Here is a 54223-nt window from a genome sequence, read left to right as displayed (position 1 = left end):
TAGCGCGGTTTGGTTGGCGGCGAGAATCGTTCCTTTGGCATCGTGCACCAGAATGGCGTCGAGTGAGTTGTCGAAGACGACACGATAGCGCGCCTCGCTGTCCTTGAGTCTCTTGAGCAGGAGATAGCCCGACAGGGCCTCGCCGACGCGCTCCGCGATCTTCTCGAACAGCCATTGCTCGCGTTCGGTCCAGCTCCGTCGACGATCGCACTGATGGAGCCCGAGGATCCAGGGTTGATCGGAGCCCGTGAGCAGCGCGATCGCCATCTGACTGTGAATGCTGTAGTCGCGAAAGGACTTGGTGGATGCGTCGAACTCGGTGAGTACGGCCCCTGTCTGGGTCAATATCTGGCGCATGACGCGCTTGAAGTCCGCGTCTGGCTCGATCTCGCGTCTTGCGGCCATGGTTCCTGGGACTAGGGTTCGAGCGACCTCCATGATGACGGGCGCAATGGACCCGTTCGGGTCGCAGGGATGCAGAAAGAAGGCGCGGTCGGCCTGGAAGATGTCCATGATCTCGTAGGCCAGCCCGGCGAGGAGGGATGTGTCGCGCTCGGAACGGGTGAGGACGCGTGAGATGCGGTCCAGGCTTTCCAGAAACCGGGTATGCTCCCGCAATGCATCCTTGTCGGCCTTCCATCCGCTGATGTCGCGGGCGAAGGCCAGACGATATCGCTGCTCGCCAATGTCGAGGAAGGTCGCCGTGATCTCGACCGGGTAGGAGGTGCCGTCCTTGCGGCGGTGGCGAGTCTCGAAGACTATGACCCCGTTTGGCTGCGGCTGCTTGGCGATTTCGACTGCTCGTTGGGCATCGAAGCTCGCATCGAACTTCTCCACCGTCTCGCCGATGAGTTCGCCCAGTTCGTAGCCGAGCCAGCGACATCCGATGTCGTTCACATAGATGATCCGTCCCAGTGTGTCGAACCAGAAGACACCGATAGAGATACGGTCGATGATCGTTTGGGTGAGCCTGAGCCTCTCCTCGATCTTCTTGGATTCAGTGATGTCCAGATGCGTGCCCAGCATGCGCAGTGGGCGTTTGGCGCTGTCCCACTGGAAGACGCGCGAGGCCGAGCGCAGCCAGATCCAGCGTCCGGAACCGGACAGGATGCGGAAGTCAGCGCTGATATCCTCCCGTTTGCCGGCGACGCAATCGGCGTAGAGCCCCATGATCCGATCCCGGTCGTCGGGATGGATCCACTCCCGCCAGCTCGCGAGTGGCACCTCCAGACAGGTTGGATCTCGCTCCAGCAGTCGCGCGGACTCCTGGCTCATGGCTACCTGGCCGGTCAGCAGATCCAACTCGAACAGTGCCTGTCCCGAGACGTCGAGCGCGAGCGCCAGGCGCGCGGCGTTCTCCTGGTGTGCGATCCGGTTTCGGCGACTCTGCGCCAGGGGATAGACCAGGGCGCACGCGTATGCCTGTCCTGCGAGCTGGGCGCAATGGACGCAGACATCGACCTCGAAGCGCGTGCCGTCGCGATGGCGGTGTGTGGCGCGGAAGCGCAGAAGGCGCGTCCGGCGCAGGGTGTCCCAATGCTCCAGCCAGCCTTCGGGGGTCAGTTCCGTAACGACGTCCCAGATAGATAGATCGCACAGCGCTTCTCGGCTGTAGCCGAGCGACTCGCAGGCCGCCTCGCTGGCATCGACGAATCGGCCGTTCGGATGATTCCAGAACACCCGTGCTTCATCGACCTGAAGGGGCGGACTAGCGTTCATGAGTCGCATCTCTCGCTGGGTCTGGGCGGGCGGCGCCGGAGGCCGTTTACCCCGCGTGGCGGGTGTCGGTTGCGCCTTTGCTGGGTCGAAATCCCCAAATACACAGAGTATTCGCGATTCTCGCCAATATCCTGGGCCTCGGTAAACACAAAAAATGCGGTGCCGCGATGGATCATGGATGGCGATAGGCCATTCCCTTGGCCTCGTGCGTGTCAGTCGGTGCAGGCGCAACTGCCGCCGCTGTGTGCCCGGCAATCCTGTCGGGACGAGGGTTGCGACGATCCCGCCTCGGTCTCAATGACGCGGATACGCAGCAGCCGCAGGGCGTTGGCCGTCACCAGTACGGTCGCCCCGGTGTCGGCGAGCACCGCTGGCCAGAGCCCGGTGAGCCCGATCAGGGTGGTGACCATCAGTCCCAGCTTGAGCCCGACGGCGATGGTGACGTTCTGGTGAATGACCTGCAGTGTGCGGCGCGCGAGCCGGACCATGGCGGCGACGTCGCCGACCCGCCCATGCAGGCTGGCCGCGTCGGCCGTTTCCAGCGCCACCTCGGTGCCGCCGCCCATGGCGATGCCGATCTCGGCGGCGGCCAGCGCGGGGGCATCGTTGATGCCGTCGCCGACCTTGGCCACTCGCTCGCCAGCGTCTTGCAGTTCGCGCACCAGTCGCTGCTTGTCCTCGGGCAGCAGCCCGGCGTGGGCCTCGATCCCCAGCGGGCCGGCCAGGGCCTCGACCGCCGGGCGCTGATCGCCGCTGAGCACCAGGCTTCCGATCCCGAGCCGTTCGAGTGCTACGATCCCGGCGCGGGCGTCCTCGCGCGGGGCGTCGTGCATGGCGATCAGGCCGAGCGCGCGTCCGTCCTCGACCAGCACCGAGAGGCTGCGCCCCAGCGCCAGTTGGGGCTCGGCTGCCTCGATGAGCGCGCTGTCGTCGTCGAGCCGTTCGCGTGCCGCCGCGAGCGAGCCGAGAAAGCAGTCGCTGTCCGCGATCCGGGCGCTGACGCCCCGTCCTGGCAGTGCCTGGATCGCGTCGGGCGCGGCGGGTGCGATTCCGGCCGAGCCGGCGTGGGCGAGGATCGCCCGTGCGAGCGGATGGGCCGAGCCCGCGCTCAGCGCAGCGGCGCGGGCGAGCAACTGCTCGCGGGTCCCGGCGAGCACGATCGTCTCGGTGACCTGGGGCTGGCCGAGGGTCAGGGTGCCGGTCTTGTCGAAGGCGACGCGGCTGATGCGCGCCAACCCTTCGAGCACGGCGCCGCCCTTCATCAGCAGTCCGTGGCGGGCACCGGCGGCGAGCCCGGCGGCGATCGCCGCCGGGGTGGAGATCACCAGTGCGCAGGGGCAGCCGATCAGGAGGATGGCCGCGCCCCGGTAGATCCACTCGGACCAGACCGCGCCAAGGAACAGCGGCGGGACTACCGCGACCAGGGTGGCGAAGACCACCACCAGCGGGGTGTAGACGCGAGCGAAGCGTTCGATGAAGCGCGCGCTCGGCGCCTTGCGCGCCTGGGCCTCGCGCACCAGGCTGGCGATCCGGGCGATGGTGTTGTCGGCGGCATCGGCCGTGACGCGGATGCGCAGTCGGCTTTCGAGATTGACGCTGCCGGCGAAGACCGAGTCGCCCGGACGCTTGATCTGGGGCAGGCTCTCGCCGCTCAGCGGCGACTCGTCGACCCCGCCGATTCCCTCCAGCACCTCGCCGTCGGCCGGGATGCGCTCGCCCGCGTGGACCTGGATGCGGTCGTCGACCAGCAGGCGCTCGGCGGCGACCGTCTCCAGCGTGCCGTCCGCCGTCTCGCGTTGGGCGTTACGCGGCAGCAGCTCGATCAGGGCGCCGATCCCGTCGCGCGAGCGCCGCGCCGCCACGCCTTCGAGCGACTCGCCGACCTGGAACAGAAAGAGCACCGCCGCCGCCTCGGCCTCGGCGCCGACCGATACCGCCGCGATCGCGGCCAGGCTCATCAGGGTCTCGATCGAAAGCGGACTGCCGAGCCGCGCCGAGGCCCAGGCGCGCCGGGCCACCGGGATCAGCCCGAGCAGCACTGCGGCGAGAAAGATGGGGCGCTCGAAGGCGGGGAACAGGCTCGCCGCGCCATAGGCGCAGAGCATGAGCGCACCGGTGCCCAGAGTGAGCAGTCCCTGACGGCTGCGCCACCAGGGCGTCTCGGATGCCGGTCGGCCGTTTTCGGGCGCGGCGCAGGACGTCGCGCCGCAACCGCAGGCCGGTGCCGTGTCGGGCACCGGGTCGCGCGGGCTGAAGCCCAGACGCGAGAGGGTCTCGCGAATGGCCGCGAGGTCGGTGTTCGGGTCGTGCCCGATCCGCACCTCGGCGCTCGCCAGCGACACTGTGACCAGACGCACTCCGGGCAGCCGCCCGAGCGCCGTCTCCACCTTGTTCGCACAGGCTCCGCAGTCCATCCCATCGACCTGCAGCCGGGTCTCCATGGGTGCCGATACCGCTGTTTCGATCGCTTGAATTGGCATGACTCGATTCACCTCGCTCGATATTGCTTGAGTCCTTATCGAGGAGGCTACAATCTCTAGTCACTAGAGCATCAAGTGAGAATCAGTCCCATGTTTGGAATCGGCGACCTCTCGCGCGCGACCGAGGTCAAGGTCCCCACCATCCGCTACTACGAGGAGATCGGGCTGCTGCCCGCCCCGGTGCGCACCGCGAGCAACCGTCGGCGCTATCCGCCGGAAGCGGTGCGGCGACTGCGCTTCATCCGCCACGCGCGCGAGCTCGGCTTCGACATCCCCGCCATCCGCGACCTGCTGAGTCTGACGCCCGACGACGGACCCAGCTGCCACCAGGCCGACGCCATCGCCCGCGCCCATCTCGAGCAAATCGACCAGCGTATCGAACGGCTCAGTGCGCTGCGCGACGAGATCAGTCACATGCTCGACGACTGCGCCAGCCGTGCCTGTGACCATCACTGCCGGGTGCTGGAGGTGCTCAGCGATCACGGTCACTGCCGTCATCGAGAGCATTGAGTCCATGGCGTTCCGGTTTCCATTCGGCGGAATACGCTAGCGCTATTCCGCCCTACGGTGCTCTTCGCCAGCGTTAGCTGGCCAGCCGCGTAGGGCGCAATAGCGCAGCGTATTGCGCTGCATGCCTACCCGTTATGCCAGCGCGGTTTGGGGCGCCGAGCGGCGCGCGATATCACTCCACATCCAGATATTCCCGCTCGATCGCGGTCTCGAATGCCTGTGTTGCCGAGACCAGTTCCTGATAGACCTTTCGTAAACCGGCGAGCCGTTCGATGTCTTCCGAGCTGGGGACTGCGTTGTTTGTGGATGCGTGGCCGATTTCATAAATAGCCTGCAGATAGTCGGCACGCGCCCGTGCCGTCATCTCCAGCATTGGGGTGAGGTCCGAAAGCCGAAGCTCCGGCAAGACCGGGTTGATGATCGCCCGGTTGACCTCCTTGATCTTCGCGTCGAGCGCCATGAGCAGGCGTCTGTTCTGCGTCTGATTGGTCATATCCGATTGCTCCATTCCAGAGGGCCGATGGTTGGTTCAGAGGCTGGACGCGCCCCGAGGTGCTCTGATCCGCTCCTGTTCCGTGAGGGATTGAATGCGGGCGAGCGCCTTTTGGTCAATCGAATCTTTGGATCTGGACGTGTCGGATTGAATTGGGTTTCAACGTCCTATGTCGTTGCGCATCACGCGCCGCAACCGAGTTCCAAGGGCGAGCATGTGGATGCGGCTCAGGTCAGCCATAGGTTCAGGTCGCGGATGATGAAGTTGCCGCTGTAGTGCGGATGGGGTTTGCCGATCAGGTCGAGCCTGAGCCGATCCTTGTGCGACTGCGGCAGTCCTTCGTAGTCGCCGATGACCTGATAGAGCCAGGACTCGGTGTCCCAGGGCAGGGACTCGCGTTGGTGGTATTCGAGCGCCGAGACTGGCTGGCCGCTGTCGATGATCGCGCAGAGATAGCTCGTGACCGCCTCGCGGATCGGGCTGGGACGGATCTCGATCGCCTCCGGTGTGCTCAGCGTCAGTGCTTCGGCGTCGGCGAGCGTCTGGGTAGGGCGTTCCGAGGGCTGGGCGGTTCGTACCCGCGCCAGGATTTCCAGCAGCTCGGGTTCCTGGGTGGCGTCGTGGACGTTCAGTGCGGCTGGCGCGAGCAGCGGATCGGCGTGGTTGAAGAGCCTCGGGAGATCCGCTGCGCGGGTCTGGGGCTCGGCGCGGTAGTCCGGGTACTGTTCCATGTGCAGCAGCCAGCCCTTGAGCAGGCGGGTGCGCCCCCGGATCTCGCGGAAGCGTCCGAGCAGCTCCAGCAGCCGGGCTTGGGCGATGCTCAATTCCTGGGTGCAGTCGCTGAGGGTGCGTTGCAGGTTGGTCACCAGGAGCTGGCGCAGCTCGCGCGACTCGCCGGCGAGTTCGGCCAGTTCCTCGAAGCGTACCAGTTCCAGCCCGTCGAGCAGGGCGCTCACCTGCGACTGGGCCAGCTCGTTCTCGCGGATCTTGGCGTTGAGTGTGCCGACGTAGCCGAATTCGTTGTTGATCCGGCCCCAGAGCACGCGGATGGCGTGGTGCAGGGTCTCGCCGAAGGCATAGAGATGCTCGCGCAGATCGGCGAGATAGACGTCGGCATCGGCATGACGGCCCTGGTGGCGGGCCTCCTTGACGTGCTCGGCTAGCATACGGAAGGTGGCCAGGGCGGAGGCGGTGTTGGCGTCGATCTGGCGGTTGCGCGTGTCGCGCAGTGCCTCCTCCAGGAGTGCACGCACGGCGCGGCGCAGATGCAAATCGGCGCCGGGCTCGGGGCGGTAGAGCACCCGGTCCTTGAGCAGGCGCTCGCGCACCGAGGCGTCCAGGAGATGATCCGGTACCGACCCTTGCAGATAGGCGTCCATGATGGGCTCGGCGTGGCGGCCGAGCCGTTTCAGGAAACGGATCCCGCCTTGGCGCAGCTCGTCGCTCACAGCAGCGCTCCCTGGACGGCGCCCTCGGCGCGTTTTTCGAGCTCCAGTCCCTCGGCTGCATCGATGAAGCGGATGACCTCGTAGAGATAATCGATCTTGCCGGTGGCCAGATAGATCTGTTTGTCGGGGTTGGGCCGCACCAGATAGCCCAGCTCGGTCAGGCGTTTGAAGACCAGCTTGATCTGGGCATCGACCGTTTCGCTCGCGGAGTTGAACAGCCGATAGCGGCTGATGCGTCCGAGCTGTTCGCGAAAGGCCGGGGTGTCCTCGATGAGGGTCTGCAATTCGCCGAGGCGCATGGGTGTGCCCTCGGTCGGCGGCGCATCCTGCCCGAGCGCCTCCTGCACCAGGATCAGCCAGTCGGCGAGCGGGGTCAGCGACTGGCAGATGTCGCGGAATTGCTGGCCGACCACACGGCGTTCGTCCTCGCCCAGTTGGCGGTAGCCGCAGAAGAAGACCGCCTCCTCGCGCTCGCTGCCGAGTCCGACGACCAGTCGGTTGAGCTGCCCGAGATAGGCATCGACCTGCTCGCGGTTGCCTGCGACCTGGAGAAAACGCCAGCCGTCCTCGTCGGTGGTGCGGCAGATGAAGGCACCACGCAGCAGGCGCTCGATGACCTGGCCTTTAGTCGACAACATTGGCGCAAGCCTCCTGACCTTGATCCTGGCGCTGCCGTAGCCGCGCGGCGATGGCGTCGATGCGGGGTTTGACGACCTGGAGCTGGCGCGTCTGTCGATCGACGATATAGCGGTTGGTGAAGAGCCCGAGCACCTCGGACTCGGGGTTGGGGAAGGCGCCGAGGATGCGGATGGCGTTGGCGTCGCAGGCGTCGAAGATCTTCTTCACGTTCTGGTGGTGCAGGGTGCCCAGCTCGTCGATCGGCCAGTGGACGACCACCGACGCGTCGGCGCGCAGCAGCCGGGTGAAGGCGAGCAGGAATTTGCAGAGGATGAGATAGGCCATGCCGTGACTGGACGACTCGTTGAGCTGGCGGTCGGTGCGGATCACCAGGTCGCTGCGTCCTTCGCGCAGTCGCAGTTCGATTTCGAGCAATCCGGCGACACCGCCGCTGGGGGCCGAGCGACCGATGATCTCCAGCGCCTGGCGCATGCTGTTGACATAGTCCGCGTTCGGCAGGCCGTCGAAGCCGCTGTCGCGCCAGTCTTCGAAGGCGGCGATGAAGGCGCGCAGATCCGGCCAGAATTCGAGCTCGCTGATGCGCGAACGGATCAGGACCGCCGAGTCCGAGACGCCGTCGAGCGAGAGATCCTCGGCCACCTCGCGCGTGATGCGCCTGCTTTGGTTCTCGATGCGCCGATCGATGTCGTCGAGCACCACGTAATAGTCCGCCAGATCTTTGCCGAAGATGCGTCCCTGTTCGCGCAGCCCGGTCAGTTTCTGCGGCACCAGCTCATTGAGCAGCTGGGCGAGCTGTTCGACCAGTCGGCGGTGATCCAGCGCCGGAGGCGACCCCGGCTCGCCGGGGAGACGGCAGTCGGCGCGGCTGCGTTCCCAGGTCTCGGCCAGACTGGATCCGGCGTTGGCGGCGATCAGTCGATCGAAATGCTCGACCTGATTTCTAACCTCGATGAGGAGCTGCTCGCGCCCTTGCAGCAGATCCTCGCCGAGCCGCAGCCGTTCGCCCAGGTCGCCGGCCGGTGGCGGCTCCTCCGGCGGGAGCTTGAGCGCGTCGAGTCGGCGCCGCTGGTTTTTCAATCGGGTCAGACGCTCCTCGGTGGCCTCGGCCTGATCGTTGGCCCCCTTGAGCGCCGCCTGCAGCTCGGTGCGCGCGCGTTTGAAGGTCTCTTCCGCCGTGGCGAACTCCCGGTCGAGCCGGGCGGCGCGTGCGCGTTCCTCGTCCAGCCGGGTCTGTAGCTCGGGTTTGCGGCCCAGCCAAGTCCGTTGATACCAGTTGTCGTAATCCTGGATGTAGGCGCGGCGTCCCTCGGTGCGTTGGATGCGCGTTTCCAGGTCATCCATCTGCCGTTTGAGATCGGCGATCAGCGCATCGTCGACGCCTCGGGACTTCAGTTCGTTGCGATACCAGTGCTCGCAGGCGTCGAGTTCCTCCTTGGCCTTGCGCTTGCGTTCCTCGATCGCTCCCTGGTTCTGGGCGATCTCGGTATCGGTCCGGCCGATGACGTCCTGCCAGTGGGTCTTGAGTTCGCTCAGTGCCTCATGGTGACGTTCGCTCAGATCCGCCGCCCAGTGTTCTTGGTCCTTGTTTAGGCGTTGGAGGCGCGCGTCCAGGTCGCTCAGTGCCTTGCGGTCGTGAAGCTGGCGCTCGCTCAGCGCGGCGTCGAACCGGCCCTTGAGCGTGCGCCGTTCCTCTTTGAGCCGACCGAGATCCTCGCGACGGGCGCGACGCTCACCTTGGGCCAGGGTCTGTTCGCGCTCGTGGGCGGCGAGTGCGGTCTGAGTCTGGTCGAGTCGGGTTTCGGCCTCGCGCAGACGGTTGTCGACGTCGCTCAGTGCGTCTTCGGCGTTCTGTAGATGCTGGCGCAGCGCCTGTTCCGAGACGGCGTGCGCCGGGGTGTCGATGGCCTTGAGGTCGAGCCGCAGTCCGCCGAAGCTGTCGGGATCGTCCTCGGTCGATTGGGGTTTGAGATCGGTGCGTTGCAGCAGGACCGGGTCCAAGACCTTGCCCAAGCAGGTCTCCCAGCCAGGGCGTTCGCGACGCAGGAATTCGAGCAGGCTGTGCTGGCCGGGATAGAGCAGACGCTGCGCGTCATCGACCGCGCCTTGGCGCTCCTCGCGCTGGCGTCGGATCTTGCGCAAGGCCGTGTCTGCGGCATCGCGCTGGCGCCGTTGCTCCTGATGCTGGGCGTCGAGCTGGGTCAGCCGGGTCTCGATCTCCTCGATCTCGGCGTCCGCCGTCTCCAGACGCTGGTCGAAGACGGCCAGCTCGTGGCGCTCCTCCTCGGTATGGCCGGCGTTTTCGAGACGTGTCTTCAGGCGCTCGCGCTCTAGCTCGCAGTCGGTCGTGCGCTGGCGAAAGTCGGCGAGCCCGGCCTCCCGCTCGTTCCGTTGCTGTTCCCTCAGCGTCTCGACCGCCGCGTTGTGCTGCTCCAATAGGCGCGCTTTTCCTTCCTTGAGGTCGTTATCCCGCTGACGTAACTCCTCAAGCTGACGCTCGCGCCGCTGGCCGATTCGCTGCTGGCGCTCCAGATAATCGCGCTCCACGTCCTGATGGGTATCGGTCAGCAGGCGAAGACGTTCTTTGAGGCTTTCGTAGTCCTCGCGCCAGTCGCCGAGCCGTTTCAGGTCGGCCTTGATCTGTTCGATGTCGGCGTCGAGATAGGATCGGTAGTGCTGCTCGATCTGGTTCAGCTCCGTCTCGCAACGCTCGATCTCGCCCTTGCTGCTCGAACGCTCCCGATCGAATGCGTGGCTGTCGTTATCCCACGCCTGTTTCAGACGTTTCAGTGCCCGGTCGTTGTGCTCGACGCGGGCGCGGGCCTCCTCCAGGCGCTGCTGTTCGAGCGGCTCTTCGAGCCGATAGCTCTGTTTGAGTCCGCTGAGGCGCCGCTCGCGGCCGAGCAGTTCCTGGTAGGCGCGTTCGAGCCGATCGAACTCCGGGCGCATGGCCTCGAAGCCTTGGATCAGGCGGCTCTCCCGGATCCAATCCTCCACCTGCTTGAGTTTGAGCTGGGAGGTGGGCGGACTGACGCCGTCCTCTTCCAGGATGGCGGCGATCATGGAGCGGACCGTCTCCATCTTGCCCTCGCGCGAATGCACCGCCCGCGCCAGTTTTTCGAGGTGCCGTAGCGACTGTCCAGGTTGGCACAGCGAATAGTGGCGCCCGAGCGCGCGCAGCTCGCCGGCGTTGCTGCTTGCGGCGAACAGTGCGCGGTCGTTCTGCAGGATGGCGCGGTACTCGCGCGTGTTGAGCAGACGGGTCGTCGGGACGCCGAGCTGACGCAGACGCAGACCCAGCTCCTTCATGCCGATGCAGGTCAGGCGATCGCCCTGTCGGGTGCGGCTGTAGTCGTCCAGGTCGAACGGGCGTTGTACCAGGCGGTAGACGACGCCCTTGCCGTCGGAGGCGGCGGCGAGCACCGCTTGGCAGGTCTGCTCGTCCATGCGCTGGTATTCGTAGATGATGAAGCTCTGCTCGGTCGGCAGATACCAGCGCTCGAAGCTGTCGCGGGTAGCGGGCACGACGCGGCTGGGATACTCGCCGTAGAAGACCGGGACGAGCCGTTGCAGTGTAGTCTTGCCGGAGGCGTTGGTACCGCATATGTTGGTGTGGGCGTCGACCTTGAGTTCCACGACGCCTTGCAGGTGGGTATTGATGAGCAGGATACGATTCAGGCCGGGCATGCGGTTCCTTGCGCGAAGGGGAGGGATACGGACATCCGATTGTAACGGTTGGCGAGGTTCGCAGGGGCGCGAGTCAAGGAGGTGCAGCGTGCATTCTGGATATGCGTCGCTCGCGTTCGGGCGTCTTGATGTGGGCTTCGAGCGCGACGTACCATGCCGACGACTCCAGCGCTGGCAATACAGTGAAACGCGATAATTTCAAGATCGTTCGCCGGTCGCTCAATCTCTTCTTCTTGATCTTCCTGATCATCGGCTCCGTTCTGTCCGGGCTTGGCGCAGCCTTTTATCGCGCCGAGGCGGAAACCTTTTTTACCTCAACGATTGCTCAGGAGCACTATCGTGTCGAGTTGATGAAGGGAATCACGGAAGGGGTGTTTGCCGAGGTGGTCAGCGATTTGTTCTTTCTCGGCCACCAGGACGAGCTCTCTCGCTATCTCAATCAGGGCGATCCTCAGGCGCTGTCGGTGCTCGCATCGGAATTTCTGGCGTTTGCGACATTGAAGGGCGTTTACGATCAGGTGCGTTTCCTGGACACGACGGGCAAGGAGCTGGTGCGTGTCAATTTCAATGGGGGCGCACCCGCTATCGTGCCGCCCGAAGAACTCCAAGATAAGGGCAAGCGCTACTACTTCACGGATACATTGGCGCTCAAGGCCGGCGAGGTGTTTGTGTCGCCGTTCGATCTCAACATCGAGCAAGGGGCGCTTGAGCGTCCATTGAAGCCGATGATTCGGTTCGGCACCCCCATCGTCGATGCGTCGGGCGAGAAGCGAGGCATCGTCTTGCTCAACTATTTGGGCGACTTCTTGCTGGATCGATTGGCGAGCGTGAGCGTCTCCGGGCTTGGTCGGACCATGTTGTTGAATGCCGATGGCTATTGGCTGCTGAGTTCGCGCAAGGAGGATGAGTGGGGATTCATGATCGATGCCCGCGCCGAGCGCAGCTTCGCTCACGACTTCCCCGAGGAGTGGGCCGTCATACGGTCTCACGGTAAAGGGCAGCTACAAACGGAGCACGGATTTTTCGCCTTCGAGACGATCGCTCCGCTTGCGCCGGACTATCGTTCCAGTACCGGTGCGACAGTCGCGGAAAACCCCAGCAAAGCGTGGCTCGACGCAGACGATTATGTGTGGTTCTTGATCTCCTACGTGCCATCGGGGCTCGTGAAGGACCACGACCGACGTCTATTGATCCGTTTGTTTATCTTCGGTTTCAGCCTGTTTGCAGTGATTTCGGTGGGGGCTTGGTATCTGGCCTTGGCGGTCGTTCGGCGTCGGGTCTACGAGGCGCAGTTGCTGGAGCTCGCCCATTACGATCGCTTGACCGGACTCCCTAACCGAACCCTGTTCTTCGATCGGATCGAACGGATTCATGCCAACGCGGTTCGCTACTCACGTAGCTACGGTCTGCTCTATCTCGACCTGGACGGGTTCAAGCAGGTCAACGACAGCCTTGGTCACCAGGCCGGCGATCGGCTGCTGGTACAGGTCTCCGAGATGTTGCTGAAAGGGGTGCGCACGGCGGATACGGTCTCGCGGCTTGGAGGAGACGAATTCGCGATCATCTTGTCCGATGTCTCCGATCCGCAGGGGGCGCTGCGCTTGGCCGAGAAGCTCCTGGGGTTGGTGCGCGGGATTCAGGATCCGGCGCGAGCGGGTATCCCGTTCGGCGTGAGCATCGGTATCGCCCTCTACCCGACCGATGCGACGTCCCCCCGCGAGCTGATCCTCCATGCCGATCAGGCGATGTATCGGGCCAAGAAGCGAGGCAAGAATCACTGCGTGCTCTATAGCGAGGCGTCGATCTGAGGCCCCGTTTGGCGATCACGCGTCCTCGGTACGCCGTAGCCTGGGTGAAGCGCAGCGAAACCCAGGGGCAACGCCAGATGTGATCGCCGAGTCTGACCTTGGGGTCGTCCCTCGGATTGCGCGCTCGCTCCATCCGGGCGACGGGATGCGCCTCAAGGCATCAGCGTCTTGGCCGCTCCGCCGAGTCCGTCGAGCAGCATCTGGACGCCGATGACGGCGAGGATCAGCCCCATGATGCGGGTGACGACGTTGAGTCCGGCCTGGCCGAGGAAGCTGACGATGCGTTCGCCGAAGAGGAAGAAGAACAGGGTGATGAGGCAGAGCAGGGCGAAGGCGAGGATGGTGACGATCATCTCGCCGAGGTTGCCGGTGGAGGCGAAGTTCATGGCGGTGGCGATGGTGCCGGGGCCGGCGAGGATGGGGATGGCGAGCGGTGAGATGGCGACGCTGAGCGCGGTCTCCAGGCTGTCGGCTTGGTCGGTCTCGGTCGGTTGATGCACGCTCGATGGGGAACCGTGCAGCATCTGGTAGCCGATGAGCGCGACCAGCACCCCACCGGTGATGCGGAAGGCGGGCAGGGTGATGCCGAAGAGCCCGAAGATGAGCTTGCCGAGCAGCACGAAGGTCAGAATCAACAGAAAGGCGGCGAAGACGGATTTGATGGCGACGCGTCGGCGTACCTGCTTCGAGTCGTCGGCGGTGAGTCCGAGGAAGACCGCCGTGTTGGCGATGGGGTTCATGATGGCGAAGAAGGCCATGAACACCGAGGCCAGGTGCCCCAGCATGTGGCGCAGCTCGGTGATGTGGGGCAAGAGTGCATCCATGTGTCGATCCCTTTCTCGGTTCGGCTGTGCGGGCATGATGCCATGCTCTTGGAGCGGGCGCCCGCTCGGTGCGCGGACCAAACCGGTACATGGGGCGCGTACCCGGCCGGTTCCAGTGCGATCTTGAGATCAGTGTGCGTGAGTGTGGCGATCGCCCTGCGCCTTGCCCGCGCATCGGCTGGGGGCGGTGCAGATCAGGCCGGTGTCTTCGATCTTGGAGCTTCATGGCGCGAGCTGCCGTCATTCGGTGATGACGGGTGGCGCTTTGTCGTCTTCGAATAGAGTTGGTAGCCGCTGCCGCCGTCCCGTTTGGCCGAATACATCGACCAGTCCGCGTGCTGACGCAGCATCTTCGCGCTCTGCGCGTCCTCCGGGTAGAGCGCGATCCCGATGCTGGCCCCGATGGTGACTTCCTGTTCTCCGATCTGGAAGGGGGCCGTCAGGGCCGTCACCAGCTTTTCGGCGACCTGGATCGCGCCCGTCGTGTCATGCAGCCGTTCCAACAGCACCACGAACTCGTCCCCGCCGATACGGGCGGCCGTGTCGCAGGCCCTGATCGCGTCCCGGATGCGGCGTGCGACCTCCCTCAACACCGCGTCTCCGGCGGCATGGCCGTGCAGATCGTTGATCGGCTTGAAACGGTCCAGATCGATCAGCAGCAGACCCACGCTCTGGCTGTCGCGCTGTGCGGCAGCCAGCGCATGCTCGGTTCGGTCGTCCAGGAGCAGTCGGTTGGCGAGGCCGGTCAGGGGATCCGAATGGGCCGCCTGGCGCAGCTGGCATTCGCTGTCACGCAGTCGCCGGTTGGCCTGGGCCAGCGCTTGAGTGCGCTCGGCAATGCGGTCCTCCAGGGTGCCTGCGGCCTGATCCAGGGTGTCGACCATCGCCTGACGCGCGACCAGAGCTTCCATCTGCGCCTCCTCGCGCGCACGTCGCTCGCTATGGATGCGGTCGGCGAGGGCGAAGGACAGCAGCAGCATCTCCAGCGCCGACCCGATCTGGAGCATGTTGGCGGTGAAGGCGTTGGTCGGGACCCAACCGAAATTGCGCATGGCGGCAAGCCCGGCTCCGACCAACAGGGCGGCCCAGGCCATGAGGAAGAAACGTGCGCCGCCGTGCCCTCGGCGCAGTCCGATGACTCCGGCCGCGATGCCGAGTAGACAGGCCGGCAGACTGTTGATGGACAGGATCTTCGCGGCCAAGGCGGTTGGCGCATCGTTGGTGAATAGGTCGTGGAAAAGGATGTAGAGCAGATTGAACGCGAATAGGGACAGGACGACAAGCAGCAGCCGATCCAGGCGCGGCATGATGCGTTTGGTGTCGAGAAAGCGGCGCGCGAACCAGAGTCCAAAGAGTCCGGCGGCCGAGAAACCGAAATCGGATGCGGCGCTGTTCCAGTGCGGCCAACCGCTCCACAGGTACTGGCTGCCGAGGCCGGTGAGTGCGAGCTGACCACAGGCCATGCTGGCGACGAAGCATACATAGAGTAGATAGGTGCTCTCGCGCAGTGAGAGATAGAGCAGCATGTTGTAGAGCAGCAGCGCGGCGAGCGCGCCGAAATAGAGCGCCATGGCGGCGTAGCTGGAGGCCGTCTCGGCGGTGAAGGCCATGGGCTGCCAGAGATGAAGCGGGATCGTCAGGCTGCCCGAGGAGCGGACTTCGAGATAGAAGTCGATGGGTTTCGCGCCGACCTCGACCGGCAGGACGAAGAAGCGGTGTGCGATCGGGCGTTGCTCGAAGGGATAGGCGTATCCCGTGATCGTCGGCGGCCCTTCGGGACCGTAGAGTCGGATGTGGTCGAGCGAGAAATAGGCGATTTCGAGCCACCATTGCGCTGGCGTGCTGGACGGGGACGCAAGTCTGAAGCGCAGCCAGTAGGTCGAATCCGAATAGCCGAAGTTGATTTCGCTGGCCCCGGGGGCCGGGCGGAAAGCTGCCGCATGGGTGGCGTCTTGGACCTCTTCGAAGGTCAGGCGTCCGCTCGGATCCTCCAGATACTCGACGTGGGTTGCCAGATCGTAGCGGTCCTGGCGCGGATCGAGCAGCAGAGTGGATTCGGATGACCAGGCGCGCGCGCACGTCAGGTTCATCAAGAGCCAGAGAAGCAGGAGTATTTGGAGATTCAAGTCGGTGTGTGCGTGAGGTGGAGCAGGGGACCGGTTTCGGCTGTTCGGCGCCGAGCGATCTGGTATGACGAATTTCAGTGGAACGTCTCTGTGTGAATCGTCGAGCGACATCGATGTGGCGTCGACCTGTAATCTGGACCCGATCGGGTGAAATACGAGTCGGACGGGGCACGCTGTTTATAGCCCCTCTTGGCTGTCGGCGTCACCCTTTATGCGCCGCACGCTGCCCGATTCAGACCGGCTGTCGTTTCAGTGGCGACGCAGGCGGTGCCTGTGATAAAGCGTGACGTGTTTTACAGGTTGGAGCTTGATTGCTGCTTAAAATCATCCACATCAGGATTGACTGAATCCATCCAAATCCTTCCGTCTGCGTCGATGCCTCAGGAGTCCTGCCGTATGAATTTCAGGTCGATCCGTTTCAAAATCGCACTTTGGTCCGGGCTTTCGTTGGCCGTGTTAAGCGCGGTACTGACGCTCAGTTCGGTCTGGTCCCTGAATCAGCAGGTCGAGCGAGAGCGCCGACTCGCCCTCTCCAATGCCAAGGAACTGTTGTTGAGCAGCGCTCAGGAGAAGGCCAAGGCGGTTGAGGAGGGGATTCGCCCGGCGTTTCAGACCGCGCGGGTTCTTGCTCAGACCCTGGCAACCCTGGTGGGCCAGCAAGGCGGCGAGCTCAATGTGAGGGCGGCGTCGATCGATCGCGAGGCTGTCAACCGCATCCTCCAATCCATTCTGCGCGAGCATCCCGGTTTCCTCGGACTGTATACCGCCTGGGAGCCCAATGCCTTCGACGGACGCGACGCCGAATTCGTCGGCCAGCCCGGCACCGATGCCAGCGGTCGGTTCATACCCTATTGGAGTCGTGCCGCAGATGGGGCGCTCGCGCTTGAGCCGCTGGTGGACTACGAAACTCCAGGCGCCGGGGACTACTACCTGCTTCCTAAAAAGACCGGAACGGAGCAGTTGATCAATCCCTACAGCTATCCGGTACAGGGAAAGGAGATGCTGATTACGTCACTGGTTGAGCCGATCCTGATCGACGGGCGGTTTCAGGGTATCGCCGGCGTCGATCTGGCCCTTGGACATCTGCAGCAGATGATCGATGCCGCCGTCAGCAATTTTCGCGATGGCGTTGGCGGGCTTGCCATCATCGCGAACGATGGCACCATCGTTGCCGCCAGTGGTCGGCCGCAGCTCATCGGCAAGCCGATCTCCGCGTTGCATGAGGATTGGGAAGAGGACCTGAAGGATATTCAGGACGCGAAGCCGGTCGTCGAAGAGGACGAGGGCAACCTCATGGCGGTGGTGCCAATCCGCTTCAGCGACGCTACCCAGGTTTGGGGACTCCAGCTCACGCTGCCGCTGAGCTGGCTCGAAGCTCAGGTGGACGGGGCGGCCGCTCAGGGGCGGCAGGCCATTGCGTTCATGATCGGGGTGGCCGTCCTCGTTCTCGTCCTGGGCATGGGGCTTATGCTCGCCGTTGCAACCTTCATCGTGCGTCCGATTCGCCAGCTCAGCCTGGCCTTGCACGATATCTCCGAGGGAGAAGGCGATCTCACGCATGATCTCGATGATTCGGGACGGGACGAGATTGCCGATCTGGCGCGTGCCTTCAATGGCTTCCAAGCCAAGTTGAGGGTACTGATTCGTCAACTCGGCGATGGTGGCGGGCAGGTTGCCGCTTCGGCCGATCAGCTCTCCGCCACGAGCAACCGTGGCGCGGGGATCGTCAGCCAACAGCAGTTGGAGACGGATCAGGTGGCGACGGCCATGAACGAGATGACCGCGACCGTCGCCGAGGTTGCGCGCCATGCCGCCCAGGCGGCCGAGGCCACCCGTCAGGCCGATCAGCAGGCCGATTCGGGTCGTGCTGCGGTCGGCCGCGCGGTGGAGACGATGCAGATGCTCTCTCAGCAGGTGCAGTCGGCGACCGACGCTATCGCGCGCGTGTCCTCCGATGCGGGCCAGATCACATCCATTCTCGACGTGATCGGTGGCATCGCCGACCAGACCAACCTTCTGGCGCTCAATGCGGCGATCGAGGCCGCGCGCGCTGGCGAGCAGGGACGGGGATTCGCCGTCGTCGCTGACGAGGTCCGCACATTGGCGCAGCGCACGCAGAACTCGACGCGCGAGATCCAGGAGATGATCGATCGGCTCCAGACCGGAACTCGGGGCGCGGTCGAGGTGATGGACGCCGGACGGGACAAGGCTCAGGGTGGCCTGAATGCCGTGGCCGAGGCTGCGGACGCGATCGAAACCATGGCCAGTTCGGTTGCCGCAATCAAGGACATGAACATCCAGATCGCCAGCGCCGCCGAGGAGCAGACCGCCGTTGCCGGAGAGATCGATCGCAACCTGGCCAACATCGCGCAGCTCGTCGATCAGGTTTCTGCCGATACCTCGGAGATCAGCGGTGCGGCCGAGATGCTCAAGCAACTCGCGAGCGATCAGAATGCCCGTGTCGGGCGCTTCAAGGTCTGACCGAGGCGCTTGCTCATCAGGTCGTGGCTTGCTTCTGCTCCGAGCCGACTTCGCCCTTGATTCACGCCGACCGAGAGGTTTGCCACGACCATGTCGCAACCCATCAGCAAAGACACCCGCCTGTGCATCTCTCTGGCGGGGCGGCCGAGTAACATCGGAACCCGTTTCCACAACGTCCTCTACGAGGAATTGGGTCTCGACTTCGTCTACAAGGCCTGTACCACCAGCGATCTGGCGGCGGCTATTGCCGGTATCCGAGGGCTCGGCATCCGTGGCTGTGGGGTCTCGATGCCTTACAAGGAGGCCTGCATCCCCTATCTGGATGTGTTGGATGCATCGGCCGAGGCGCTGCATTCAGTCAACACCATCGTCAATGACGGTGGCTGTCTGCGTGCTTACAACACCGATTACATCGCCGTCTCAACGCTGTTGGATCGGCACGGGGTGTCTCGCGATCTCTCGTTTGTCTTGCGCGGTAGCGGCGGGATGGCCAAGGCCGTGGCTGGCGCCTTGCACGACGCCGGCTTTCGTTCGGGCATCATCCTCGCCCGCAATGAGGTCACAGGTCGACAACTGGCGGAGATCTACGGATACGAGTGGCGGGCGCAGCTCGGTGAGATCCGGCCCGGCTTGTTGATCAATGTCACCCCCATCGGCATGGCCGGTGGTCCGGATGCGGAGACGCTTGCCTTCGATCCCGAGATCATCGACGGCGCGGAGACGGTCTTCGATGTGGTTGCCCTGCCGCCCGAGACGCCGCTGATCCGCTCCGCAAGGGAGCGGGCCAAGCAGGTCATCACGGGTGCCGAGGTGATCGCCCTGCAGGCCGCCGAGCAGTTCGCGCTCTATACCGGCGTTCGGCCGACCGAGGATCAGATCCGTCGGGCCTCGGAGTACGCGCGCGGTCCGTAGCGTCCTGGACTGGCGCGCCTGAACTCGCAGGCAGGTCCAGGGACGGCGTCCAGCATCAATGCGAAGACGCCTTCCCGTTTCTGGTGTCCGCTGGGGTGTTCGGTGCTTCGAGCGAAGGGTTGTGCCAGCTTCCGTGCGCCCGGATCAGCTCATCCGCCGCAGCCGGTCCCCAGGTGCCGGGTTCGTAGGGCTGGACCTTGGGGTGCATCTCCAGAACGGGATCGACCACGCGCCAAGCGGCTTCGACCGCATCCTCGCGCGTGAAGAGCGCGCCATTGCCGGCCATGGCGTCGCTGAGCAGGCGTTCGTAGGGCATCTCGGCTCCGGCCTGCTCCTCGGACAGATAGAGCTCGCGCTGGTCGCCGACGAACTCCTTGCCCGCGCGCTTGACGCGCGCCGCCAGCGCGACGGCGGAGTTGGGGGAGAGTCGGAAGCGCAGATAGTTGGCTCGGCCGGCTTCCGGCGCCGAGTCGTCGAAGAGGCGTTGCGGTGGCGGCTTCAGCTCGACCAGGATTTCGGCTGCCGTGGTTGACAGGCATTTTCCGGCGCGCAGGTACCAGGGGACGCCCGCCCAGCGCCAGGAGTCGATGAACAGCCGCAGGGCGCAGAAGGTCTCGATATCCGAGTCGTGCGCCACGCAGGGTTCGTCCAGATAGCCGCGATATTGGCCGCGCACCATGTCGTTTGGATGCAGCGGGCGCATGGCCTGAAAAACCTTGGCCTTTTCGTTGTGGACGGCGCCGTACCCCTGATAGGCCGGCGGCTCCATCGCCAGCAGCGCGACGATCTGGAACAGATGATTTTGGATGACGTCGCGCAGGCAGCCGGCGCTTTCGTAAAAGGCGCCGCGACCCTTCACGCCGAAATCCTCCGACAGTGTGATCTGCACGCTGGCAATGCTGTTACGATTCCAGATCGGTTCGAGGAAGGCATTGGCAAAACGGAAATAGAGGATGTTCATGATCGCCTCTTTCCCGAGATAGTGGTCGATGCGAAAGATCGCGTTCTCCGGGAACGCTGACAGGGCGATGCGGTTGAGTTCGCGCGCCGACGCCAGGTCGCGCCCGAACGGCTTCTCGACGATGAGCCGCGCCTGGCCGGCCAGTCCCGTTTCGCCCAATCCCTTGATGACCGTGCCGAAGAGCGCTGGCGGAATGGCCAGGTAATAGGCCGGATGCCGTGTCTCGCCGAGCGCCTGCTTGAGCTTCAGGAAGGTCTCCGGGTCATGGTAATCGCCGTCCACATAGCGCAGCAGCGACAGCAGCCTGTCGAGGGCGGCGCGATCATCGGTCTTGCCGGCTTGCTCGATGCCATCCCTCGCATGCTCGCGCAGTTGATCGAGGCTCCACCCAGAGGCGGCGACGCCGAGGACCGGTACGGTGAGGACGCCCCGGCTGGCCATGGCGTGAAGCGCCGGGAAAATCATCTTGTGCGCCAGGTCTCCGGTCGCCCCGAAGACAACCAGCGCACCTGCATGTGTCGAGCGGTCATTGATCTCGTCCATTCAAATCTCCTCGTGGATGACGGCGGGAAGAAAGGGGCCGATCTGCGGCGGCTGGCTGATTTGGATGACAAGAGGGTGCGGCAAGTTCGCTTGGATTTATAGGGAGTAGGGACGTCTGGTCTCGATGCGTCATCGATCGCTCTCCTCCCAAACGGCGCCCGCCGTCGCTTGGGAGGAGGGGTGCGGCTCAGGCTCCACCGCGATAGAGCTGGGCTGGCTGCGTCTCGGCGAAGCGTCGAATCGCGTCCTCGATGCAGAGGGTGGGCTCGACCGCCTGCCGCGCATTGGGCGCGGTGCGAATGGGGCGACGTCCTGTGCCCCGCGCGGACGCGTCGATCTGGAGGCTGGAGAAACGTGGCATCCGTTTGGATGCGGCTCGGCGGTTCTGGGAGATGTGCGATTTGAGTTGTTGAGTCGGCATGTGTCTGTGCTCCAGTGGCGTCTTTGGACGTGGCCGGCCGCGTTCGATGGCGACCTTGGGCACAGCCTAACGAGGTGCCACTGACTGAACTCTAGATGGAGGTGTCAGCGAATGCTCAGCTCATCTGGATTGCGCTCTTCGCCTGGGGCGAGTCTAGCGTTCAGTTGGATCGAGGGCGTTGGAGGTCCAAGAATAGCCCTGCTGTCAGGACCGATATCGAGAGGCGCCATGCGCAACTGATGCGATGGCATGGGGCGGGTGAGGTGTGCGGTTACCAGTAGAGGCACTGGTGCGGGATACGAACGCGGCGTCCAGACGCAAAAAGACGCGCTCTGAGGCGCGTCTAATGCTTGGAATTTGGTGCCCAGGGGCGGAATCGAACCACCGACACGCGGATTTTCAGTCATGTGCAATTGACTGGTAAATCAATCTGTTAGATTTGAATTGTTTCAAGGAGTTTGGGTTTTTGGGGTCTTTGTTTTCAATGGCTTGCGAGGCGTTTTAAGGAGGCTTCAGCGGGTTGCCGGAGCCTTCGCCGGGAGCACGTCGTAGACTCGCAGCATGGCCGCCGACCGGTGTCCGCTGGCCGCGAGTTTGTCTCCTTCTGCGTCGCTGACCCCCTTCCTTTTACAGTCGTGGATCGAGAAGCGCTCGCGCCCGAGATCGGCCCACGAGCGCATGCTGCGCTGCCAGGCGGTTTGCACGGTCGTTTCGAGCATGCGTCCGTGGCTCGGGCTGGGAATGAGATAGAGTCCGAGGACGTCGCCATGAAGCGCCAGGGCGGCATCCACGGCGGCCCGAAGTCGCGGAGTCCAGCCCGTCAGGGCGTCCTTGGATCCCTTACGTCGTGCTGCGAAGAGCCCTTCTTCTCGGGCGTCTTCCCGGCGCAGATCGCAGACCTCCGATAGTCTCAGCCGGCACAGGTAGGCGAGTTCCGCCACCGGAACCAGGTAGGGATAGCGCTGGCCGGCATGCTCGAGGAAGGCGGCGTATTCGTTGTCGGTGACGTATCGCTGACGGGGAGCTTCCTTCAGCGTCTTGACCCCTCGTCCTGGATTGCTGGCGATGAAATCGCGCTCGTATCCCCATGCGAAGACTCGGCGTAGATACCGCAGCTCGTGGTTGGCTCTAGAGCGTGATTCCTCCGCGCGTTTGTCGACGTAGGCGCGCACGGTGCCGGGCGTCCAATCGGCGAGTCGCGTATCCGGGAGCGCGACGCCGGCGCGGGTCTTGGCGGCCTTGAGCCGCGTCATGCAGAGTCGGTAATCCCGCTGCGTCGTGGGTTTCAGATCCTCCCAGGCGGGCGAGCGCTCAAAGAGATCCATGAGTGCGCCGAGCGTATCGATCGGCACGGGCCTGGTGGCGGCCTCGTAGGCGTCCCAGATCTCGCGCAGCGTGCATTCGGGTCCGCAGAGCCTGCGGGCCTTCGTCTTGCGGCGCTCGCTGTCGTAGGTATGCAGGATCCAGCGGCCTTTGCCGCTGGCGTCCCAGTAGACATAAGGGGGCAGGGCGTCCGGCTTGATGCCGTTCGGCAGCTTCGCGGTCCTGGATCGGCGGCGGGGCGACATCAGAACTCGATGCGCTGTGTCGGTGGCTGTTCTCCCAGGCCGATCCCGAGCGCGGCATTCACCGCGTCGAGCGTGGTCCAGATGCCGATTCTCCCGCGGAAGTATCTCACTCCGTTCTGTTGGCACCAGCGTTCGATGTCGGCCGGTCGCTGGTAGCCGGTGAAGCGCTGAAGGTCCTCGTGGTTGAATGCCGACGGGTGGTGTGTGTCTACCGTCGCTCGATCCTCGGCTGTTTTAGGTTTCAAAGCACACTCTCCGCTCTCAAATCACGGATCGACCCAATCATCTCCCGCCGTTCACGGGCACCGATTCCCGCATCCCGCCCCACCTGATGGGCGCGGGAATGGACCTGGGCGAGCGCGAGAATGGCTCGGCGTTCTTCGGTTGTCTTGGCTTGGCTCCAGCCCGCTTGATTCGCCCTGACGAGCGTCGCGCGGTCCACCGCAGCCAGGTTGTTCGGATCGAGGCAGTTGTCGGGATCGCCATCGATGAGAACCACGGCATGTCCGGGTGGGATCGGCCCACACGCCTCCTCGTAGACCAGGCGATGGACGAATGCCCAGTTGTTGCGACTGAGTCCCTGGCGGGCGTCGTCACAGACCTTGAGCCTCCAGTAGCCTTCGCTGTTCTGGACGTAGCTGCCGACCGGAACCGTCGTATGTGGCTGCTGACCCGGCTTGAACCGGGTCTCTGCGGAACGGCCGCCAGCCCGGAACGAGCGCCCCTTGTTCCATGAGGTTTCGCCCTGCTTGAAACGGCTGTCCCGCCCGCTCAGGATGCCGTAGCGCTTGCAGGTGCCCGCGATCGCCGATCTGGTCATGTCGAGACCGAAATGCGTGTTGAAGCGCTCCGCGATCTCGCCGATCTCCGCTTCGGCCCGATGCGCTCTCAGCCAATCGAGCATCTCGGGCGTCCAAGGCGAATCGGCCCGCAGCTCGCCCGAAGGGGCCCCTCTGGGGCGCCCGGAGCGGATCCGGTTGCGCTTGATGATCCCCTGCACTTGGGAAGGACTCAGCCCGAGCCCGAAGCGCGCGTTGAAGCGCTCGGTGAGCTTTTGGATCCGCCACTTCGGGTAGAAGAGGCGGATCCAGTCGATCTGCTCGGCGCTCATATCGAATCGCGGCATCAGTCCCTGCCCTCGCGCGTCATCTGATCGAGCCCCAGCAGCGCCGGCGCTGCTGGGTTCTTCGAGAGGGCGCAGTCATAGGCGACGCGCTGAGCGTCGATCGCTAGCCGGCCGGAGGCGAGGATCTGACCGGCGACCGAGGTCATGGCGCCGGCGCGGGCGATCTCGTCCTTGAGGCGTTCTTCCTTGAGTCCATCGTCGTTGAGACGCTCAAGCTGGGCGAAGAGGTGATTCGTCAGGTCTTGGAGTTTGTTCTTCATGCCGCCGCCCTCTGCGTCTGCTCATCGACATCGATGAGCTTGAAGAGCGTCTCCAGCCGTTTCAGCAGCAAGCGCATCTGTAGCGCCAGGAGTGCGAAATCCGCCTCCAACTGCGAGGCCGGGTCGTCTCCCAGCTCCGCATCGTCGCGGATGGCCTCGTTCACACGCAGGCGCTTGATGACCAGATCCTCGGTCAGGGTGAAGCTCAGCCGATCGTCCCAGAAGAGATCCAGGACCGATGCCTTCTTGCCAGCGCCGATGTGGCTCAGCACCTCGTCGCTTGATAGGTCCAATCCGGAAAGGCGAACCACCTCGTCGTCATCGCGCAGCTCGCAGCCGCGCCCGAGGTAGAAGTCGGACGGGGGCGCCTGGGCGATCCAGCCCGTCATCACGGCCGCCGGATCCACGCCCGGGAAGGGCGGTCGGGCCGGCAGCGATCCGAGCGTCTCGCGCAGCAGGGTGGCCACGTCCTCGGCCTGGCTCGTGCTGCCCGAGTCGACGATCAGCCAATCCGACTGGCGATCGATGTAGGCCCGGATCCGACGTGTTTGCTGGAAGGACTTCGGCAGCATGTCGGTCATCAGCTGCTCGCGGAGCCGTTTGCGCTCGGCGCGGCCGACCTGGCGTCCTTCCTGGTCCTGGATGCCGCGCACGCGCTCGTTGAGTGCGTTCATGATCGCCGCCGCCGGCAGCACCCGCTGATGGAGCGTTGCGCAGATCAAGATGCAGCCGGCGATCTCATGCGCGAACCAGGCGTCCTTCTCTTCGTCGAGCGGATCAGACCAGCCGAGATGGCTCATTTCGACCGGGCCGCAAGGCCGTGCCCGTTGGCTCCGAAGTCGTTCGTCAAGCTCGACCGTGCCGAGAGGGAAGGGCGCGTCGAGGCGAAAGAGGTAAGCGTTCTTGAACATTGGAATTCCTCTGTTGCAAGCGGTTATGCCGTGCGCTCGGCGGCAGCGAGCTGTTTCTTGCGGTTGTCAACCGTCGCCTCCAGCGCGTATCGCTGCGACCGGGTGATGACGACCTCGCGGCTGAGATCCAGCCATTCGTCGATGGTGTCTTGGTCGGGGGCTGTTTCGATCCCACGCCGGATCTTCTCGAAATCGCTGAGCGGCTGTTCCGTGGGCGGATCGGTGACCAGGCTGGAGACCGTTCCCGTATCCGCGCCGGGCGGCTCGCGCTCTTCGTCCTGCTCCTCGCCCCGCTGCGGATCCGGTCGCGCCATCGCCGCACGCTCCATCTGCTCGATCACCTCCAGATCGGCGCCACGCTTCTTGCGCCAGGTCCCGTCCTCCACACAGGTCTTGCCCGCCGAGTGCGCGGCCTCGATCCAAGGGCAGCCGCGCACGTCGACCAGCTCGCCGGTCTCGGGGTCGGGTTTTGGCCATTGGGTTGCCTCCCGCGTCTGTCCGGTCTGCGGCTCGTTCGAAGCGGTCTCGACACCGGCGGCCAGACGCGCGTTCAGGTCCAGGACTTGCCCGGCCGACTGGGTGATGTTGACCTCGTGGCGCTCCTCCTCCTGCTCGGTCGCCATGGCATCGGCCATCTCGATCGACATCGGCAGGTACTTGAACAGCCGGCGCACGACCGTCTTGCGCGCCATTTCCTCCCAGTCCGTCACCCAGGGCCCATCGCCCGAGGCGCGTGAGCGCTTGCGGACGGCCTCGACCTCGGCGCGGGTCATCACCTCGTACTGAACGCCGCCGTCGCGCAGCTTGGCGACGGCATAGACATGGGTCACCGGACCGGGCGCGGCCTCGGTGCTGGGGACGTGGCGCAGCTTTTCTTCCAGGCCGTACTCCAACTCGAAGGTGTCCTTGGCGTAGACCACGCGGGCCGTGATGCTCTGAATCTCGCCCGAGCGTCGCGCCAGTGCGAGCATGCCGCGATACCCGATGATCAGCGACGCCTCGGTCTTGTAGGGCACCAGGTAGGCGTGCCCCATGGCCGAGCCGACCTCAAGGCCAAGATGGCTGGCCTTGACGATCGCGGACATCAGGCTTTCCGGCGAGCAGTTGAGCAGCTTCTGGTTGGTGCGCAGCTCGCCCAGGGCGACACGGGTCAGGCGCTCGATGGTGAGGTGCTTTGGCAGCGCCGAGGCGATGCTGTCGCGGTTCTTCTCCAGCATCTGGGCAATGGTCGAGAGATTCTGTTTCTGAAGTGCTTGCATGATGGAGTCCTCACAGTGCCCACTTGGGCAATTCGATAGTTCTGATCTCGCGCGCATAGCCGGGCCAGTCGTTGGTCGCTACGCATTCCCGATAGGTCTCCAGCGCTCGTTCGTAGCGGATCCGTCCGACCCGGAGCGCCTGGTCGTCGATCTGGTACAACCCGGCGGCATAGGGAGGTTCAGGCTCGACGGCGATGAAAACGAAGACGCGATCACCCAGACCGACGCGCATCACGGCGTCCTGATACCAGGCTGCCTGCAGGTGGTAGCGGTAATTCCCGCAGGCCTTCGCAAACGCCTGTTCGCTCGCGTCGGCCGCCGTCTTGAGGTCGACGATCACCTCGTGCCCGCTGCACAGCCAGTCTGGGCGTGCTTTGCAGAAGGTGCCGTCCTGGTCCCACAACAGCGTCACTTCGGCCGCACCGTCGGCCAGCAGCGCACGGGCGAACGGCTGCGCCATCACCGACTCGCGCATCGCGCGGGCCTTGGTGTCTTGCTCGGCGGTTGCGATCATGGCGTCCGGGATCGCGGTGACCTCGGCCTCGAAGGCGGCGAACGTCTCCTTGCCGGCCTTGGTGCGCCGATCGACCGCCGGCGCCACGCGCACGCGCTGGCGGTACTCTTCGGGTTCCAGGACGCAGAGATGGGTCAGGGTTCCGAGCGCCTGGGCCGCCGAGGGCGCGTGTGGCGTCTCGATCGAGGTGCGGTAGTGCGCCGGGCTTCGCTCGATCTGCATCAAGCCGTGGGCGGACACGGCGCGGAGCGCGAGGTAGTCCTCGAACGCCACCCCGTGGTGGATGCCGGGTTTGCTCCAGTCAGGGTTCATGCCGACCTCCACGACGCATCGTCGATCGCCAGCAGCCACACCGGACTGACCTTGAGCACCTTGGCCAGCGTCTCCGCCTCTTCGAGACCCATCCGCCGGATTCCCTGCTCGTAATTGCTCATGCGTGCTTTCAAGAGCGCACCCCCGGTGCGTTCGGAGAGCTGGTCGAGGGTAAGCCCCTGCTCGTTGCGCACCTGGCGCAGGCGCTGGCCGATCAGTTTGGTTCTCTCAGGTGATTGCATTAGGAGTCCTCCTATCGATCTGAGTCGCCGGCGATCGGCTCCGCTCGATGTCGACGAGCGTTTGCAGTGCCCCGACGGCAGCGGCGAGTTCAGGATCGTTGCGGTCGGCGTCGAGCCGCTCCTCCAGCGCCATGTTCAGCCGGGCCATGAAGTCGCGCGAGACATCGCTGCTGCGCACGGTCCGGGCGTTCTCGGCGGCCCGCCAGATGGCGCGCAGCAGGTCGTTGCGTGGTGTGGTCATGCCGCCTCCGGGCCGGTCGTGCCGCTGGAATGGCGGCCCCGGTTGGGTCGGTTGCCGCGCTCGATCTGGGAAATGGCCATGGCCGCCGACATCCCTCGTCCCATCAGGCTGGCCGTGCGGCGCGCCGCCTGCTTGGCCTCGCGGGTCGTGAGCCCGTTGCGTTCGAGCGCCCGGCGGGAGGCCTGCACCGCGATGCGAACCAGGCCGAGATCGACCGGGGGCTTGGTGGCTTTCTTCCTGTACATGGATCAGTCCTCCGGGTATTGGCGATCGATGACCCCATCGATCAGGTCGTCCAGCTCGCGGCGCTCGGCGTCGGTCATGCGGTTGCGCAGCGTCTGGACCGTGGCGATGTGGATCGTGCGTCGGTCGCGGTCCTTGAGATCCCCAATCCTCTGGCCTTCCTCGACAAACTCGGGCGATCCGATCGGGGCGTTGCGGTAGCGGGCGACGGAGATGGTCACGCGTCCTCCCGGCCATCTTTCGCAGCCCTGTGTCCGATCTCGGAGCGGCAGACCTGCTCCCAGTGATCCAGCATGCCGAGCAGTCGGCTCAGGTCTTCGTCGCTCAGTTCCTGGATGTCCTTCATCGTCAGCTCTTCGTAGAGCGAGTCGAACAGGTTCTCCGTGCGCCAACTGGCGCTGGTGAGGTATGGCCGTTTGGTGGTCGTTGCGGGTTCTGCGTCGGTGACAGACTGGGACATGGGGGTGGCTCCTGTGGCGGCGGGTTGCGGTTTGCGTGAGGTAAGACTGGCTTACTTTTTAGAGTAAGTCAAGCTTACCTTGACGCGCAGGCAAAAAACCGCTCAATCCTGAGCGCGGAACACCAGGCTACGCACTCAAGAGCAAGCGTTAGTAGCGGAAGTTACGGGCCGCTCGCGGTAGAATCTGGTCTACAGCGCTTTTGCGGATCAATCGATAGGGACAGAGAATGAGTGTTAGAAGCAAAAATCTTTGGCAGCACGCCGCGCTCATTGCTGCGCTATGCTTGGCGCCGACGATAGCGGTTAGCGATAGCTCCATTGCAGGGGACATGACTGAAAAAGAAATCTGCCAAGCAGCCGGGTATTTGATCCGTCAAGCGGCAGGTAAGGCGTTCAAGACGGTACAGGTCCCGTGCTCAGTCAAGAGCGTTGGAGAAAATGATGGGGTTGAGATCAGATCCGGTTACGTGTCGCCACTCGGGCCAACGCTTCATTATGTCGCTCACGGCTCTGTATCTGGACATCGTCTGCGCATGGAAACAATTCAGGTTATCGGGGTTGACGATAAGGCGATGCCGTTCTCGCAGTTCCCTTAGGCAAATTGATTAACCTAAAAGGCAGAGCGTCGGTCAGTTCAGAACAACCCCCTCTGGAAGACGATAGGTCTTTTCAATACTGCTATCCGAAAATACCTGCCTAATCGTGACGGGCGTTTTGTCCGCGCTTAGCGAGTACGTTATCACCTCATCTAGCGGGTTGAGTTAGTTTCGTTAGGTCCGAGGGGTTACCGACACCTCGACTCGCCAAGCTTGATCCATTTGCTGTCGCGGGTGAGCTTGATGATGTCGATGACCTGGACGGAGACGCCACCCTTCAATTCCGGGAAATCGCTGACGATGCCGCATCCGTACATCGCCAGTCCATCACGGGGTGTGCCGTCGTCGAGGACGCCCAGCTTGAGCATGCGATCCGAGGTCCAGATAGCGTCCTTCACTACGGGCTCCGCCTTGACCTTACCCAGAACAGCCTGACGCGCCGCTTCGCGTTCCGAATCCAATGCCGCCGTGGCTTGCTGCGCTTTACGCTTGGTCTCGGCCTCAGCCATGCGCGACGCTTCTCTCTCGACAGCCTTCTGGGCCTGCTTTCTGTCGAATTCGGCGCGCTCGTCAGGGGTCATCATGGCTAATCGCGCCTGCCCCAAAACGACGACCAGGGTCAGCAGGGCGACGAAGGCTAAAAAAGCCCTCCCAAGAAGCGCAAGGCACCCAGAGCGCGAGCGCTGCGCTTCGCCTTGATTCGCTCTTGCCCTGAACCGGAGCGCATAGGGGAACCGCTTCCCGCATCTCCAGCATTTCCAGCTATTGTCGAACGACTCAGCGTGACATCTTGGGCAAATAATCGGATGCTGTTCTTGGGCCAAGAGTCCATCCTCCAACTTCCTGGTTTGCAGAATGCCTATTACAGATCGATACCGCGCTCACTGCATCTGCGGAGTAGCTGAAGGGCCTCGAAATCGCTTGAGGCCAACCCGCCTACAACAAACCGCGACCCATCGAAGATCCCGAGGAAGGGCCGCTTTCCAACGTACCCGCCGAAAGCGTTCTTGGCGTTGACCATGCCGCATGCGTAAACGGCTTTATCTTTCTTCGCTCCGCGAATCGTATGAAATTTCGACGAATACGGGTCCTTGAGCCTGGAGTTGATGCTGCTGCGGATGGCGTTGATCTGGCTTTTCGATAGAGATATCGAGGTTGGGGCCTGAGCTTGAGGCGGGATTCTTCTGGGGCGATACCACTCTAGAGTGTATCTCCCTGGGGCGAGCTCGCAGCCAGAGAAATAGACGTTCCCGCTATTGTCTCGATATTTATACACGCCGCCTTTTTCGGACGTGCACGTTTGCTGATTCTGCGGGGTCTGCGCTGGCAGCTTGGTGGCAGACTGCGGGACGTTCATCTGCGCTGCCGGGGCGCTGTACTTTTGTGCTGCGCATCCGGCGAGCAGAAGCGCGAATCCGACCGAAGCCAAGGCTATATTTGCATTTGCTTTTTTTGTCATATCGACTGAATGTTATGAAGAGCAATCAGCGCCTCCTGTGCGCCGTCGAGCTTAACCTTCATCTCCCCTGGGCCTTCGGGCCAAGACCAATATCCAATATGTGCCACACCCCCGTTATCGATAGCAAACAATGCGGTATTTGCCCGCTCACCGCGCAGAATTCCGTCGCGCCCTGATTCAAGAGACGCCCCATCGTTAACTCTGATCGCAAACGATTTTCCTGGGTAGTCGTGTTTATTTATGGTGATCGACGGGCCGATCCAGTCGCGGCCCCCGGTCTTCCTTAAGTACCCTATTCTGAGGCGCCCTCCTCCGGCGTATGGTCCATACAGCCCCGTTTCTGTGTTGTTACGTCCCGTGTGATTATCTGCCTCGACGGAGCTATCCTTTGTTCCGTGCCCGCGAGGTGCTAGAGCACTTGAGCCATAAAGTAGCCACTCGCGGAAATCACAGTCATCCTGCTGACAGCCGACCGAGAGCCTGATTGCCGATGAATATCCGCCTGCACAAGAATGCCCGCACCACCCCGGCGATTCGTCGTGAACTGCAAGCCTCGACGTTGCCGAGCAAGGTCCTCGCCGCCCAGTACAACCTCTCGGTCCAGACGGTGAAGAAGTGGCGGCGACGCACCGCAGTCGAGGATGCCTCGCACCGCCCACACCGGCTCTCAACGACGCTCTCGCCCGCGCAGGAGCTCCTCGTGGTGGCCCTGCGTCAAACGCTGTTGCTGCCGCTCGACGATCTGTTGGCGGTTACCCGCGAATTCATCCACCCCGAGGCCTCGCGCTCAGCACTCGATCGCTGCCTGCGTCGCCACGGGGTCTCCAACCTCAAGGCGCTGATCCCGCAGGATGCGGATACCGCAAAGCGCCCGGTGAAGACCTTCAAGGACTACGCGCCTGGCTTCGTCCATGTCGACGTCAAATACCTGCCCCAGATGCCCGATGAAGACCGGCGTAAATACCTCTTCGTGGCGATCGATCGCGCCACCCGCTGGGTCTACGTCGAGATCCTCGACGACAAGTCAGCCGCTTCGGCCAGTGGCTTTCTCGAGCGCCTGATCGCCAAGGCGCCGTTCACCCTTTCCAAGATCCTCACCGACAACGGTAAGGAGTTCACCGACCGGTTCTGCGCCACGGGCGAGCGGGCGCCGACGGGGGAGCATCGCTTCGATCAGGTCTGCGCCCAGCACGCCATCGAGCATCGCCTGACCAAACCCAGAACCCCACAGACCAATGGCATGGTCGAGCGCTTCAATGGGCGTATCGCCGAGGTGCTGGCCACGACACGCTTCGACTCCTCCCAGAGTCTGGAGCACACCATCACCCGCTATGTCCAGGTCTACAACCAGCACATTCCGCAAAAAGCACTCGGGCACATCGCCCCGATTCAAGCCCTCAAGGATTGGGCTGAGAAGCGTCCCGAACTATTCAAAAAACGCGTATACAATCTTCGGGGACTTGACACCATGTTCGTATCACCACAATAATCCTAGCTTTACCTTCGCCCAACCCATGCCCCTTGGCGCATCGCGCCGCACCGGCTGCACGCCCAGATTTTATGGCCTTACAGACTGATTCTGGCGAAGCGCCAGTCGTGGCGACCAATGACGCAGAGGATGCGGCGCAAAAACAGCATCAAGCGCCTGGATTCAAAGCGCCGTGGCGGACTGCTCATCCTCGACGATCACGCGATATCGAACTTGCTCGATAGCCATGCTCATGTGGCCTCGGCCTGAATGATGTGCTCGGCGGCCTCGTCGGCGCTGTGAACCGGGCGCACGCGCAGCGATTGGCGATCACCGGCTTTTTCCAGATCCTTGAGCGCGGCGTGGAGGTTATTGATCGAGCCATCGGAGAAGGCGGGGTCATCGTCGCGCGGGTGGTAGAGCAACAACTCGTAGCCTTGAGGATTGCTTGGCGCCGAGGCATGCCTGCTGTCGCGCAGGTTCTCGAGGTCCCAGAGTTTGGCTTTCGCCGCTTTCACCTGATTGGAAAGGTTCTTGCTGGGAATCAGCCGGCCAAGCTGGGCAGCTAAACGCATGCCTAGGAAATCGAATCGCGTGGTCGAGCCCCGCTCGGTGAGGCGCACGGAATTCATGAAGTAACTGTCCAGCAGGGGGTTGCGTAAGGTGACGGCGTGCCTGACTTGAGTGGTCCAGCGCTCGGCACCATCATCCGGCGGGTCGGCGTCGTCCTCGCGTGCCTCCGGTGAAAACGCAGCCATCGAGGCCAGGAAAGCATGATTGCGCGCTAAAAGGCGCTGCATCATCGCAAGATCGGTGACGTGGCCGCTGGATATCTGCCCAAGCTGCATGCCGTGCAGTGGCGATGACCAAGTCTGCAAGGGGTTTCCGCTCTGGAGGTGTCGCTCTAGGCTTTCGATGCCCAGCCGCACGAATCCGATGAGGGTGGTGGATTGTTCCCCGAGCATGCAGGCGGCGAGTTCATCGCTCAGGATCTGCGTCACGCTCCACTCGTTTTGCCCTCCGTGAGCCGCTACGGCGATACAGATGCGTTCTCCAGAGCCGGTGATAGGCTCAAGAAAGAGGGGAGCCCCGGTCGCGGCATAGGCCGGGAGTGGGGGGAAGAGTGAGAGGTCGACGCTCATAGTTTCAGGCTGGTTTGTGGGTTATGGCGCTCCATGAGGGACGGTAAGAGTGTAGCGCGCGCGCCGAGAAATGAGAGCGCTTCACGGGCGCGCTCGGCCATGCCGATCATGGCACAGCGGGAGGCTTCATGGGCCTTTTGCGAGTCGATCCTGCGATAGGACTGGCTGCGGGTCTGTGCCAGTTTCTCAAGCCGTTTAGGTTCCAGTTCGCCAGGAAGTTGGTGGATGATTTCGGCAAGCAGGTTTCTCACCTCCGCGCTTGGCGGGGGGACGGGCCGGCTTGGAGGCCAAGCACCCAGTGAGCGCGCATGATCTATCAGTGCCCAGCCGGTGACCTGATCCCAAAGGATGTTGCCGGTATTGCGGTCGGGGTTGGCGATCCACTCATCGAAGACGGCGACGTCATGAAGCATGGGCCAATCGGAGAGGCCGTTGATGGCGGTCAGGTAAGCCGCATCGATAAAGTGTTTCCATGAGCGCATGCCGGCATCCTCGCTGCCGATCAGTATTCCGCCTCCAAGCAGTCGCTGCGGGTCATGGACAAGATAGGCGCGCGGGATCGGAAGCTCAAGTGCGCGTCCAATGACGGCGCACAAGCACTCGGACAAGATCTCCTCGTTGGTTGCCCGCTTCAGATACACGCGGATATCTCCCGCGTGGGTGAGGACGTCACCGTGCCACAGCTCGGAGACGTTCCCCAGGTCCTTGACCGGCCGAGGCGTGATCAACAGGGTCGCGACTCCGACCGGCTCCATGCATCACTCCTTGCGAGCGGCGATACGCTCCGCGATTTGATTGAGCAGCTCCAGGTCAGCGTCCGTCAGCCGTTTATCCTTGGCGGCCTGGGCGATGCGCTCTAAAGCCGTTCGCGAACGAGGCGAGGCGGCTTCGAGCAGGTCGTCAAGGGCGGAGGGAAAGGTGTAGGTGCGCTCAGCCCCCTGGCCGGTGTCGATTGGCGCGCTGTCGTCGTGGGGTTGGTCTGTTTCGATAGCGGTACCCCAAGGCGGTTTCCCCCCTTTCTTCCAGTCTGGGCTGATTTCAGCATGGTCTGACGCGAGCCAAGACAACGGGGCGCCGGTTTTCTTTGAGAGCAGTACTAGGTTTTCGGTGGTTGGCGCTGTTCTGTGTGCTGCGCGCCGCGACTCCCACATAGATACAGCGTTTCTGCTGATACCGCCGCATGCCTCTCCGATCTGCTCTTGCGTGAAGCCAGAGTAGATCCGCGCCGCCTTGATTCTTTCCCACATGTTTCTACCCATAGCCAATAGCATGTAAGCGTGCCTTACAAAAGTCACGACAGCCTTGCTTACCCTCAAAAGGTAAGTTAGGCTTACCTCATGAAAGCGCAGAAAGACATCACTCGCGATCTCGTCAGAAGTCTTGGTGGTCCCGTGAAAGTTGCGGCCTTAATTCGTGAGGCGACAAGTAAGCCGATCACGTCTCAAGCAGTGAGCCAGTGGAAAGCGATTCCAAACGGATATCGCAAGATCCTCGCTGATGGGTCTGGCGGACTGCATACCGTCGAAAGCCTGAGCCCAGATATCTTCGGCCCGATCCTGATCGGCCAGACCGGGAAGAGGGCGGCCTGATGCCAGCTTTCGCCCTCGTTCTCCTGTTCCTCACCTTCTTCGTCGGCGGCGTCGCGGTCGGCGTCGGAATCGCTGAGACGGCTGCCCTTCAGAGCGGGTGTGCGTGTCCGTCAACGTCAGCTCAACCGGAGCAAACCACATCATGCTGAACCGCCAATTCTCACCTGAAGGCCTACCCGCGCTGCGCGAGGCGTCCGCCGATGTGCAGCGTTACCTCCCTCCCGAGCAGCTCGCCGAGCTGGAGGCATTCCTGCATCGCCTGATCGAAAGCGCGAGCAGGCCGAGGCCGCCAGCTAGCAAGTCTGTGACGCCAGAGGGGCGTTTCTGCCCCGCCGAACTGGCCGAGGGGCATCGCAAGGCGGCTCAAGGGGTACTGAATCTGATCGAGCGGCTCGTCCGGCCTTACCCGACGCATAGCCAGGCCATGCCCAAATACGTTCGGAAGACCAATGCCGATTTCCTCAGTGGCGACGGCTTCATTCTCGGCGCGGTCAAGAATGGCGTTGTCGATTGGCAGCCTACCTGTTTAGGGCTGCTTCTTGACTACGGTTTTACGTCCAGCCAGATAGAAGGAATGGTCGTCGATCGGATTTACCGCTTCGACTTCACCTTCAAGCTCGTACTCGATAGATGAGTTGTACGGCACATCGGGTCCGCTTAAGGGCTTGAATGTCTGTGATTTCGCGAATGACGTATTGATTGCTGTCTTCATCAACGACAGTGAATTCATCAGTGACTTTTTTCATTGCCTGGATCCTTGAGCGCGAATAGGTGGAATCAAATGCAGAGCGGACAACTTCATTTCGCCATCGTGACCGGTGCGCCAGGAGAGGACATCGAGGTCCGCAGCTTGCGCAACGGAACCGAGCTGGCACTGTCGGCCGAGGAGGTTCCCCTGCTGGCGGCGGCACTGCTGAATGCCACTGCGGCATCAGCCGGTCCGCCGCAAGAAGTCCACGCCAACCTGAAGCTCGATCTCGACGCACGCCCCTTCGAGCTATTTGCCGAACTGCTTCAAGGTGCGCTTCAGGCCCGCGAGGGAGCGGTCGATCTTCCCGATCTCCCGACGGAACTGGTCCGTGTCGAGTCGGATCACGGTGCCGCAGCCGCAGGTGAACTGCGAGTGACCTTGTATCCATCCGATGCTCTTCTTCGTTTCGCGGCCGCAGGTCGGGCAGCCGATGCCGATCTCGGTGGAGTCTAGAAAGCTCATGGAGGTTTCCCTCTATCCCTCGGGCTCATCCGGTATCGGGCAGCCCATGACCGCACGCGCGATCGGCTCCTCGACATTGATCTCGCAGACCGACTCGGACGAGCAACGCGCCACGCGCCAGCCGGTTGGTGTGCTGAGGTATTCCACCTCGACTTGGGCGGCGATGTTGTGGCAGTGGATAAGGCGGGTTTTCGACTCGATTCGCAACGAAGCCATCCTGTTTCCTCCTCGCGGTGCAGTTCCCGCCGGAGCGTATCGCACACGCCTCGAAAATGCCTCGTTATCGATCCTGGAGAAATGACATGTCTGAGCATTTGAACCGCGCGATCTACGACACCGCCCACGATTTTCCGGGTGGAGTGCCGGCGCTCGCCAAGCGGATGAGCACCCACACGGGGACGCTGTTCAACAAGGTCAGCCCGACCCATGAGGGGCATCGGCTCAACATCTATGAGGCGCTCGCGATCCAGCTCATTACGGGGGATTTGCGGATCCTCCATGCCCTGGCAGCCGAGCTCGGGCAGGGGTGTGTGACGCTTGGCGATTTCAGCGACTGCTCGGATAACGCGTTGCTGGACCTGATCCTGCGCGTCGGCCAGGCGCGGGGGGAGACGGATGCGGAGATCCGCCGTGCGCTGGCGGACGGGCGCGTCGAGCGTCGCGAGTACGAGTCGATTCGCTGCCGGGTGCAAGAGGACATCCGCGCGAATCTGGAGATGCTGACCCGATTGGACGCGCTCGCCAAGGCCGACGAGGAGGCTCAGGAGCGGAAGCGGCTACGGGCTGTTTCGGCATGAGCCACGCCTGTCGCTGCGAGCGCTGCCGCCCGGACGATCCGGAGCCGACCGATACCGAGGCTTTCAAGCTCGCCTGTCTGGCGCGCTATGTCTTGACCCAGGCCGATCCGCGCGCCTGGCTCGATCGCTGGCGCCACAAGCACGGCCCGTCACTGACGCAGCGGCTGCGCGAGGCGATGCGGCGAGAGTGGATGGGGAGGAGGGCGGCGTGAATCCAAAGCGGCCCATCATGCGCTATCACGGCGGGAAATGGATGCTGGCCCCCTGGATCTGTTCGTACTTGCCGGCGCACCGCACCTATGTCGAGCCGTTCTGCGGCGCGGCCAGCGTCCTGATGCGCAAGCCGCGCTCCGCCATGGAGGTGATCAACGATCGCAACGGCCGTCTCGTTTCCGCCCTGCGGGTCATCCGCGACCGGGAGGGAGCCCGGGAATTGGCGCGTCTACTGAGTCTGACGCCCTATGCCAAGACTGAGTTCGAGGCGGCCAGCGAGACCGCTGACGATCCGATCGAGGATGCGCGGCGGTTGCTCGTGCTTGCGGGGCAGGGGCACAGCGGAACCGGCGCCACAGGACTCGGCGGCCCCCGCCGCACCGGATGGCGTCGCGGCGATCGCGGGACGCAGTCGACCAGCGCCCGGGATTGGGCGGGGCTGCCCGATCATGTCCAATCCTGGTGCGACCGGCTCTGCGGCGTCTACATCGAGAACGCCGAGGCGCTGGAGGTGATCGAGCGCTACGATCGCCCGGATGCACTCTTCTACGTCGACCCTCCGTACCTTCACTCGACGCGCGGAAAGAAGCGCGCCTACCACTACGAAATGACCGACGACCAGCATCGGGCGCTTGCCGAGCGCTTGCGCCGCACGGTCGGTGTGGTCGTCATCAGCGGCTATCCGAGTGCCCTCTACGATCGCGAGCTCTATGCGGACTGGCAGCGTGTCGAGCGTCCTGTCTGGACCGGGCGCGGCACGTCGGCGTGCGAGGTCATCTGGATCTCGCCCAACGCGAGACCGGCGGATCTGCCGCTGTTCGCGGTCCACGGGACGAGGGCAGCATGAGGGACTACGGCCGCATTCACACCAAGTTCTGGGAACAGCCGGAGATCTCGGAACTCAGCCTCGAAGGGCGCTTGTTGGCGGTCTATCTGCTGACCAGCCAGCACTCGAACATGCTGGGCTGCTATCGGCTCTCCACCGGCTACGTCATGGACGATCTGAGGCTGCCGCACGATACCGCCGAAGCGGCGTTCGCGGAGCTAGAGACGATGGGATTCCTGCATCGCTGCAGGGCCACCGGATGGGTGCTGTTGCCTAAATACCTGAAATACAACCCCGTCGAAAACCCCAATCAGGCCAAAGCCGCACTGAAGCTGGTCGACAAGGTTCCGTCCAAGGCGGCCTTCATCCCTGCGCTACAGGCGTCGATCCAGCGCTATGGCGGCAAGTACGTTCACACCCTCCTGTCCTCCCCGCTCTTCGCGGTCGCCGTGGTCGGTCAGTCCGGCGGTGCTGATGCCGCGTGTCCGGGGTGGGACGCTTCACTGCGGAGTCCGGCGCATTCGACGGCCAGTGAAATGGGGGCGTCACATCACCCTGCAGCAGGGCAGGGTGTCGGGACAGTGCCCGAGCAAGCCAAGATCCGGGAAGGAGCGCATGAGGGGTTAGACGATGGTGCTGGGCAGGGTTGCTCGAAGGGTTCGGCGAACAGTTCCGGGAAGGCTTCGGGGAAGGGTTCCGTAAAGGGTTCGAGTAAGGGTTACCCAAACCAGGAACAGGAACAGGAACAGGAACAGGAACAGGACACTGTTCCTGATAGCTCTGAGTTGTTGGAGAGGGATGGTGGAATGCGCGCGGGCTCACGCGGCGCGCGCCTCTCCATCCAGGAATTGCCGCCGGATTGGCGAGCGTTCGCAACGAAGACCCGTCCAGAGCTGGATGCGGATTTCTGCTGGGAGAAGTTTCGCGACTACTGGGTCGCGGTACCGGGGGCGAAGGGCCGAAAGATCGACTGGGCAGCAACCTGGCGGAATTTTGTGCGCAATGAGTTTTCGAGGGGGGGTAGCCATGGCCATGCAGCACGTCAGCACCACGAGTCGGCCACCGATCGGCGGTCGCGAATCAATGCCGAGCTCATCGCGGAGGGGCTCAGAGCCGCTGGATCTGAAATGGATTAAGCAGCTCTTCGCCCGCTTCGCAACGATCTGGCCGCAGGCCTGGGCTGACCGCATCGCCTCGGTGAGTGTCTTGAAGAACGGTCTGGAGATGTTCGAGACCGAATGGGCCGAAGGGCTCGCGGGTCTGTCCGGCGAGGACATCCGGTGCGGCATCGCTTGGGTCAGGGCCAACAGCGGTTGGCCTCCGAGCATTGCCGAGTTCCGCTCGGCTTGCCGGGCGGGGATGACGGCGGAGCAGCGTGCCTTCGCCGCTCGGCTCTCGGAGGCCGAGTCCGACCGGCTGGCGCTGCCCTCGATGACGCGGGCCGAGCAGTTGGCCAAGGGGGCGAAGAAGGCGAGGGCGATGCGCGAGGAGGCGGCCCGGCCAAAGTCCATCGCTCGTAGCCAGGAGAATATCCGCCGGGGACGCTGGACGCCTGAGATGGAGGACGCCTATCGGCGCTCGATGCAGCATCTGGGGCTGCGCTACGTCGCGCCGGAATGGCCGGAGGCCTCGGCATGAGGCGGACTTCCGCCCTCGAGGAGACCCTGGCTTGGCAGATCCGCGCGGCCCGGCTGCCGGCGCCCGAGCGCGAGTTTCGCGCTGTGCCGACGCGCCGTTGGCGGATCGACTTCGCCTGGCCCGCGCAGCGGGTTGCGCTGGAGGTCGAGGGCGGGATCTGGATGCAGGGCCGCCACACGCGCCCCAAGGGCTTCGAGGGCGACTGCGAGAAGTACAACGAGATCGCGCTGCAGGGATGGCGCGTGCTGAGAGTGACCGGCGACATGGTCAGGGACGGGCGGGCCTTGCGGCTCGCCGAGCGGGCGCTGGAACGATGCGACGAGCGACGCGATGTCGCCCAGGAGTGATTGAGATGAACGACGTTTGGACGGATGCGGTGGTGATCGGCGAGGCCACGCTGTACCTGGGCAACTGCCTGGAGATCCTGCGGGTGCTGCCCGAGGTGGATGCGGTGATCACCGATCCGCCCTATTGCAGCGGCGGCCTGCATGCCGGCGAGCGGGCGAGGGCGCCCGAGCAGAAATACGAGCACGGCGGACAGGCGCTCAAGCGCGGCACCTTCGCGCACGACGCCAAGGATCAGCGCTCCTTCACCTCCTGGTGCGCGGAGTGGATGACCCGTCTGCCGCTACGCGAGGGCGGCTATCTGCTGGCCTTCATCGACTGGCGCAATCAGCCGGCGATGGCCGATGCGGTGCAGTGGTCCGGGCTGATCTGGCGCGGAACCTGCCCCTGGGACAAGGGCCTCGGGGCGCGTGCGCCGCACAAGGGCTACGCCCGCCACCAGGCCGAGTACATCGTGTGGGGCACGCGCGGTCCCTGCCGTCCGGTGGAGCTGGGGCCGTTTCCTGGCGTCTACCGCCATCCGGTGCGCCCGAGCGACAAGCACCACCTGGCCGGTAAGCCGACGCCGCTGATGGACGAGCTGTGCCGCTGGGTGCCGCCTGGAAGCCTGATCCTCGATCCCTTCATGGGCTCGGGCACCACCGGCGTGGCTGCGGTGCGCAGCGGTCGGCGCTTCATCGGCATCGAGATCGACCCGGTCCACTTCAAGACCGCCCGCCGGCGTTTGATGGAGGCGCAGGAGGGGAGCAAGCGCGATGAGACGAAACTGGTGGAGGCATGATCAACATCGAACTCGACGGCCTGAATGCCGTCATCCGACGATTCGAGCAGCTCAGTGCCGACATCAAGCCGGCGGTCGCGGCAGGCATTAACCGCACCATGGACGCGATGGAGCAGCATGAGCTCGTGGCCATGGAGCGCGAGCTGGATCGTCCGACGCCGTTCTCGCTGAACGCGATCCAGATCTTCAAGGCCCGTGCGAGTCGGCTTGATGCGGTGCTGTTCGTCAAACCGATCCAGGCGCGCTATCTGAAGTACGCGATCAAGGGCGGCTTGATCCCGGTGAACATCACGCCGACCCGGGCGGCAAGGCTGAACAAGTTCGGAAACCTGCCAGGGAAGCGGCGCGGCCTTGAAGGGATCGCCGGCAAGGCGCGGACGAAATTCGTTGGAGAGGTCAATGGGATCTATGGAGTCTGGCAGCGCTATGGGCGCGGCGGATCGAAACTCAAGCTGCTGGCCAAGATCGAGCGGGAGGCGGAGCGATCGAAGCGGTGGGAGTTCTACGAGACTGGTCAGAAGGTGGCTCGGGACCGGCTGGTGCGCGATGTCGTGCGGGCGCTGAGGGATGCGGGATGATTGTACGGGTCCTTTCTGAGGCTGACGAAAGCCCGCAGGTTCGCGGCTCGGGGTTCCGGTATTTCTCGCCCCCCATAGGTTGTTGTTGGTGACCGTCAAGCCCGCGTCCATTCCTCTCCAGCAGCGCTTGCTCTGCAACAAGGCAGAGCTGGCGGAGGCCTTCGGCAAGTCCGTGGTATCGGTTGACCACTGGCTGCGCCGAGGCTGCCCGTATGTGCAGCGGGGCGAGCGCGGCCGCGCCTGGGTGTTCAATATCATCGACGTCGCCGAGTGGCGCTTCGGTGCCAAAGGCCCCGAGCAGCAGGATCAGGACCCGGATTCTCTGGCGCCCAAGGACCGTCTGTACTGGTACCAGGGCAATCGCGAGAAGCGTAAGGACGCACTCGACGCCGGCGAGCTCTACGAGCGCGGCCCCACCCTGCAGGCGATCTCGACCACGCTCGCGGTGCTGGTCGAGCAGATCAGAGCGATCCCCGACCTGCTCGAACGCCGTGCCGGAGCAACCCCGGAACAAGCCGAGCGCGCGGCCGATGAGATCGACACCCAACTGGAGGTTGCGAAGCAGACCCTGCTCGCCAAGCTTGCCAAGCTTGCTGGCGGTCGTGATACCGAGGAGGTCGCCTGATGGGGGTTGCAGAGTACGCAGACATCCACGCCGACCTTGCAGGCTCGCTCGATGCCCTCAACCGCCCACGGCGTATCCCGGTCTCACAGGGCGCGGCCGAGACCCTGCACCTGGACGATAAGGGCGGCTACTCAGGCCCGTGGCGCGCCGACGAGGTGCCCTACATGATCGAGCCGATGGACATGCTCGCCAGCCGCCAGCATCAGGCCGTGTGCTTTGTCGGGCCGGCCCGCTCCGGCAAGACCGCCGCCCTGGTGCTTGGCTGGATCGCCCATGCCCTCACCAACGATCCCGGCAGAATGATGGTCATGCACATGAGCCAGGAGAAGGCCGACCTCCTGTCCAAGCTGGACATCGACACCGCGATCGACGCCTCTCCCGCGCTGCTGGCGCTGAAATCCTCTTCGCGGCATGACGACACCATCCGCCTCAAGATCTTCCGTCACGGCATGGCCATCCGTCTCGCCTGGCCGTCCCGCTCCGAGATGGCCGGCACCACCTACCGCTATGTGGCCATGACGGACTACGACCGCTACACCGAGCAGCGCGGCATGGGCGGATCCATCTTCGACTCGGCCTCCAAGCGCACTCAAACCCTCATGTCGCGCGGCATGGTCCTGGTCGAGTCCTCGCCCGAGCGCACCATCTCCGATCCGAGGTGGTCCCCAGCATCGCCCCACGAGGCCCCTCCATGCGGCGGCATCCTCGGCATCTACAACCGCAGCGATCGGCGGCGTTTCTACTGGCGCTGCCCGCATTGCGGCGAGTGGTTCGAGGCGGCGCCGGGGCTCAAGCTGTTCTCGCGCCTGCCCGGTCTCGACACGCTACGCAGCATGGTCCGCACACTCGATATCCGCCAGTTCGCCGCCGATCATGCGCGCATCACATGCCCGCATTACGGCTGCGAGATCGAGCACGAGCAGAAGTTCGTTATGAATACCGCTGGGGTATGGGTCCCCGAAGGGCAGAACATCGACGCGAAGGGCGCGGTTTGCGGCCCGGCGCCAACCGCCTCGATCGCCGGTTACTGGCTCGGAGGCGTCGCAGCCGCCTATCAGTCCTGGCAATCCCTGCTCGAAAACTATCTCCAGGGCGTCCGCGAGCTGGAGCTAACCGGCAAGGAAGAGACCCTCGAAGCCAAGACCTATGTCGACCAAGCCATGCCCTATTTGTCGGTCTCCGCCCGCAAAGCCGGCGACATCGACCACATCGACGCCCGCCAGGAGGACTATCCGCGCTACATCATCCCGGCGGGTGTGCGCGGCCTGCTCGCCCTGGTCGACACGCAGAAGTGGTCCTTCGAGGTCGCCGTCATCGGTCACGGCGTCGACAACGAGCGCTGGTTGATCGACCGATTCTCGATCCTGGAGACACCAGCCGGGGAGAAAATCCAGCCTCCGGTTTACATCGAACATTGGGACGTGTTGCTCGATCGCGTCATCAATGCGACCTACAAGCTCCCGGACGGACGCGAGATGCGCGTCCACTTCACCGCGATCGACTCCGGAGGTCACCACGACGCCCGCTCGAAAAAACAGGCCGACCAATCGGAATCGACCCGGCGCGCCTACGACTTTTGGCGCAAGCAGCGCCGCGCTGGCCTCGGTCATCGCCTGCGCCTGCTCAAGGGCGCCTCCTCCGCGACGGCGCCGCTCGTCCACGAGAGCTACCCAGAGGCCCGCAAAGACCGCCACGCTGGCGCGCGCGGCGACATCCCGGTCCTGATGCTCAACGTCGACCGGCTCAAAGACGCGCTCGATCTCGACCTGCAGCGCGAGGTTCCCGGCCCCTCCTACATCCATCTGCCCGCATGGCTACCGAAGCACTACCGCGAAGAGATCAAGGCCGAGCAGAAGGGCCAGGATGGGCGCTGGCACAAGATCGGCAGCCGACGCAACGAAACCTGGGACCACCTGACCTACGACAGCGCCCTATGGCTCCACCTCGGCGGCGACAAGGTGCGCTGGGAGGCGCCACCCGCCTGGCTGCGCGACTGGGACGCCAACCCCGAGATCATCACCGCAGAGCAGCGACGGGCGTTGAAGGCCGGGCAGGTGAGCCCGAAACGCGCGGCGCCAAGCAACCAAAACACGACATTCGGCAAACCAGGCTGGGGGCTTTGATGACCGCTGACACAATCGATCGCGCCCACGAGCTGCGCACCATCATCACTCGCGTCGTGCGCGAGTCCACCGGTATGCATGAGCGGTTGGCGCTGCCCATTGCTCAGGCGGTGACGGTCGAGCTTCAGCGCCGCTACGGCGGCCAGCCGCTCGACGTGCCGGCGCCGAGCAAGGACGACCGCAACCAGGCCATCATCGACGCCTGGAATCTCGGGACTCCAGTGAAAGATCTGGGTTCCAAGTTCGGCGCGAGTCGATCCACCATCTATCGCGTCATCGGGCGTCGGGCGGGGTGAGGCTGAGGCATGCGGATGGCCTCGGGGAAGCCGGCGTTCCCGAGCAGGCTGGAGGCGGGTACGGTTTAGGCAGCGGAGGTGAGTGGTGGCCGTACCCCTCGCGTACCCCGATGCCTCTTCGATATGATCCTCGGGCGTAACGCGAGCTTCCGGCGAGGCTTCACCAAGGTGGCTCCGGTGACTTGATGAGCAAGTTTCGGCCGAGCGGTCGGATCGATCGCGGTAATCCGAGGTCAGCGAATGCCGAGTGGCTATCACTATCCCAACCTGAACCCAGAGAAGGCCCTGATCTGGCGCATCGTCCACCGGGACAATCTGCCGTGGATCCTGGGCAACGGTCTTCATTGCCCCGGCTCGTCGGTGCAGGCGCCCGGATATGTGTCGATCGGGAACGCCGACCTGATCAGCCGGCGGACGCATCGGATCGTGCCGATCGCCCCTGGAGGACGGCTTTCCGACTACGTGCCGTTCTATTTCACGCCCTTTTCTCCCATGATGTACAACATCCACACCGGGAGAGGCGGCGTGGTGCGACGGGCGAACGAAGAGATCTGCATCCTGGTCTCGAGCATTCACAAGATCAGCGCCATGGGGCTGGGTTTCGTGTTCTCCGACCGGCATGCCTATGTCGAGCTGGCCCAGTATTTCAACAGCACGGAGGATCTGGGCAAGATCGACTGGCCATTGCTCCAGGCGCGGAATTTCTCACGCAACCCGGACGATCCCGGTCAGATCGAACGCTATCAGGCGGAGGCCCTGATCTACCGCCATCTTCCCATCGACGGACTGCTGGGAGCCATCTGCTATACCGAAACGATGAAGACGCATCTGGCCGCGATGGCCCAATCTGAAGGTCTCGCGCTGGAGATCCACGCCATGCCCCAATGGTATTTCTGATGATCCGATTCACGACAGGCAATCTGCTGGAGGCCCGGGCCGAGGCGCTGGTCAACACCGTCAACACCGTGGGCGTGATGGGCAAGGGCATCGCGCTCATGTTCAAGGAGCGCTTTGACCAGAATTACCGCCTCTACGCGGCGGCCTGCAAGGCCAAGGAGGTGCGGACCGGCAAGATGTTCGTCACCGAGGTGCAGGAACTCGACGGCCCGCGCTGGATCGTCAACTTCCCCACCAAGCAGCACTGGCGCTCGCCCTCGAAGCTGGAATGGATCGTCGAGGGGCTGCAGGACCTGCGGCGCTTTCTCATCGAGGAGCGAGTGCAATCCGTTGCCATCCCACCGCTGGGAGCGGGCAACGGCGGACTCGAATGGCCGCTGGTGCGGGCGCAGATCGAGACCGCCCTGGATGGCCTGGAGACCGAGATCCTGGTCTTCGAGCCGACGCGGCAATACCAGAACGTCGCCAAGCGCTCGGGTGTCGAAAAGCTCACCCCGGCACGCGCCCTCATCGCCGAGTTGGTGCGGCGCTACTGGGTGCTGGGCATGGAATGCAGCTTGCTCGAGATCCAGAAGCTGGCCTGGTTCCTGGAGCGCGCCATCGAGCGCTGCAACCCCGGCGACAATCCGCTCAAGCTCCAGTTCGTCGCCCACAAATATGGCCCCTATGCCAACCGGCTGGAGCACCTGCTCAACAACCTGGACGGCAGCTATCTGCATTGCGACAAACGCATCAGCGATGCGGCGCCACTGGATGTGATCTGGTTCGATGACGCCCGCAAGGAGCGCGTGAGCGCCTACCTCAAGAGCGAGGCCAAGGCATATGCCGAGGCCCTGGAGCTCACTGCCGACCTCATCGACGGCTTCGAGTCGCCGCTCGGCATGGAACTGCTCGCGACCGTGGATTGGCTGGTGACCAGGGAAGGCGTCGCACCCTCCGTGCCCGCCCTACGCGAAGGCTTGCAACGCTGGCCCGGCGGTCCCGAGGCGGCCGAGCGCAAGGGGCGGCTGTTCGATGACCGGGCGCTGGGGATCGCGGTGGAGCGATTGGGGCGGCAGGGGATGGTGTGACCCCTTCGCACCCTGGCTGGCATCACTGATGCGTCTTGACGTGCTCGCACAACACCGCGTCGATACGCGTCTGCCATCCAGGGCCTTCGGCCTTGAAGTATTCGACCACCTCCGGCGAGAGGCGAATGGAGACCGGTTGCTTGGTGGAGACGGCTTTCGGGCGGCCCGAGGATCGCTTCATTTCCGCCAGCGGGCGCAGCTCGGCCATCTCCTCGTCGGTCAGCTCATGGGTGTCGGGGTCCTTCGCAATGCCTTCGCGGATGCGGGCCTCCTCCTCCTCGGTGGCGATGCGGTATCGTCTACCCATCTTGTCTGTCACGTGCATAGTTCCTGACCTCTCTGGGTGTGGCCTCTCGCAGACTGATGATTCGGTAGTCGTCGTCACCTCTGTGGTGAGATGACGAGCTGCGCGGAGGCTCGGCACTATTTGACTGAGCAGGCTGGATCGGGACGGGGATGGGGTGCCGTGTGAGGCGGTGTGTCGGTGAGGTGGCTTTCATGACTCGGTGGTGAGGGGAGGGCGGGGTAAATACCCGCCCTTAGCGGATTAGGCGTCAGTCGTGTTCATGGTTTCCAGAAATGGTTGTCTCCAGCATGTACCAAAGAGCGCTGCCAAAGAGAAGGAGTACCAGGAAATACACCGTCAGTAGCTCTATCGGGCTAAGAATAGAGAAATGAGAAACCAAGTAACCAAACCATTCGGGATTAATCTGGGATATTGTCGCGACTAGAGAGGATGTGGCGACCATAAAGCTAGCGGCGATAACGAGCGCTCTCCCCCGATGTTGAAGAATTCCAATCAGAGCAAAAACCAAGAATGAAAGAATAATCGCTAGCAGCAATGGCGTGTATCGGGAAAAGCTCATGTCGCCGAAGCTGCTATACCACTCAGAGTAGGATCTAAAAACAAGCCATGGCACAAGTACAGAGAAGACAATTATTAGCGCTTCTCTCATTGGGTTATTCAATGGTCTTCCTGCCGCAATATGTAGAACAATAATCCAAATAAGTAGCGAGACTATCAGTAGTGCCTGAAATGTGTTGAAAACCGCCCACTTTGCACGAAAGCTAGAGTGGGTGATGAAATTACACTCTGTTTTCCATTGACCTGTATATTTTTTGGAAAACTCTTTCTCCACCAGTTCTTGGTATCTTGTGTTCGCGCTTCTCGCTTGATTCGACACCGCTTTGCGCATCTCTTCTAGAGATTGTGGCGTAATGCTCCTGTCCGGAAACCGAGCATTATCCACCAGTGTTCGCAATATTTGGCGCTCTGCGTAGAGGTTTTTTGCGATTAAATCGTCCGAAAAATGGGATGGCATTGGTGAACGATCACAGAAACCTTTTTCTGCGTCGTCAATAGTCAGCAGCAAAGAAATAGCAAGCAGGCAGAGCCCCAGAGAGTATGCAACAATTTTTCGCGTGCGGTTTAAACAAAGAAGCTCTTCTGGAAATGTGCGAATTAGAACAAAAGCAGCGATGGGCAGAAGAAACAAAAAGAACAGAACCTTCCCTGGATCTTGTGCTGCCTCAATTAGCCCATTGGTGAAACCTATTTTTTCACAGCGTAAAATCACGTCCAGCAAGCCTGACAGGCTGAGGAACGATGCTGCCCAGACCGCAAGTTTGTGCTTTTCAAGTATCATAAGTGAATTCCAGAAAATGCTTCTTGAGTCCAAAGTCGAGTAACCCGTCCCTGGCAGAGCCAATAAAACTGCTCCGTGCTCCTGCGTCAATGGAACGGAGCGCGTGGAAAATATGTCCGTCCCCTTTTCTCTTTTTCTCTTAGGTGGAGATCAATACCAGCCCAACTATCACGAATACAATTCCGGCAAGATTTTTTGCCGTCAGCTCCGCATTGAAGATAAAGGTAGACAGCAGGGCGATGGCCACAAGCCTAAATGATGTTATTGATTCTACAAATCCTGGGTTAGGTGCATCTCGAATTGCAACAATTTCGAAATAGTTAAAGCTTATAGCAAAGGCCGCCAGAACAACAAAAATCCACAGCGAAGATGCCGGCAATGAAAATGGGGCTTTCGCTATGAGCATAAAAGCAAAAAAGCCGGCCGTCACTAAAAGAAAAAAATAAAAATTGATGCTTATGGGGGAGATGTTATGGATGGTGAGCTTTTTGAACAGCAGCATCATGATGGTGATGCTTGCCGTTGCTATTAAAGAACTGACGACCCAGCTTGGCATGAGCTATAAGTAACGAATATTGGGGCTGAAATGCATTAGCTGCTGTGCTTGCGCTCTTCTTCAAGCCGTAATTTTTTGCAGAGTCTTTTGAAGCCTGTCGAGTAGCCCCGGCTCTGTGATAGTTTGTAAAAATGATCATCTGCTAATAGCGGGCGAAGAAGATCGTCAGTTGCATCGTTGGCAAATTCTTTCTGCATTAGCCCGTGTTTTCTTCCTATGTACATAGTTTCATGGATATTTAGCAGGACAAATCCCAGGTAAGATTTTCTCCATTGATCCTCATCTAGGCCTACGAGGTCGTGACCTATGTATTTTTTGTCTATCTCCATGTTCTCTTTGTTTGAAAGCACAAGCTTATTGTACTCATTCCAGGAGTCCTGAAATGATTTTGTGTATTGTGCGCGAGCGACTTGACGTCCTGATAATAAGACCGCAAGCCCAATAAAAACTTGTGCAAGAACCGAGAGGATTTTTAGGGTCTCATCTGTTCCTAATAAGCCCATCTGCCCTATTCTCCTAACGCTTTATAGTACAAATTGTTGGCTGATCAGGATCGGCTACCCGTTAGGGTTTTGTAGGTTGCAACGAAAATGCATTTCATGATGACGAGCGAGTCCTGCATCCTGAGGGTATTGCATAAAAATCCAATTGCAATTCATCGATTTGGCTATATTTGCTCACTTCACAGCAGATATCATGGAGACTCCGTATCGAATAAATATGTCGTCTCTATTTAGCTTCGCTAAAAAATCATTGATTCTGGTAATATCTTCCAGATTGGTATTTTTGGATAATGCGCTTCTATAAAATTTCACTTCACTTATTATGAATTTAGATAGAGTGTCAAGTTTTGTTTCTCTGTTGTTGAGTGGTTCAATAACCTTGTTAATTGATGTGAATCCTGCGGATGCAAGCATCTGAACACAAGCGCTGCCAATATTGCTTCTAGGTCCATGTGATTCGCAATAGGCCCGTACTTGATCGACTATCCAATCAAATTCAAGGGACGGAGGAACCGAGGTAAAACTCTCTAAATCAAGATCAATGATCCAAAGTTTGGCGCCAGGTTTCATTGCTTGCGATAAGGTGTTTATTATGTCTGATTTGTCGTCGGCGTGAAGTAATATATATCTCATTATGATTGCGTCGAAAGCTGTAATATTTTCTATGCTTTTTGGCCTTCTGGCATCTCCTATTGCGCATTTCATGTTGATGGTGCATTTAGATGAGGCGTTATCGACCATTGATGGATTGTTGTCTATTCCTGTAAATGAGATGTCATGGTGAGCAGTTGCTAATTCTCTCAGGAATGTTCCATCTCCAACACCGATCTCTAGTACTGTCTTGCAATCTTGCAGTCCATGATTAATTAGGAATGAATGATGATTTTTGAACTGCATTTCCACCTGAAGTTTTAGTTGTTCCTCAATTTCTCCGTTTTCGTCGCGCCAGTCTATCATATTGCCTCCCATTTATTCCCACTGGTGGATGATTTGGATATCTCTGAATTGTCTATTTTTAGGTGCTTGGATGCGCCTGCGTCATTGTAGATAAGGATATTGAAAAGATTGCTGTTTCTGTAATGGCGTGTTGTTTGGTTTCTCATTTTGCTGGGAATGGCGGTACTAAAATTGCAATATTCTGATTATGTATTCCATTTATCCATTTCTCATCGAGTAATTTCCCGTCATCCTGAGAAAAAAAGCTGCTAGTGTCTTGAGGTAAAATCTGTTCGCCCTGGTGGTTTTTTATTGGGCGGTCTGAGAGCAGGCACGGCGAGATCGCTTGAACTGAATCCCAAGTTTGATGGCATGATATGCCGCAGCGTATTTTTTGATGTTCAGATGCTCCTCCAATAATTACCGTAACAACATGAGGTTCTGTTCCGCGGCCAGGACGTTCAATAAAAATCAAACGATCCGAACGTATACCAACATCTGTATAGTATTCTGTTTTTGTTCCATCGTCACGTGTAATTGAAATTTTCCCTCTAAGAGTTCCTGTGCTCTCATTAGCAATGAGATTGTATTTTTGATATAGCCATCTTCGCTTAGAGTCCTCCAGTGAAGTATGATATAGATGCCATTCCCCCTGCCATTCTTTGGTGGATTCAGCATCTGAAGTTATGTTGTTCCCTCTTGTTAAAAGATCTAATAGATCGGTCGCCTCGTCTCCAAAGCTAAATGACACAATTATTGGTATAGATGCTCCAATTAAACCGCCACCTAATGCCGTGAATAGTGCGGCCCATCCTTCGCTCTTTAAAATGACCCCTATAACAATGCAGGCTGCCCCGAGTGCGGCTAACATCCAATATAATGAGACTCGAAAAAATTTCTTATGATTTTCTTGTTTGAAGTTGGCATCTTGCATAGCGTCGTTCCTTGTTTTTATGGCGTAGAAATTTCCTTTAATAATTATAATTCATCTGGACGAAGTATTAGGAAAATCATTCTGGGTGATTAGCTGTAAGCATCATGGCCAGTGGCCAGTGGCCAGTGGCCAGTAATTTCATTTCTTAATACTGCATACTTGCCCTGATCCCGTACACGAGCCTGCTGGCGAAGCATATCCGCCAACCTGTGTATCCGCCTAGCAGCCATTGACAGTTCCTTTGATCTAGGTCTAGTCTCGAACCGTCACGGCAAAATCCGTGGCCGGGTTTGGCGACCCGAACATCAGTAGGCGCGTAAGCGCCTCATCCGTCTGGCGCTTTTTTTGTGCCCGGACGGTCTCCTATGGCGTCCTGCGTGGGGAGATCTTCGGGTCTGCCGGTGTCCTACTGAGCCGGTTCGCCAACCCTGCGTGGGATCGCCGCCCTGTTTGGCGACAGGGCAGCGGTCAAAGCAACCGCATCAGTAGGAGTCATCTCATGGCCAACACTTCCCAGACCGTGACGGTCGAAACCTTGCCTGTCATCACCCACGAGGACGTTCGCGTTATCACGACCGAACTGCTGGCGAATCTCTACGGCACCGAGCCGAAGAATCTGCGGATGAACTTTGCCAACAACGAAGATCGATTCGTTTCTGGTAAACATTTCTTCAAGCTCGAAGGCGAACCACTACGAGAATTCAAGAGCTTGCACAAAGCCAATGATGTTGGCTTTGTGGAAATCTCCCCCCGAGCCAAGCACCTAACCCTCTGGACCGAACGCGGCGCCGCCCGCCACGCCAAGATGCTCGACACCGACGAGGCCTGGGAGGTCTTCGAGAAGCTGGAGGACTGCTACTTCGGCGTCGGCAAGGACCACCCCGCCACCTCCTTCCCCACCTACCAGCGCGCCCTGGTGACCATCGAGCACGGCAAGATCACCAGCATCCTGGACCTCGAAGGCTGCAGCCTGGTCGAGACCAAGGGCCTGTGGACGGTCCGCGAGAACCTGCGCATCGTGATCGACCAGCTGAGCTGGCTGCAGGGCGAGGCGTCCGGCGAAGCGCTGGAGCGGCGGCTGAAGCCGCTGGGCTGAATAGCGCCCTGAGCCGATCGCGGGCTGATCGATGATGGCGCGGCCAGGGAGGGCCGCGCGGCGTGGGCGGGGAGGCGGCTTGGCTAAGACGCCCTCGGTTGAGGCGGAAAGGAGCGCGCATCGAACAGGTGCATCGTCAACCGCCGCCACCAGCCGAGCCGGTGGATCGAGTCCGTCTCGCCCAAGGTTTGAGCCAGTTCGTTCTGGCAGGCGACCACCAAGGCTCCGAGTGTTGGCGGTTCCGAGGTCTCGATCTCCCGCACCCGAGCATCCCAGCCGTTGACGTCCTGCTCGGTGAAATCGCGTTCGCCCTGGCGGATCATCGTCCCCTCGATCTCCAGGAACTGTCGTGCCAACTCGCCATGCCGTCGCGCTCGATCGGCCAGGCCGAACACCAGGCCGATGGTCGAGGTGACGGCTACAGCCCCGGCGGCGAGCTTCACATAGAGATCTCCGCCCAAGCTCGCCAGGGCGCTCGAGCCGCCGAGAATGGCGACTGCCGTAATCGTCCGGTCCCAGAACGCGAGAAACCGTTCCCGCTTGCGGTGATACAGCACCGAGAGCTGCACGCGGTACAGTACCTGCTCGCGGCGGTTCCAGAGATAGTCGTCGTTTTCGCTCATGTTTTGCTCGGCGGTTTTGGTCGCGGCGGCGGAGCCGGCACGATCGGTGTCACGATCTTGCCATCGCGCCCGGAGTTCGGGCTATCACGTAGACCGCCTCCATTCCTGGAACGATCCGGCTTTGGCGGCCGAGGCGTCGGCGTTCGTGGTGGTTTGCTCATATCTCGAGGGTCCCTCAAGTCCAGTGTAGGCGGCCATCGCCACCCGCTCTAGCACGCGGCGTTCGCTCACATGCCCGCCTGCGCCTTCATTTCCTCGCGAATCACCCGCCGCAGCGTTTCCTCCATCTGCCCGTTGCGCCCGTCCTCGCGCATCGCCTCGTGCAATGCCTGGTTGATCAGCGTCTGATAGCCGCGCTCGCCGGCCTTGGCCTTGAAGTAGGCAATGACAGCGGCGTCGAGCATGATCGTCACCCGCTGCTTGCCGAGGTGCTCCTGTACGGCGGCCGCGAATTCCTCGCGGCTCGCGTCTTTCAGCCCGATCCGCAGCCGGGGCTCAGAGGTAGGAGAAGAAGTCTTCGATTTCATGGGGTTCCGCTTTGCGCATGGAGATGACGTGGATGCAGTCTTCCGACTCCGTATGGGTGATGACGACCACCTGAACGCCCAGTAGACCCGTGGTGTTGAACCGCTGCTCGTCGTAATCGACGCGGGCATCTTCACGGGTCAGGGTCGGGCCGGCAAACACCTGCTCCGCATCCGTGAAGTCCAAGCCATGCTTGGCGCGGTTGCTGCGACGTTTGCTGTTGGTCCAGGTGAACTCCATTCGCGAATCATGCATATCATTATATGCATAATCAACCATTGGCTGATTGCGGTGACGTAGCGGAGGGTGCGGTAGATGCCGGGCACCGTCGCCCAGAGGGACGAGGGCTGCCGCAAGGCCCGAACCGGGCTTCTGGACGAGCGGTTCTTGGACGGCAAACCCTTGAGTGATAGGGTTTTGCCGTCGGAGTGATGACCTGACGCCTTCAAGTCAAGATCACCCAGACCCAGCCCAAGGGGCTTTTTCGTGCCCCGATTCAACGAGCCAATCCACGGAGAAACACAGCATGTCTGACAAAGCGAACTTGCACCGCGCAGTCGACCGTTGCGCGGATTCCATCGAATCCTTCTCTATGGGTACCTATCTTGAGCACCATCATCTCCATCCACGGTTACGACATCCATTACGTCGACGGTGAGCCGACCATCCAGGATCTGGACCTGGCCAGGCGGCTTGGGTATGAACGTCCGCGAGCGATTCGTGATCTCATCAAACGACTTCTGAGAGAGAAAAAACTCAACGAAATCAATATTTGCCGCACCGTGGAGCAAACCCCTGGAGAATCTGGTAGACCGTCGGAGGTGTTTTATCTCGATGAATTTGCCAGCTTGAAAGTGACGGTGAAATCCGAGGCCGCCAAGGCTGACGAGATCACCGACGAAATCATCCAGGTCTTCATCGACGCGCGAAAGGGCGTGAAGCCGGCCGATTCGTCCAGCCAGTACGTCTACGATGTCGAGTTCCAGGTGGCTGAGGTCGCCGCGCGCATGCTGCGGATGTCCGACACCAGCAAAATCCGCATGCTCGCGTCCATCTGCGAAATCAAGGGCGTTCCCAGCACGTTCCTCCCGGTCTATGTCGACGAGCCGCTGGTCCGTGCGATGACCGCGCTGCTCAAGGAGCATGGCAGCTCGCTGTCCGCGAAGGCGGCCAATCTGGCCCTGCTGGATATGGGGCTCCTTGAGGAGTTGGAGCGCAAGGGCTCGAAAGGCGACATCAAGCGGTTCAAGAGCCTGACCGAGAAGGGAGTGCGCTACGGTCGCAACGAGACCAGTCCGCAGAACCCGCGCGAGACGCAGCCGCTGTACTTCGTGGATCGGTTCCCGGAATTGTTGGAATTGATCGAGACGCATCTGGCCAAGAACAAGGCCGCCTGAAACGGAGACAGGGAAGGGCCAGGGAGGGCTTTGAAATCGGGCATTGTCTCTCGAAATGAGACGCCGAAACCCCTGCATTTATCGCTCAAGGATCTGAAAACTCAACAACCACCAGCTAAAGCTGGTGGGTTGAAGCTACGGACTGAAAGTCCGGATACGGGTCGAT

General features: G+C 61.9%; 61 protein-coding genes and 2 pseudogenes (1 of these 63 cut by a window edge). 25 read left to right on the top strand and 38 right to left on the bottom strand.

The genetic code is table 11. From position 1 onward, the window contains the following. Positions 1 to 1719, bottom strand: partial view of a PAS domain S-box protein gene (locus ACFSJC_RS09540; protein ID WP_386026057.1) — the 5' end (the start) only. The gene continues 1851 nt to the left of window position 1, outside the view; 1719 of the gene's 3570 nt are visible here — the first part of the coding sequence; the start codon lies at positions 1717 to 1719; its stop codon lies beyond the left edge, outside the window. 212 nt (positions 1720 to 1931) lie between these two features. After that, entirely contained in the window at positions 1932 to 4199 is a 2268-nt protein-coding gene (locus ACFSJC_RS09535; protein ID WP_386026055.1) for a heavy metal translocating P-type ATPase, read from the bottom strand. 90 nt (positions 4200 to 4289) lie between these two features. Here ACFSJC_RS09535 and ACFSJC_RS09530 point away from each other — a divergent pair, with 90 nt between their 5' ends. Further along, positions 4290 to 4709, top strand: coding sequence for a MerR family transcriptional regulator (locus ACFSJC_RS09530; protein ID WP_386026053.1), 420 nt, complete (start codon positions 4290 to 4292; stop codon positions 4707 to 4709). Positions 4710 to 4881: 172 nt separating this feature from the next. Here the strand turns inward: ACFSJC_RS09530 and ACFSJC_RS09525 are convergent, their stop codons facing one another. From ACFSJC_RS09525 to ACFSJC_RS09510, 4 genes are all read right to left on the bottom strand, one after another. Beyond that, on the bottom strand, positions 4882 to 5202 hold the full coding sequence (locus ACFSJC_RS09525) for a hypothetical protein (RefSeq protein ID WP_386026051.1): 321 nt from the start codon (positions 5200 to 5202) through the stop codon (positions 4882 to 4884). A 227-nt stretch (positions 5203 to 5429) separates the two neighbouring features. After that, positions 5430 to 6650 (bottom strand): phosphoenolpyruvate carboxylase, encoded by a 1221-nt coding sequence (locus ACFSJC_RS09520; protein ID WP_386026049.1) that lies wholly within the window; start codon positions 6648 to 6650, stop codon positions 5430 to 5432. Then, entirely contained in the window at positions 6647 to 7288 is a 642-nt protein-coding gene (locus ACFSJC_RS09515) for a hypothetical protein (RefSeq protein ID WP_386026047.1), read from the bottom strand. Before ACFSJC_RS09515 ends, ACFSJC_RS09520 begins: the two co-directional genes overlap by 4 nt. Beyond that, positions 7275 to 10973: an ATP-binding protein gene (locus tag ACFSJC_RS09510; protein WP_386026045.1), complete on the bottom strand. Its 3699-nt coding sequence runs from the start codon at positions 10971 to 10973 to the stop codon at positions 7275 to 7277. Before ACFSJC_RS09510 ends, ACFSJC_RS09515 begins: the two co-directional genes overlap by 14 nt. Positions 10974 to 11155: 182 nt before the next feature. Between ACFSJC_RS09510 and ACFSJC_RS09505 the strand changes: the two genes are divergently transcribed. Continuing rightward, positions 11156 to 12781, top strand: coding sequence for a diguanylate cyclase domain-containing protein (locus ACFSJC_RS09505; RefSeq protein WP_386026043.1), 1626 nt, complete (start codon positions 11156 to 11158; stop codon positions 12779 to 12781). Between the two features lie 152 nt (positions 12782 to 12933). Here the strand turns inward: ACFSJC_RS09505 and ACFSJC_RS09500 are convergent, their stop codons facing one another. From ACFSJC_RS09500 to ACFSJC_RS09490, 3 genes and pseudogenes are all read right to left on the bottom strand, one after another. Further along, positions 12934 to 13605, bottom strand: a complete 672-nt coding sequence (locus ACFSJC_RS09500) for a MarC family protein (protein ID WP_386026041.1) — start codon at positions 13603 to 13605, stop codon at positions 12934 to 12936. 194 nt (positions 13606 to 13799) lie between these two features. Continuing rightward, positions 13800 to 14366: pseudogene (locus ACFSJC_RS09495) on the bottom strand (diguanylate cyclase domain-containing protein); the annotation flags it as partial. Between the two features lie 198 nt (positions 14367 to 14564). Continuing rightward, a pseudogene (locus tag ACFSJC_RS09490) lies at positions 14565 to 15695 on the bottom strand (7TMR-DISM family protein); the annotation flags it as partial. Positions 15696 to 16127: 432 nt separating this feature from the next. Between ACFSJC_RS09490 and ACFSJC_RS09485 the strand changes: the two are divergent. Further along, positions 16128 to 18212: a methyl-accepting chemotaxis protein gene (locus ACFSJC_RS09485; protein ID WP_386026039.1), complete on the top strand. Its 2085-nt coding sequence runs from the start codon at positions 16128 to 16130 to the stop codon at positions 18210 to 18212. A gap of 90 nt (positions 18213 to 18302) precedes the next feature. Next, positions 18303 to 19124 (top strand): shikimate 5-dehydrogenase, encoded by an 822-nt coding sequence (locus ACFSJC_RS09480; protein WP_386026037.1) that lies wholly within the window; start codon positions 18303 to 18305, stop codon positions 19122 to 19124. A 55-nt stretch (positions 19125 to 19179) separates the two neighbouring features. Here ACFSJC_RS09480 and zwf read toward each other — a convergent pair whose 3' ends face one another. From zwf to ACFSJC_RS09410, 14 genes are all read right to left on the bottom strand, one after another. Next, positions 19180 to 20628, bottom strand: coding sequence for a glucose-6-phosphate dehydrogenase (gene zwf / locus ACFSJC_RS09475; RefSeq protein ID WP_386026035.1), 1449 nt, complete (start codon positions 20626 to 20628; stop codon positions 19180 to 19182). 187 nt (positions 20629 to 20815) lie between these two features. Beyond that, entirely contained in the window at positions 20816 to 21049 is a 234-nt protein-coding gene (locus ACFSJC_RS09470) for a hypothetical protein (protein WP_386026033.1), read from the bottom strand. Between the two features lie 512 nt (positions 21050 to 21561). Continuing rightward, positions 21562 to 22617 carry a site-specific integrase gene (locus ACFSJC_RS09465; RefSeq protein WP_386026031.1) on the bottom strand — a complete coding sequence of 352 codons (1056 nt, stop codon included), beginning with the start codon at positions 22615 to 22617 and terminating at the stop codon, positions 21562 to 21564. Beyond that, positions 22617 to 22862: a hypothetical protein gene (locus tag ACFSJC_RS09460; protein WP_386026029.1), complete on the bottom strand. Its 246-nt coding sequence runs from the start codon at positions 22860 to 22862 to the stop codon at positions 22617 to 22619. Before ACFSJC_RS09460 ends, ACFSJC_RS09465 begins: the two co-directional genes overlap by 1 nt. After that, the gene (locus ACFSJC_RS09455) at positions 22859 to 23743 is read right to left on the bottom strand and encodes an HNH endonuclease signature motif containing protein (protein WP_386026027.1); all 885 of its coding nucleotides are present in this window, start codon (positions 23741 to 23743) and stop codon (positions 22859 to 22861) included. Before ACFSJC_RS09455 ends, ACFSJC_RS09460 begins: the two co-directional genes overlap by 4 nt. Continuing rightward, a complete protein-coding gene (locus tag ACFSJC_RS09450; protein ID WP_386026025.1) occupies positions 23743 to 24003 on the bottom strand; it encodes a hypothetical protein in 261 nt (86 codons plus the stop codon). Before ACFSJC_RS09450 ends, ACFSJC_RS09455 begins: the two co-directional genes overlap by 1 nt. Next, on the bottom strand, positions 24000 to 24914 hold the full coding sequence (locus ACFSJC_RS09445; protein WP_386026023.1) for a recombination-associated protein RdgC: 915 nt from the start codon (positions 24912 to 24914) through the stop codon (positions 24000 to 24002). The genes ACFSJC_RS09450 and ACFSJC_RS09445 overlap by 4 nt, the downstream gene beginning before the upstream one ends. Before the next feature lie 23 nt (positions 24915 to 24937). After that, a complete protein-coding gene (gene recT / locus ACFSJC_RS09440) occupies positions 24938 to 26173 on the bottom strand; it encodes a recombination protein RecT (RefSeq protein WP_386026021.1) in 1236 nt (411 codons plus the stop codon). A 10-nt stretch (positions 26174 to 26183) separates the two neighbouring features. Further along, positions 26184 to 26999, bottom strand: a complete 816-nt coding sequence (locus ACFSJC_RS09435; RefSeq protein ID WP_386026019.1) for a PD-(D/E)XK nuclease-like domain-containing protein — start codon at positions 26997 to 26999, stop codon at positions 26184 to 26186. Beyond that, the gene (locus ACFSJC_RS09430; RefSeq protein WP_386026017.1) at positions 26996 to 27241 is read right to left on the bottom strand and encodes a helix-turn-helix domain-containing protein; all 246 of its coding nucleotides are present in this window, start codon (positions 27239 to 27241) and stop codon (positions 26996 to 26998) included. The genes ACFSJC_RS09435 and ACFSJC_RS09430 overlap by 4 nt, the downstream gene beginning before the upstream one ends. Next, positions 27228 to 27482: a hypothetical protein gene (locus ACFSJC_RS09425; RefSeq protein WP_386026015.1), complete on the bottom strand. Its 255-nt coding sequence runs from the start codon at positions 27480 to 27482 to the stop codon at positions 27228 to 27230. The genes ACFSJC_RS09430 and ACFSJC_RS09425 overlap by 14 nt, the downstream gene beginning before the upstream one ends. Further along, positions 27479 to 27727 carry a hypothetical protein gene (locus ACFSJC_RS09420; RefSeq protein ID WP_386026014.1) on the bottom strand — a complete coding sequence of 83 codons (249 nt, stop codon included), beginning with the start codon at positions 27725 to 27727 and terminating at the stop codon, positions 27479 to 27481. The genes ACFSJC_RS09425 and ACFSJC_RS09420 overlap by 4 nt, the downstream gene beginning before the upstream one ends. A 3-nt stretch (positions 27728 to 27730) precedes the next feature. Then, positions 27731 to 27946 carry a hypothetical protein gene (locus tag ACFSJC_RS09415; protein WP_386026012.1) on the bottom strand — a complete coding sequence of 72 codons (216 nt, stop codon included), beginning with the start codon at positions 27944 to 27946 and terminating at the stop codon, positions 27731 to 27733. Continuing rightward, on the bottom strand, positions 27943 to 28185 hold the full coding sequence (locus ACFSJC_RS09410) for a hypothetical protein (RefSeq protein ID WP_386026010.1): 243 nt from the start codon (positions 28183 to 28185) through the stop codon (positions 27943 to 27945). The genes ACFSJC_RS09415 and ACFSJC_RS09410 overlap by 4 nt, the downstream gene beginning before the upstream one ends. A 329-nt stretch (positions 28186 to 28514) precedes the next feature. On the opposite strand from ACFSJC_RS09410, the gene ACFSJC_RS09405 reads away from it, so the two are divergent. After that, positions 28515 to 28781, top strand: coding sequence for a hypothetical protein (locus ACFSJC_RS09405; RefSeq protein ID WP_386026008.1), 267 nt, complete (start codon positions 28515 to 28517; stop codon positions 28779 to 28781). A 188-nt stretch (positions 28782 to 28969) separates the two neighbouring features. Here ACFSJC_RS09405 and ACFSJC_RS09400 read toward each other — a convergent pair whose 3' ends face one another. Together ACFSJC_RS09400 and ACFSJC_RS09395 are read right to left on the bottom strand one after the other, a co-directional pair. After that, the gene (locus ACFSJC_RS09400) at positions 28970 to 29605 is read right to left on the bottom strand and encodes a hypothetical protein (protein ID WP_386026006.1); all 636 of its coding nucleotides are present in this window, start codon (positions 29603 to 29605) and stop codon (positions 28970 to 28972) included. Positions 29606 to 29643: 38 nt separating this feature from the next. After that, on the bottom strand, positions 29644 to 30240 hold the full coding sequence (locus ACFSJC_RS09395) for a hypothetical protein (RefSeq protein WP_386026004.1): 597 nt from the start codon (positions 30238 to 30240) through the stop codon (positions 29644 to 29646). Between the two features lie 490 nt (positions 30241 to 30730). Between ACFSJC_RS09395 and ACFSJC_RS09390 the strand changes: the two genes are divergently transcribed. Next, positions 30731 to 31729: an IS481 family transposase gene (locus ACFSJC_RS09390; protein ID WP_386026002.1), complete on the top strand. Its 999-nt coding sequence runs from the start codon at positions 30731 to 30733 to the stop codon at positions 31727 to 31729. Between the two features lie 230 nt (positions 31730 to 31959). On the opposite strand, the gene ACFSJC_RS09385 is transcribed toward ACFSJC_RS09390, so the two are convergent. The 3 genes from ACFSJC_RS09385 to ACFSJC_RS09375 all read right to left on the bottom strand — a co-directional run bounded on the left by ACFSJC_RS09385 (position 31960) and on the right by ACFSJC_RS09375 (position 34097). After that, on the bottom strand, positions 31960 to 32709 hold the full coding sequence (locus tag ACFSJC_RS09385) for a hypothetical protein (protein WP_386026000.1): 750 nt from the start codon (positions 32707 to 32709) through the stop codon (positions 31960 to 31962). Between the two features lie 137 nt (positions 32710 to 32846). After that, positions 32847 to 33578 (bottom strand): HipA family kinase, encoded by a 732-nt coding sequence (locus tag ACFSJC_RS09380; protein WP_386025998.1) that lies wholly within the window; start codon positions 33576 to 33578, stop codon positions 32847 to 32849. A 30-nt stretch (positions 33579 to 33608) separates the two neighbouring features. Continuing rightward, positions 33609 to 34097 carry a helix-turn-helix domain-containing protein gene (locus ACFSJC_RS09375; RefSeq protein ID WP_386025996.1) on the bottom strand — a complete coding sequence of 163 codons (489 nt, stop codon included), beginning with the start codon at positions 34095 to 34097 and terminating at the stop codon, positions 33609 to 33611. A gap of 90 nt (positions 34098 to 34187) precedes the next feature. Between ACFSJC_RS09375 and ACFSJC_RS09370 the strand changes: the two genes are divergently transcribed. The 3 genes from ACFSJC_RS09370 to ACFSJC_RS09360 all read left to right on the top strand — a co-directional run bounded on the left by ACFSJC_RS09370 (position 34188) and on the right by ACFSJC_RS09360 (position 35643). Continuing rightward, complete coding sequence (locus ACFSJC_RS09370) at positions 34188 to 34439, top strand: helix-turn-helix domain-containing protein (RefSeq protein WP_386025994.1); 252 nt, start codon at positions 34188 to 34190, stop codon at positions 34437 to 34439. 103 nt (positions 34440 to 34542) lie between these two features. After that, a complete protein-coding gene (locus ACFSJC_RS09365; RefSeq protein WP_386025992.1) occupies positions 34543 to 35073 on the top strand; it encodes a hypothetical protein in 531 nt (176 codons plus the stop codon). 147 nt (positions 35074 to 35220) lie between these two features. Continuing rightward, on the top strand, positions 35221 to 35643 hold the full coding sequence (locus ACFSJC_RS09360) for a hypothetical protein (RefSeq protein WP_386025991.1): 423 nt from the start codon (positions 35221 to 35223) through the stop codon (positions 35641 to 35643). Positions 35644 to 35664: 21 nt separating this feature from the next. On the opposite strand, the gene ACFSJC_RS09355 is transcribed toward ACFSJC_RS09360, so the two are convergent. Continuing rightward, complete coding sequence (locus ACFSJC_RS09355; RefSeq protein ID WP_386025989.1) at positions 35665 to 35868, bottom strand: hypothetical protein; 204 nt, start codon at positions 35866 to 35868, stop codon at positions 35665 to 35667. Between the two features lie 86 nt (positions 35869 to 35954). On the opposite strand from ACFSJC_RS09355, the gene ACFSJC_RS09350 reads away from it, so the two are divergent. The 13 genes from ACFSJC_RS09350 (at position 35955) to darG (ending at position 45841) form a co-directional block, all read left to right on the top strand. Next, a complete protein-coding gene (locus tag ACFSJC_RS09350; RefSeq protein ID WP_386025987.1) occupies positions 35955 to 36449 on the top strand; it encodes a phage regulatory CII family protein in 495 nt (164 codons plus the stop codon). Then, entirely contained in the window at positions 36446 to 36661 is a 216-nt protein-coding gene (locus tag ACFSJC_RS09345; protein WP_386025985.1) for a hypothetical protein, read from the top strand. The genes ACFSJC_RS09350 and ACFSJC_RS09345 overlap by 4 nt, the downstream gene beginning before the upstream one ends. Further along, complete coding sequence (locus ACFSJC_RS09340) at positions 36658 to 37509, top strand: DNA adenine methylase (RefSeq protein WP_386025983.1); 852 nt, start codon at positions 36658 to 36660, stop codon at positions 37507 to 37509. The genes ACFSJC_RS09345 and ACFSJC_RS09340 overlap by 4 nt, the downstream gene beginning before the upstream one ends. After that, positions 37506 to 38624, top strand: coding sequence for a hypothetical protein (locus ACFSJC_RS09335; RefSeq protein WP_386025981.1), 1119 nt, complete (start codon positions 37506 to 37508; stop codon positions 38622 to 38624). Before ACFSJC_RS09340 ends, ACFSJC_RS09335 begins: the two co-directional genes overlap by 4 nt. A gap of 70 nt (positions 38625 to 38694) precedes the next feature. Next, a complete protein-coding gene (locus tag ACFSJC_RS09330) occupies positions 38695 to 39126 on the top strand; it encodes a hypothetical protein (protein ID WP_386025979.1) in 432 nt (143 codons plus the stop codon). Then, positions 39123 to 39473 (top strand): DUF559 domain-containing protein, encoded by a 351-nt coding sequence (locus ACFSJC_RS09325; RefSeq protein WP_386025977.1) that lies wholly within the window; start codon positions 39123 to 39125, stop codon positions 39471 to 39473. The genes ACFSJC_RS09330 and ACFSJC_RS09325 overlap by 4 nt, the downstream gene beginning before the upstream one ends. A gap of 5 nt (positions 39474 to 39478) precedes the next feature. After that, entirely contained in the window at positions 39479 to 40252 is a 774-nt protein-coding gene (locus tag ACFSJC_RS09320) for a DNA-methyltransferase (protein ID WP_386025975.1), read from the top strand. Further along, entirely contained in the window at positions 40249 to 40830 is a 582-nt protein-coding gene (locus ACFSJC_RS09315; RefSeq protein ID WP_386025973.1) for a hypothetical protein, read from the top strand. Before ACFSJC_RS09320 ends, ACFSJC_RS09315 begins: the two co-directional genes overlap by 4 nt. 88 nt (positions 40831 to 40918) lie before the next feature. Then, on the top strand, positions 40919 to 41455 hold the full coding sequence (locus ACFSJC_RS09310; protein ID WP_386025971.1) for a DUF1441 family protein: 537 nt from the start codon (positions 40919 to 40921) through the stop codon (positions 41453 to 41455). Further along, a complete protein-coding gene (locus tag ACFSJC_RS09305; RefSeq protein ID WP_386025969.1) occupies positions 41455 to 43578 on the top strand; it encodes a terminase gpA endonuclease subunit in 2124 nt (707 codons plus the stop codon). The genes ACFSJC_RS09310 and ACFSJC_RS09305 overlap by 1 nt, the downstream gene beginning before the upstream one ends. Then, complete coding sequence (locus ACFSJC_RS09300; RefSeq protein WP_386025968.1) at positions 43578 to 43874, top strand: Mor transcription activator family protein; 297 nt, start codon at positions 43578 to 43580, stop codon at positions 43872 to 43874. The genes ACFSJC_RS09305 and ACFSJC_RS09300 overlap by 1 nt, the downstream gene beginning before the upstream one ends. Before the next feature lie 240 nt (positions 43875 to 44114). Beyond that, the gene (gene darT / locus ACFSJC_RS09295; RefSeq protein WP_386025966.1) at positions 44115 to 44771 is read left to right on the top strand and encodes a type II toxin-antitoxin system toxin DNA ADP-ribosyl transferase DarT; all 657 of its coding nucleotides are present in this window, start codon (positions 44115 to 44117) and stop codon (positions 44769 to 44771) included. After that, entirely contained in the window at positions 44771 to 45841 is a 1071-nt protein-coding gene (gene darG / locus ACFSJC_RS09290) for a type II toxin-antitoxin system antitoxin DNA ADP-ribosyl glycohydrolase DarG (RefSeq protein ID WP_386025964.1), read from the top strand. Before darT ends, darG begins: the two co-directional genes overlap by 1 nt. Before the next feature lie 22 nt (positions 45842 to 45863). Here darG and ACFSJC_RS09285 read toward each other — a convergent pair whose 3' ends face one another. Then, positions 45864 to 46148, bottom strand: coding sequence for a BrnA antitoxin family protein (locus ACFSJC_RS09285; protein WP_386025962.1), 285 nt, complete (start codon positions 46146 to 46148; stop codon positions 45864 to 45866). Positions 46149 to 46272: 124 nt separating this feature from the next. On the opposite strand from ACFSJC_RS09285, the gene ACFSJC_RS09280 reads away from it, so the two are divergent. Continuing rightward, complete coding sequence (locus ACFSJC_RS09280; protein WP_386026121.1) at positions 46273 to 46329, top strand: excalibur calcium-binding domain-containing protein; 57 nt, start codon at positions 46273 to 46275, stop codon at positions 46327 to 46329. A gap of 66 nt (positions 46330 to 46395) precedes the next feature. Here ACFSJC_RS09280 and ACFSJC_RS09275 read toward each other — a convergent pair whose 3' ends face one another. The 5 genes from ACFSJC_RS09275 to ACFSJC_RS09255 all read right to left on the bottom strand — a co-directional run bounded on the left by ACFSJC_RS09275 (position 46396) and on the right by ACFSJC_RS09255 (position 50416). Continuing rightward, on the bottom strand, positions 46396 to 47487 hold the full coding sequence (locus ACFSJC_RS09275) for a hypothetical protein (RefSeq protein WP_386025960.1): 1092 nt from the start codon (positions 47485 to 47487) through the stop codon (positions 46396 to 46398). Between the two features lie 139 nt (positions 47488 to 47626). After that, positions 47627 to 48043 carry an EamA family transporter gene (locus ACFSJC_RS09270; protein WP_386025958.1) on the bottom strand — a complete coding sequence of 139 codons (417 nt, stop codon included), beginning with the start codon at positions 48041 to 48043 and terminating at the stop codon, positions 47627 to 47629. Between the two features lie 35 nt (positions 48044 to 48078). After that, positions 48079 to 48546, bottom strand: coding sequence for a hypothetical protein (locus ACFSJC_RS09265; RefSeq protein ID WP_386025957.1), 468 nt, complete (start codon positions 48544 to 48546; stop codon positions 48079 to 48081). A 174-nt stretch (positions 48547 to 48720) separates the two neighbouring features. Then, complete coding sequence (locus ACFSJC_RS09260; RefSeq protein ID WP_386025955.1) at positions 48721 to 49503, bottom strand: class I SAM-dependent methyltransferase; 783 nt, start codon at positions 49501 to 49503, stop codon at positions 48721 to 48723. Between the two features lie 142 nt (positions 49504 to 49645). Next, on the bottom strand, positions 49646 to 50416 hold the full coding sequence (locus ACFSJC_RS09255; protein ID WP_386025953.1) for a hypothetical protein: 771 nt from the start codon (positions 50414 to 50416) through the stop codon (positions 49646 to 49648). A gap of 499 nt (positions 50417 to 50915) precedes the next feature. Between ACFSJC_RS09255 and ACFSJC_RS09250 the strand changes: the two genes are divergently transcribed. Beyond that, entirely contained in the window at positions 50916 to 51512 is a 597-nt protein-coding gene (locus ACFSJC_RS09250) for an ORF6N domain-containing protein (protein WP_386025951.1), read from the top strand. A gap of 83 nt (positions 51513 to 51595) precedes the next feature. Here ACFSJC_RS09250 and ACFSJC_RS09245 read toward each other — a convergent pair whose 3' ends face one another. The 3 genes from ACFSJC_RS09245 to ACFSJC_RS09235 form a co-directional block, all read right to left on the bottom strand. Beyond that, entirely contained in the window at positions 51596 to 52135 is a 540-nt protein-coding gene (locus tag ACFSJC_RS09245) for a hypothetical protein (protein ID WP_386025949.1), read from the bottom strand. Between the two features lie 227 nt (positions 52136 to 52362). Beyond that, a complete protein-coding gene (locus ACFSJC_RS09240) occupies positions 52363 to 52662 on the bottom strand; it encodes a BrnA antitoxin family protein (protein WP_386025947.1) in 300 nt (99 codons plus the stop codon). Next, positions 52631 to 52915 (bottom strand): BrnT family toxin, encoded by a 285-nt coding sequence (locus ACFSJC_RS09235; protein WP_386025945.1) that lies wholly within the window; start codon positions 52913 to 52915, stop codon positions 52631 to 52633. Before ACFSJC_RS09235 ends, ACFSJC_RS09240 begins: the two co-directional genes overlap by 32 nt. A gap of 527 nt (positions 52916 to 53442) precedes the next feature. Between ACFSJC_RS09235 and ACFSJC_RS09230 the strand changes: the two genes are divergently transcribed. Beyond that, positions 53443 to 54057 (top strand): hypothetical protein, encoded by a 615-nt coding sequence (locus tag ACFSJC_RS09230; RefSeq protein WP_386025944.1) that lies wholly within the window; start codon positions 53443 to 53445, stop codon positions 54055 to 54057. Positions 54058 to 54223 lie beyond the last annotated feature (166 nt).

The sequence above is a fragment of the Thiorhodococcus fuscus genome (genome assembly GCF_042682685.1).
Taxonomy (GTDB): domain Bacteria; phylum Pseudomonadota; class Gammaproteobacteria; order Chromatiales; family Chromatiaceae; genus Imhoffiella; species Imhoffiella fuscus.
The sequence above is the reverse complement of the archived record's forward strand: the minus strand, read 5'-3'. Positions and strand labels throughout refer to the sequence as shown.

Excerpts from the sequence above, each read along its gene's own strand:
- ACFSJC_RS09535 (WP_386026055.1), bottom strand. The coding sequence starts at position 4,199 with ATGCCAATTCAAGCGATCGAAACAGCGGTATCGGCACCCATGGAGACC.
- ACFSJC_RS09530 (WP_386026053.1), top strand. The coding sequence starts at position 4,290 with ATGTTTGGAATCGGCGACCTCTCGCGCGCGACCGAGGTCAAGGTCCCC.
- ACFSJC_RS09525 (WP_386026051.1), bottom strand. The coding sequence starts at position 5,202 with ATGACCAATCAGACGCAGAACAGACGCCTGCTCATGGCGCTCGACGCG.
- ACFSJC_RS09515 (WP_386026047.1), bottom strand. The coding sequence starts at position 7,288 with ATGTTGTCGACTAAAGGCCAGGTCATCGAGCGCCTGCTGCGTGGTGCC.
- ACFSJC_RS09510 (WP_386026045.1), bottom strand. The coding sequence starts at position 10,973 with ATGCCCGGCCTGAATCGTATCCTGCTCATCAATACCCACCTGCAAGGC.
- ACFSJC_RS09500 (WP_386026041.1), bottom strand. The coding sequence starts at position 13,605 with ATGGATGCACTCTTGCCCCACATCACCGAGCTGCGCCACATGCTGGGG.
- ACFSJC_RS09485 (WP_386026039.1), top strand. The coding sequence starts at position 16,128 with ATGAATTTCAGGTCGATCCGTTTCAAAATCGCACTTTGGTCCGGGCTT.
- ACFSJC_RS09480 (WP_386026037.1), top strand. The coding sequence starts at position 18,303 with ATGTCGCAACCCATCAGCAAAGACACCCGCCTGTGCATCTCTCTGGCG.
- zwf (WP_386026035.1), bottom strand. The coding sequence starts at position 20,628 with ATGGACGAGATCAATGACCGCTCGACACATGCAGGTGCGCTGGTTGTC.
- ACFSJC_RS09470 (WP_386026033.1), bottom strand. The coding sequence starts at position 21,049 with ATGCCGACTCAACAACTCAAATCGCACATCTCCCAGAACCGCCGAGCC.
- ACFSJC_RS09465 (WP_386026031.1), bottom strand. The coding sequence starts at position 22,617 with ATGTCGCCCCGCCGCCGATCCAGGACCGCGAAGCTGCCGAACGGCATC.
- ACFSJC_RS09455 (WP_386026027.1), bottom strand. The coding sequence starts at position 23,743 with ATGCCGCGATTCGATATGAGCGCCGAGCAGATCGACTGGATCCGCCTC.
- ACFSJC_RS09450 (WP_386026025.1), bottom strand. The coding sequence starts at position 24,003 with ATGAAGAACAAACTCCAAGACCTGACGAATCACCTCTTCGCCCAGCTT.
- ACFSJC_RS09445 (WP_386026023.1), bottom strand. The coding sequence starts at position 24,914 with ATGTTCAAGAACGCTTACCTCTTTCGCCTCGACGCGCCCTTCCCTCTC.
- recT (WP_386026021.1), bottom strand. The coding sequence starts at position 26,173 with ATGCAAGCACTTCAGAAACAGAATCTCTCGACCATTGCCCAGATGCTG.
- ACFSJC_RS09435 (WP_386026019.1), bottom strand. The coding sequence starts at position 26,999 with ATGAACCCTGACTGGAGCAAACCCGGCATCCACCACGGGGTGGCGTTC.
- ACFSJC_RS09430 (WP_386026017.1), bottom strand. The coding sequence starts at position 27,241 with ATGCAATCACCTGAGAGAACCAAACTGATCGGCCAGCGCCTGCGCCAG.
- ACFSJC_RS09425 (WP_386026015.1), bottom strand. The coding sequence starts at position 27,482 with ATGACCACACCACGCAACGACCTGCTGCGCGCCATCTGGCGGGCCGCC.
- ACFSJC_RS09420 (WP_386026014.1), bottom strand. The coding sequence starts at position 27,727 with ATGTACAGGAAGAAAGCCACCAAGCCCCCGGTCGATCTCGGCCTGGTT.
- ACFSJC_RS09410 (WP_386026010.1), bottom strand. The coding sequence starts at position 28,185 with ATGTCCCAGTCTGTCACCGACGCAGAACCCGCAACGACCACCAAACGG.
- ACFSJC_RS09405 (WP_386026008.1), top strand. The coding sequence starts at position 28,515 with ATGACTGAAAAAGAAATCTGCCAAGCAGCCGGGTATTTGATCCGTCAA.
- ACFSJC_RS09395 (WP_386026004.1), bottom strand. The coding sequence starts at position 30,240 with ATGACAAAAAAAGCAAATGCAAATATAGCCTTGGCTTCGGTCGGATTC.
- ACFSJC_RS09390 (WP_386026002.1), top strand. The coding sequence starts at position 30,731 with ATGAATATCCGCCTGCACAAGAATGCCCGCACCACCCCGGCGATTCGT.
- ACFSJC_RS09375 (WP_386025996.1), bottom strand. The coding sequence starts at position 34,097 with ATGTGGGAAAGAATCAAGGCGGCGCGGATCTACTCTGGCTTCACGCAA.
- ACFSJC_RS09370 (WP_386025994.1), top strand. The coding sequence starts at position 34,188 with ATGAAAGCGCAGAAAGACATCACTCGCGATCTCGTCAGAAGTCTTGGT.
- ACFSJC_RS09360 (WP_386025991.1), top strand. The coding sequence starts at position 35,221 with ATGCAGAGCGGACAACTTCATTTCGCCATCGTGACCGGTGCGCCAGGA.
- ACFSJC_RS09355 (WP_386025989.1), bottom strand. The coding sequence starts at position 35,868 with ATGGCTTCGTTGCGAATCGAGTCGAAAACCCGCCTTATCCACTGCCAC.
- ACFSJC_RS09350 (WP_386025987.1), top strand. The coding sequence starts at position 35,955 with ATGTCTGAGCATTTGAACCGCGCGATCTACGACACCGCCCACGATTTT.
- ACFSJC_RS09345 (WP_386025985.1), top strand. The coding sequence starts at position 36,446 with ATGAGCCACGCCTGTCGCTGCGAGCGCTGCCGCCCGGACGATCCGGAG.
- ACFSJC_RS09335 (WP_386025981.1), top strand. The coding sequence starts at position 37,506 with ATGAGGGACTACGGCCGCATTCACACCAAGTTCTGGGAACAGCCGGAG.
- ACFSJC_RS09325 (WP_386025977.1), top strand. The coding sequence starts at position 39,123 with ATGAGGCGGACTTCCGCCCTCGAGGAGACCCTGGCTTGGCAGATCCGC.
- ACFSJC_RS09320 (WP_386025975.1), top strand. The coding sequence starts at position 39,479 with ATGAACGACGTTTGGACGGATGCGGTGGTGATCGGCGAGGCCACGCTG.
- ACFSJC_RS09315 (WP_386025973.1), top strand. The coding sequence starts at position 40,249 with ATGATCAACATCGAACTCGACGGCCTGAATGCCGTCATCCGACGATTC.
- ACFSJC_RS09305 (WP_386025969.1), top strand. The coding sequence starts at position 41,455 with ATGGGGGTTGCAGAGTACGCAGACATCCACGCCGACCTTGCAGGCTCG.
- ACFSJC_RS09300 (WP_386025968.1), top strand. The coding sequence starts at position 43,578 with ATGACCGCTGACACAATCGATCGCGCCCACGAGCTGCGCACCATCATC.
- darT (WP_386025966.1), top strand. The coding sequence starts at position 44,115 with ATGCCGAGTGGCTATCACTATCCCAACCTGAACCCAGAGAAGGCCCTG.
- darG (WP_386025964.1), top strand. The coding sequence starts at position 44,771 with ATGATCCGATTCACGACAGGCAATCTGCTGGAGGCCCGGGCCGAGGCG.
- ACFSJC_RS09285 (WP_386025962.1), bottom strand. The coding sequence starts at position 46,148 with ATGGGTAGACGATACCGCATCGCCACCGAGGAGGAGGAGGCCCGCATC.
- ACFSJC_RS09275 (WP_386025960.1), bottom strand. The coding sequence starts at position 47,487 with ATGATACTTGAAAAGCACAAACTTGCGGTCTGGGCAGCATCGTTCCTC.
- ACFSJC_RS09270 (WP_386025958.1), bottom strand. The coding sequence starts at position 48,043 with ATGCCAAGCTGGGTCGTCAGTTCTTTAATAGCAACGGCAAGCATCACC.
- ACFSJC_RS09265 (WP_386025957.1), bottom strand. The coding sequence starts at position 48,546 with ATGGGCTTATTAGGAACAGATGAGACCCTAAAAATCCTCTCGGTTCTT.
- ACFSJC_RS09260 (WP_386025955.1), bottom strand. The coding sequence starts at position 49,503 with ATGATAGACTGGCGCGACGAAAACGGAGAAATTGAGGAACAACTAAAA.
- ACFSJC_RS09255 (WP_386025953.1), bottom strand. The coding sequence starts at position 50,416 with ATGCAAGATGCCAACTTCAAACAAGAAAATCATAAGAAATTTTTTCGA.
- ACFSJC_RS09250 (WP_386025951.1), top strand. The coding sequence starts at position 50,916 with ATGGCCAACACTTCCCAGACCGTGACGGTCGAAACCTTGCCTGTCATC.
- ACFSJC_RS09245 (WP_386025949.1), bottom strand. The coding sequence starts at position 52,135 with ATGAGCGAAAACGACGACTATCTCTGGAACCGCCGCGAGCAGGTACTG.
- ACFSJC_RS09240 (WP_386025947.1), bottom strand. The coding sequence starts at position 52,662 with ATGAAATCGAAGACTTCTTCTCCTACCTCTGAGCCCCGGCTGCGGATC.
- ACFSJC_RS09235 (WP_386025945.1), bottom strand. The coding sequence starts at position 52,915 with ATGCATGATTCGCGAATGGAGTTCACCTGGACCAACAGCAAACGTCGC.